The organism is Alteromonas genovensis, from assembly GCF_010500895.1.
Lineage (GTDB): Bacteria > Pseudomonadota > Gammaproteobacteria > Enterobacterales > Alteromonadaceae > Alteromonas > Alteromonas genovensis.
The window spans coordinates 115,343-173,013 of record NZ_JAAAWO010000009.1 but is presented as its reverse complement, the minus strand read 5'-3'; the positions used below and the strand labels follow the sequence as shown (position 1 = coordinate 173,013).

At 45.6% G+C, this 57,671-nt stretch carries 44 protein-coding genes and 1 pseudogene (2 of these 45 running past the window's edge); 27 read left to right on the top strand and 18 right to left on the bottom strand.

Translation table 11 applies throughout. The features are described from left to right. The 11 genes from rplC to GTQ48_RS12835 form a co-directional block, all read left to right on the top strand. Positions 1 to 422 carry the 3' portion of a 50S ribosomal protein L3 gene (gene rplC / locus GTQ48_RS12885; RefSeq protein ID WP_032095144.1) on the top strand. The gene continues 217 nt to the left of window position 1, outside the view, so 422 of the gene's 639 nt are visible here — the last part of the coding sequence; its start codon lies off the left edge, out of view; it ends in the stop codon at positions 420 to 422. 18 nt (positions 423 to 440) lie between these two features. Beyond that, positions 441 to 1,046: a 50S ribosomal protein L4 gene (gene rplD / locus GTQ48_RS12880; RefSeq protein WP_032095145.1), complete on the top strand. Its 606-nt coding sequence runs from the start codon at positions 441 to 443 to the stop codon at positions 1,044 to 1,046. After that, complete coding sequence (gene rplW, locus GTQ48_RS12875; RefSeq protein WP_012516959.1) at positions 1,043 to 1,342, top strand: 50S ribosomal protein L23; 300 nt, start codon at positions 1,043 to 1,045, stop codon at positions 1,340 to 1,342. Before rplD ends, rplW begins: the two co-directional genes overlap by 4 nt. A gap of 14 nt (positions 1,343 to 1,356) precedes the next feature. Continuing rightward, positions 1,357 to 2,181, top strand: a complete 825-nt coding sequence (rplB, locus tag GTQ48_RS12870) for a 50S ribosomal protein L2 (protein WP_032095146.1) — start codon at positions 1,357 to 1,359, stop codon at positions 2,179 to 2,181. Positions 2,182 to 2,196: 15 nt separating this feature from the next. Beyond that, complete coding sequence (gene rpsS / locus GTQ48_RS12865; protein ID WP_012516961.1) at positions 2,197 to 2,472, top strand: 30S ribosomal protein S19; 276 nt, start codon at positions 2,197 to 2,199, stop codon at positions 2,470 to 2,472. Between the two features lie 11 nt (positions 2,473 to 2,483). Further along, entirely contained in the window at positions 2,484 to 2,816 is a 333-nt protein-coding gene (gene rplV, locus GTQ48_RS12860) for a 50S ribosomal protein L22 (RefSeq protein WP_032095147.1), read from the top strand. A 9-nt stretch (positions 2,817 to 2,825) separates the two neighbouring features. Continuing rightward, a complete protein-coding gene (gene rpsC / locus GTQ48_RS12855) occupies positions 2,826 to 3,530 on the top strand; it encodes a 30S ribosomal protein S3 (protein ID WP_032095148.1) in 705 nt (234 codons plus the stop codon). 2 nt (positions 3,531 to 3,532) lie between these two features. Then, positions 3,533 to 3,943, top strand: coding sequence for a 50S ribosomal protein L16 (rplP, locus tag GTQ48_RS12850; RefSeq protein ID WP_032095149.1), 411 nt, complete (start codon positions 3,533 to 3,535; stop codon positions 3,941 to 3,943). Continuing rightward, positions 3,943 to 4,134 carry a 50S ribosomal protein L29 gene (gene rpmC / locus GTQ48_RS12845; RefSeq protein WP_014947980.1) on the top strand — a complete coding sequence of 64 codons (192 nt, stop codon included), beginning with the start codon at positions 3,943 to 3,945 and terminating at the stop codon, positions 4,132 to 4,134. The genes rplP and rpmC overlap by 1 nt, the downstream gene beginning before the upstream one ends. Continuing rightward, positions 4,134 to 4,391, top strand: coding sequence for a 30S ribosomal protein S17 (gene rpsQ / locus GTQ48_RS12840; protein WP_032095150.1), 258 nt, complete (start codon positions 4,134 to 4,136; stop codon positions 4,389 to 4,391). Before rpmC ends, rpsQ begins: the two co-directional genes overlap by 1 nt. Positions 4,392 to 4,551: 160 nt before the next feature. Beyond that, complete coding sequence (locus GTQ48_RS12835; protein ID WP_163107034.1) at positions 4,552 to 5,859, top strand: 3-deoxy-D-manno-octulosonic acid transferase; 1,308 nt, start codon at positions 4,552 to 4,554, stop codon at positions 5,857 to 5,859. Positions 5,860 to 6,289: 430 nt separating this feature from the next. Here the strand turns inward: GTQ48_RS12835 and GTQ48_RS12830 are convergent, their stop codons facing one another. Beyond that, positions 6,290 to 8,107 carry a cation:proton antiporter domain-containing protein gene (locus GTQ48_RS12830; protein WP_163107033.1) on the bottom strand — a complete coding sequence of 606 codons (1,818 nt, stop codon included), beginning with the start codon at positions 8,105 to 8,107 and terminating at the stop codon, positions 6,290 to 6,292. Positions 8,108 to 8,456: 349 nt separating this feature from the next. Between GTQ48_RS12830 and GTQ48_RS12825 the strand changes: the two genes are divergently transcribed. Next, the gene (locus GTQ48_RS12825; RefSeq protein ID WP_239060114.1) at positions 8,457 to 9,245 is read left to right on the top strand and encodes a hypothetical protein; all 789 of its coding nucleotides are present in this window, start codon (positions 8,457 to 8,459) and stop codon (positions 9,243 to 9,245) included. A 150-nt stretch (positions 9,246 to 9,395) separates the two neighbouring features. Here GTQ48_RS12825 and GTQ48_RS12820 read toward each other — a convergent pair whose 3' ends face one another. Both GTQ48_RS12820 and GTQ48_RS12815 read right to left on the bottom strand, forming a co-directional pair. Then, the gene (locus tag GTQ48_RS12820) at positions 9,396 to 11,318 is read right to left on the bottom strand and encodes a methyl-accepting chemotaxis protein (protein WP_163107032.1); all 1,923 of its coding nucleotides are present in this window, start codon (positions 11,316 to 11,318) and stop codon (positions 9,396 to 9,398) included. A 461-nt stretch (positions 11,319 to 11,779) separates the two neighbouring features. Further along, positions 11,780 to 13,978, bottom strand: coding sequence for a M3 family metallopeptidase (locus GTQ48_RS12815; RefSeq protein ID WP_163107031.1), 2,199 nt, complete (start codon positions 13,976 to 13,978; stop codon positions 11,780 to 11,782). A gap of 311 nt (positions 13,979 to 14,289) precedes the next feature. Here GTQ48_RS12815 and GTQ48_RS12810 point away from each other — a divergent pair, with 311 nt between their 5' ends. After that, the gene (locus GTQ48_RS12810) at positions 14,290 to 14,808 is read left to right on the top strand and encodes a YgjV family protein (RefSeq protein WP_163107030.1); all 519 of its coding nucleotides are present in this window, start codon (positions 14,290 to 14,292) and stop codon (positions 14,806 to 14,808) included. Positions 14,809 to 14,949: 141 nt separating this feature from the next. Here GTQ48_RS12810 and purU read toward each other — a convergent pair whose 3' ends face one another. Beyond that, a complete protein-coding gene (purU, locus tag GTQ48_RS12805; protein ID WP_032095157.1) occupies positions 14,950 to 15,804 on the bottom strand; it encodes a formyltetrahydrofolate deformylase in 855 nt (284 codons plus the stop codon). Between the two features lie 123 nt (positions 15,805 to 15,927). Beyond that, positions 15,928 to 16,632 carry an RNA 2',3'-cyclic phosphodiesterase gene (gene thpR / locus GTQ48_RS12800; protein WP_163107029.1) on the bottom strand — a complete coding sequence of 235 codons (705 nt, stop codon included), beginning with the start codon at positions 16,630 to 16,632 and terminating at the stop codon, positions 15,928 to 15,930. Positions 16,633 to 16,850: 218 nt separating this feature from the next. On the opposite strand from thpR, the gene hrpB reads away from it, so the two are divergent. From hrpB to GTQ48_RS12785, 3 genes are all read left to right on the top strand, one after another. Beyond that, on the top strand, positions 16,851 to 19,502 hold the full coding sequence (gene hrpB, locus GTQ48_RS12795) for an ATP-dependent helicase HrpB (protein WP_163107028.1): 2,652 nt from the start codon (positions 16,851 to 16,853) through the stop codon (positions 19,500 to 19,502). A gap of 447 nt (positions 19,503 to 19,949) precedes the next feature. Continuing rightward, complete coding sequence (locus tag GTQ48_RS12790; RefSeq protein ID WP_163107027.1) at positions 19,950 to 21,233, top strand: EAL domain-containing response regulator; 1,284 nt, start codon at positions 19,950 to 19,952, stop codon at positions 21,231 to 21,233. 9 nt (positions 21,234 to 21,242) lie between these two features. Further along, positions 21,243 to 22,463, top strand: coding sequence for an HDOD domain-containing protein (locus GTQ48_RS12785; RefSeq protein ID WP_163107026.1), 1,221 nt, complete (start codon positions 21,243 to 21,245; stop codon positions 22,461 to 22,463). A 181-nt stretch (positions 22,464 to 22,644) separates the two neighbouring features. Here GTQ48_RS12785 and GTQ48_RS12780 read toward each other — a convergent pair whose 3' ends face one another. Continuing rightward, the gene (locus tag GTQ48_RS12780; protein WP_420837607.1) at positions 22,645 to 23,886 is read right to left on the bottom strand and encodes a lytic murein transglycosylase; all 1,242 of its coding nucleotides are present in this window, start codon (positions 23,884 to 23,886) and stop codon (positions 22,645 to 22,647) included. Between the two features lie 259 nt (positions 23,887 to 24,145). On the opposite strand from GTQ48_RS12780, the gene mrcB reads away from it, so the two are divergent. Continuing rightward, positions 24,146 to 26,506, top strand: a complete 2,361-nt coding sequence (mrcB, locus tag GTQ48_RS12775; RefSeq protein ID WP_163107024.1) for a penicillin-binding protein 1B — start codon at positions 24,146 to 24,148, stop codon at positions 26,504 to 26,506. Positions 26,507 to 26,765: 259 nt separating this feature from the next. Here mrcB and GTQ48_RS12770 read toward each other — a convergent pair whose 3' ends face one another. From GTQ48_RS12770 to GTQ48_RS12760, 3 genes are all read right to left on the bottom strand, one after another. After that, a complete protein-coding gene (locus GTQ48_RS12770; RefSeq protein WP_203565217.1) occupies positions 26,766 to 27,086 on the bottom strand; it encodes a hypothetical protein in 321 nt (106 codons plus the stop codon). Between the two features lie 543 nt (positions 27,087 to 27,629). Next, positions 27,630 to 28,550 (bottom strand): DUF808 family protein, encoded by a 921-nt coding sequence (locus tag GTQ48_RS12765; RefSeq protein WP_163107023.1) that lies wholly within the window; start codon positions 28,548 to 28,550, stop codon positions 27,630 to 27,632. A 357-nt stretch (positions 28,551 to 28,907) separates the two neighbouring features. Further along, on the bottom strand, positions 28,908 to 29,795 hold the full coding sequence (locus GTQ48_RS12760) for a hypothetical protein (protein ID WP_163107022.1): 888 nt from the start codon (positions 29,793 to 29,795) through the stop codon (positions 28,908 to 28,910). 404 nt (positions 29,796 to 30,199) lie between these two features. Between GTQ48_RS12760 and glnK the strand changes: the two genes are divergently transcribed. From glnK to GTQ48_RS12740, 4 genes are all read left to right on the top strand, one after another. Continuing rightward, the gene (gene glnK / locus GTQ48_RS12755; protein WP_032095165.1) at positions 30,200 to 30,538 is read left to right on the top strand and encodes a P-II family nitrogen regulator; all 339 of its coding nucleotides are present in this window, start codon (positions 30,200 to 30,202) and stop codon (positions 30,536 to 30,538) included. Between the two features lie 32 nt (positions 30,539 to 30,570). Beyond that, a complete protein-coding gene (locus GTQ48_RS12750; RefSeq protein WP_032095166.1) occupies positions 30,571 to 31,818 on the top strand; it encodes an ammonium transporter in 1,248 nt (415 codons plus the stop codon). Between the two features lie 301 nt (positions 31,819 to 32,119). After that, on the top strand, positions 32,120 to 33,790 hold the full coding sequence (gene ggt / locus GTQ48_RS12745; protein ID WP_163107021.1) for a gamma-glutamyltransferase: 1,671 nt from the start codon (positions 32,120 to 32,122) through the stop codon (positions 33,788 to 33,790). Positions 33,791 to 33,938: 148 nt separating this feature from the next. Beyond that, entirely contained in the window at positions 33,939 to 34,865 is a 927-nt protein-coding gene (locus GTQ48_RS12740; RefSeq protein WP_163107020.1) for a Dyp-type peroxidase, read from the top strand. A 21-nt stretch (positions 34,866 to 34,886) separates the two neighbouring features. Here GTQ48_RS12740 and GTQ48_RS12735 read toward each other — a convergent pair whose 3' ends face one another. From GTQ48_RS12735 to GTQ48_RS12720, 4 genes are all read right to left on the bottom strand, one after another. After that, on the bottom strand, positions 34,887 to 35,960 hold the full coding sequence (locus GTQ48_RS12735) for an adenylate/guanylate cyclase domain-containing protein (RefSeq protein ID WP_163107053.1): 1,074 nt from the start codon (positions 35,958 to 35,960) through the stop codon (positions 34,887 to 34,889). 368 nt (positions 35,961 to 36,328) lie between these two features. Then, positions 36,329 to 37,609, bottom strand: coding sequence for a glutamate-1-semialdehyde 2,1-aminomutase (hemL, locus tag GTQ48_RS12730; protein ID WP_163107019.1), 1,281 nt, complete (start codon positions 37,607 to 37,609; stop codon positions 36,329 to 36,331). A 4-nt stretch (positions 37,610 to 37,613) separates the two neighbouring features. After that, entirely contained in the window at positions 37,614 to 38,627 is a 1,014-nt protein-coding gene (locus GTQ48_RS12725) for an aspartate carbamoyltransferase (protein WP_163107052.1), read from the bottom strand. A gap of 116 nt (positions 38,628 to 38,743) precedes the next feature. Further along, complete coding sequence (locus GTQ48_RS12720) at positions 38,744 to 39,385, bottom strand: TetR/AcrR family transcriptional regulator C-terminal domain-containing protein (protein WP_163107018.1); 642 nt, start codon at positions 39,383 to 39,385, stop codon at positions 38,744 to 38,746. A 122-nt stretch (positions 39,386 to 39,507) separates the two neighbouring features. On the opposite strand from GTQ48_RS12720, the gene GTQ48_RS12715 reads away from it, so the two are divergent. From GTQ48_RS12715 to GTQ48_RS12705, 3 genes are all read left to right on the top strand, one after another. Further along, on the top strand, positions 39,508 to 40,758 hold the full coding sequence (locus GTQ48_RS12715; RefSeq protein ID WP_239060113.1) for an efflux RND transporter periplasmic adaptor subunit: 1,251 nt from the start codon (positions 39,508 to 39,510) through the stop codon (positions 40,756 to 40,758). Continuing rightward, positions 40,758 to 43,910 carry an efflux RND transporter permease subunit gene (locus GTQ48_RS12710; RefSeq protein ID WP_163107017.1) on the top strand — a complete coding sequence of 1,051 codons (3,153 nt, stop codon included), beginning with the start codon at positions 40,758 to 40,760 and terminating at the stop codon, positions 43,908 to 43,910. The genes GTQ48_RS12715 and GTQ48_RS12710 overlap by 1 nt, the downstream gene beginning before the upstream one ends. 305 nt (positions 43,911 to 44,215) lie before the next feature. Further along, the gene (locus tag GTQ48_RS12705) at positions 44,216 to 44,914 is read left to right on the top strand and encodes a DUF2982 domain-containing protein (protein ID WP_163107016.1); all 699 of its coding nucleotides are present in this window, start codon (positions 44,216 to 44,218) and stop codon (positions 44,912 to 44,914) included. A 95-nt stretch (positions 44,915 to 45,009) separates the two neighbouring features. Here GTQ48_RS12705 and GTQ48_RS12700 read toward each other — a convergent pair. Beyond that, positions 45,010 to 48,146, bottom strand: a pseudogene (locus GTQ48_RS12700) (hybrid sensor histidine kinase/response regulator). A gap of 241 nt (positions 48,147 to 48,387) precedes the next feature. On the opposite strand from GTQ48_RS12700, the gene parC reads away from it, so the two are divergent. From parC to GTQ48_RS12685, 3 genes are all read left to right on the top strand, one after another. Continuing rightward, a complete protein-coding gene (gene parC, locus GTQ48_RS12695) occupies positions 48,388 to 50,673 on the top strand; it encodes a DNA topoisomerase IV subunit A (protein ID WP_163107015.1) in 2,286 nt (761 codons plus the stop codon). Between the two features lie 61 nt (positions 50,674 to 50,734). Continuing rightward, positions 50,735 to 51,274: a heme NO-binding domain-containing protein gene (locus tag GTQ48_RS12690; RefSeq protein ID WP_163107014.1), complete on the top strand. Its 540-nt coding sequence runs from the start codon at positions 50,735 to 50,737 to the stop codon at positions 51,272 to 51,274. A gap of 7 nt (positions 51,275 to 51,281) precedes the next feature. Further along, positions 51,282 to 53,438: a putative bifunctional diguanylate cyclase/phosphodiesterase gene (locus GTQ48_RS12685; RefSeq protein ID WP_163107013.1), complete on the top strand. Its 2,157-nt coding sequence runs from the start codon at positions 51,282 to 51,284 to the stop codon at positions 53,436 to 53,438. A gap of 229 nt (positions 53,439 to 53,667) precedes the next feature. On the opposite strand, the gene GTQ48_RS12680 is transcribed toward GTQ48_RS12685, so the two are convergent. The 4 genes in view from GTQ48_RS12680 to GTQ48_RS12665 are tightly spaced (at most 23 nt apart) and all read right to left on the bottom strand, a layout consistent with a single transcriptional unit that may run on beyond the window. After that, positions 53,668 to 54,474 (bottom strand): DUF1338 domain-containing protein, encoded by an 807-nt coding sequence (locus GTQ48_RS12680; RefSeq protein WP_163107012.1) that lies wholly within the window; start codon positions 54,472 to 54,474, stop codon positions 53,668 to 53,670. 21 nt (positions 54,475 to 54,495) lie between these two features. Beyond that, entirely contained in the window at positions 54,496 to 55,965 is a 1,470-nt protein-coding gene (gene astD, locus GTQ48_RS12675; RefSeq protein WP_163107011.1) for a succinylglutamate-semialdehyde dehydrogenase, read from the bottom strand. 14 nt (positions 55,966 to 55,979) lie between these two features. After that, positions 55,980 to 57,017: an arginine N-succinyltransferase gene (gene astA, locus GTQ48_RS12670; protein ID WP_163107010.1), complete on the bottom strand. Its 1,038-nt coding sequence runs from the start codon at positions 57,015 to 57,017 to the stop codon at positions 55,980 to 55,982. A 23-nt stretch (positions 57,018 to 57,040) separates the two neighbouring features. Next, positions 57,041 to 57,671: the 3' portion of an aspartate aminotransferase family protein gene (locus tag GTQ48_RS12665; protein ID WP_163107009.1), read on the bottom strand. 575 nt of this gene lie beyond the right edge of the window; the window shows 631 of its 1,206 coding nt (coding positions 576-1,206); its start codon lies off the right edge, out of view — the gene reads right to left on this strand; it ends in the stop codon at positions 57,041 to 57,043.

The following is a 57,671-nucleotide window of genomic DNA, read 5'->3' as shown; positions in this document are numbered from 1 at the left end:
GTGTTGAAGCTGGTCGCACTCTAGCAGAATTCCGCCTAGAAGATAACGAAGGTAACGATATTGAAGTAGGCGGTGAAATCACTGTTGAAATCTTTAACGATACCAAAAAGATTGATGTCACTGGTACATCAAAAGGTAAAGGTTTTGCTGGCGCGATCAAACGTTGGAACTTTAGTTCTCAGCGTATGACTCACGGTAACTCTTTGTCTCACCGTGCTCCTGGTTCAATTGGCCAAAACCAATCACCAGGTAAAGTTTTCAAAGGCAAGAAAATGGCTGGTCAGCTTGGTAACAAGCAAGTGACTACGCAGTCTTTGGAAGTTGTACGTGTTGACGTAGAGAACGGCCTTATCCTTGTTAAAGGTGCCGTACCTGGCGCAACTGGCAATGACGTTATCGTCAAGCCAGCTGTTAAAGCGTAACGTCTGGGGAGTGAACTGATGGAATTAACATTGAAAGACGCGCAAAGCGCTCTTGAAGTATCCGAAGCGACCTTTGGACGTGAATTCAACGAAGCCTTGGTACACCAAGTCGTTGTAGCTTACGGTGCAGGCGCGCGTCAGGGTACAAAAGCGCAGAAAACTCGCGCTGAAGTTCGTGGTGGCGGTAAGAAGCCATGGCGTCAAAAAGGTACTGGCCGAGCTCGTGCTGGTACAATCCGTAGCCCAATTTGGGTTGGCGGTGGCCGTGCTTTCGCAGCTAAGCCTCGTGACTTCGAACAAAAAGTTAACAAGAAAATGTATCGCGGTGCGATTAAGAGCATTTTGTCAGAACTAATTCGCCAAGATCGTTTGATCGTGGTTGAGAAGTTCGGTGTTGAAGCACCTAAGACAAAAGAACTTATTGCAGCACTTAACGAATATGAACTGAAAGATGTTCTTATCGTTACTCCTGAAGTAGATGAAAACTTGTTCCTAGCGGCTCGCAACTTGTATAAAGTTGACGTTCGCGACGTAGCAGGCATTGACCCAGTGAGCTTGATTGCATTCGAAAAAGTGCTAATTACTGCTGATGCGGTTAAACAACTTGAGGAGGCGTTAGCATGAAAGAAGAACGTCTACTGAAGGTGCTAGTAGCACCTCACGTTTCAGAAAAGTCTACAATGGCTGCTGAAGCGAACAACACAGTTGTATTTAAAGTAGCCAAAGACGCGAACAAAGCCGAAATTAAAGCTGCAGTTGAAAAACTGTTTGAAGTTGAAGTTGAAGGTGTTCGCACAGTGAACGTTAAAGGTAAGACTAAACGTCACGGTATGTCTTTCGGTAAACGCAGCGACTGGAAAAAGGCCTACGTGGTTCTTAAAGAAGGTCAGGACATCGACTTTGTCGGTGGCGCTGAGTAAGAAGGGGATTAGAAATGCCATTATTGAAAGCTAAGCCAACTTCTGCCGGTCGTCGTCACGTTGTTCAGGTTACTAACCCTGACCTGCACAAAGGTGCACCGTACGCACCTTTGCTTGAAAAGAACAGCAAATCTGGCGGTCGTAACAACAATGGTCGTATTACTACGCGTCACATTGGTGGTGGTCATAAGCAACACTATCGTGTGATCGACTTTAAACGCAACAAAGATGGCATTCCAGCCAAAGTTGAGCGTTTAGAATACGATCCAAACCGTTCTGCTAACATTGCACTAGTATTGTATGCAGATGGTGAACGTCGTTACATTCTGGCTCCAAAGGGTATGAAAGCTGGTGATGCAATCCAGTCTGGTTCGGATGCTCCGATCAAGTCTGGTAACACATTGCCTATGCGTAACATTCCTGTTGGTAGTGTTGTACACGCAATTGAAATGAAGCCTGGTAAGGGTGCACAAATTGCACGCTCTGCTGGCGCTTACGCTCAGATCTTAGCACGTGACACTAACTACGTTACTTTACGTCTACGCTCTGGCGAAATGCGTAAAGTATTATCTGATTGCCGCGCCACCATTGGTGAAGTTGGTAATGCAGAACACATGCTTCGTTCATTGGGTAAAGCTGGTGCAACGCGCTGGCGTGGTATCCGTCCTACCGTTCGTGGTGTTGCCATGAACCCGGTTGATCACCCACACGGTGGTGGTGAAGGGCGCACGTCTGGTGGTCGTCATCCAGTATCTCCTTGGGGTGTTCCTACTAAAGGTAAGAAAACCCGAAGCAACAAGCGTACCGATAAACTTATCGTACGTCGTCGTAACAAGTAACAGCGAGGATTCACCATGCCACGTTCTCTCAAGAAAGGTCCATTTATCGACCTTCACTTGCTGAAGAAGGTAGAGGCTGCAGTGGAAAAGAACGAACGTAAGCCAATTAAGACTTGGTCTCGTCGTTCCATGATCATCCCAGATATGATTGGGTTGACCATTGCGGTCCATAACGGTCGACAACATGTACCTGTCATTATTAGTGACGAAATGGTCGGCCACAAGTTGGGCGAATTTGCGCCAACGCGTACTTACCGCGGCCATGTCGCGGATAAGAAAGCTAAACGTTAAGGGGTAGGAAGATGGAAGCATTAGCTAAACACCGTTTTGCCCGCACGTCGGCTCAAAAGGCACGCTTGGTTGCGGATCAGGTTCGCGGTTTACACGTAGAGAAAGCATTAGAAGTTCTTACGTATAGCCCGAAGAAAAGCGCAGCGCTAGTAAAGAAAGTTTTGGAGTCTGCGATTGCTAACGCAGAGCACAACGAGGGCGCGGATATCGACGAGCTCGTCGTAGCCAAAATCTTTGTTGACGAAGGTCCAACTATGAAGCGAATCAAAACACGCGCCAAAGGCCGTGCTGATCGCATCTTTAAGCGCAGCAGTCACATTACTGTGGTTGTAGCGGATAACTAGGAGTAGATAATGGGACAGAAGGTACATCCTACAGGTATACGCCTGGGTATCAGTAAACCATGGACTTCTACCTGGTACGCTAATACTGCAGACTATGCGGACAACCTGTATAACGATCATCAGGTACGTCAGTATCTGACTAAGCAACTAAAGAACGCTTCACTTTCTAAAATCGTGATCGAGCGTCCTGCTAAGAGCATCCGTGTGACTATTCACACAGCTCGTCCAGGCGTTGTAATCGGTAAGAAAGGTGAAGACGTAGAGAAGTTGCGTAACTATGTATCTAAGCTAGCCGGTGTGCCAGCTCAGATCAACATCGCTGAAGTACGTAAGCCAGAGCTAGATGGTCAGTTAGTAGCTGACAGCATTTCTAGCCAGCTAGAGCGTCGTGTTATGTTCCGTCGTGCTATGAAGCGTGCGGTACAAAATGCAATGCGCTTAGGCGCTAAAGGTATTAAAGTTGAAGTTAGCGGTCGTTTAGGCGGAGCAGAAATTGCACGTTCTGAATGGTATCGTGAAGGTCGCGTTCCACTGCACACTTTCCGTGCAGATATCGATTACGCAACCTCAGAAGCATCAACAACTTACGGCATCATCGGCGTTAAGGTTTGGATCTTCAAGGGTGAAGTTCTAGGTGGATTACCTACAACTCAAGAGCAGCCACCGGCTTCTCAACCTAAGAAGAAAGGCCGCAACGCTAAGCGAGAGGGCTAATCATGTTACAACCAAAACGCATGAAGTTCCGTAAGATGCACAAAGGCCGCAACCGCGGCATGGCTGCAGGAAGCACTGTAGCCTTTGGTACTTACGGCCTTAAAGCGACTGGCCGCGGTCGAATGACTGCGCGTCAAATCGAAGCAGCGCGTCGTGCTATGACTCGTCACGTTAAGCGTCAAGGTAAAATTTGGATTCGAGTTTTCCCTGACAAGCCAATTACTGAGAAGCCTCTAGAAGTGCGTCAAGGTAAAGGTAAAGGTAACGTTGAGTACTGGGTATGCCAAATTCAGCCTGGTCGTGTTCTTTATGAGATGGAAGGTGTTCCTGAAAATCTTGCACGCGAAGCGTTTGAATTGGCAGCGGCTAAACTGCCATTTAAAACAACCTTTGTAACTCGGACGGTGATGTAATGAAAGCGACTGAACTGAAAGAAAAAAGCGTAGAAGAGCTGAACGCAGAGTTGATTAACCTGCTACGCGAACAGTTCAACCTGCGCATGCAGCACACAACAGGCCAGCTTGAAAAAACTGACCAGTTGAGAAAAGTACGTCGTAACATCGCGCGTGTTAAAACCATTCTGACTCAAAAGGCTGATGCGTAATGACTGAGCAAAAAATTCGTACAGTGCAAGGTCGTGTGGTTAGCAACAAGATGGATAAAACCATTACTGTTGTTGTTGAACGTTTTGTTAAACACCCTATCTACGGGAAGTTCATCAAGCGCTCTACTAAGCTTCACGCCCACGACGAAAGTAACGTATGCAACAAAGGCGACTTAGTAACTATAAGTGAATGTCGCCCGCTATCTAAGAACAAAACTTGGATGCTTGTAGACGTTCTTGAAAAAGCAGGCGTATAATCGCTTACTTTTTTAAAGTCTTAAAAAAGCCGCTTTCGAGCGGCTTTTTTGTTTTCTATTACTGATAGAAATTCTGCAAATAAGTATACTTAGCCCCATACACCCCTTATTGTTACCTTCTAATTGTTTAGATTTTTCTACTGAGTGTTAAGGAAGATATATGTCTGCTGAAAAGCGAGACTGTGGCAAGCCCACACTCGTCGATGAACTTTACCGCTGGTTGTATTCATTTTTACTCCTTCTTTTAATCCCCTTAGCAATAGCAAAACTTGCCAGTAGAAAACGGGACCAACACTCACTGTATCAACACGGAAAGTTTGAGAGATTTGGGATTGTACCTACGCCAACTAGTCATAATGGTTATTTAATACATTGTGTGTCGGTGGGTGAGGTGGTTGCTGCTTCCTGTGTCATTAAGCAGTTACTGATTGATGAACCCCATACAAGTATTACAGTTACCACAACCACCTCTACAGGCTCGGCTAGAGTAAGAGACATCTTTGGCGATAAGGTCAACCATTGTTACCTGCCATTTGACGTTTCACTATGTATGGCAATGATGCTTAAACGTATTCAGCCGAAAGCAGTGCTGGTCACCGAAGTGGAACTATGGCCAAACATGGTTCATATGTGTTGGAAGCGTAAGGTTCCTGTCGTGGTAATCAATGCAAGAATGACGGATAGGTCTGCACGTCGATATCAAAAGATAAGCAGGGTTTTCCAACCTATGCTTAATAAAGTGAGCCACGTATGCGCTCAAGGTGAAGGAGATTACCGCAATTATTTGGCTTTAGGGCTACCAGAGCAGAAACTGACCCTCACCAATAATATAAAGTTTGATCAAGCGGCTTCAGTGTCTACAGCGTCAGCTCGTTTTATGGGGCTGGAAAATCACAACGGGCCAGTTTTAGTTGCTGGCAGTACTCATGCCCCTGAGGAAGAAGCGATGATAGAGGCGGTAAAACGTCTGTGGAAAACTCACCCGACTCTTGTGCTCATTATCGTGCCTCGCCATCCGGAACGTTTCGATACAGTTGCTGAATTACTTGAATCACATGATATAGCGTTTACAAGAAGCTCCTTAGCGAACACCTTTGACATAAACAGTCCGGTAATTTTGCTTGATGAAATGGGTCGCTTGAATCACGCCTATTCGGTTGGCACTATCGCCTTTGTTGGGGGCTCTATAGCAGATAGAGGCGGACACAACGCACTCGAACCTGCTGCTTTTTCACTGCCTATTCTAATGGGGCCTAACACGTACAATAATCCGGTCATCTGCCAACACTTAATTGACCGCGGAGCACTGAAGATTGTAAGTAATGCACAAGAGGTTGCACAAACCTGCGGCACATGGCTTTCGTCACAAGAGACTCGACAAAAAGCAGGAAACGCAGGCAGTCTGGTACTAAGTGAAAACAGTGGTGCACTGCATAAAACCCTATCGTGTTTAGCCCATTCTATTTAATATTGGGAGTGATATTGTTAAGTAGCGATAAGAGGTGAGATATTTAAAACCCGCCTTACCGAGAAAGACATGTATCTAAAATAGGCTCAGCCAAGACAAAGCAAAAAAAGGGAAGCGCATCAGAATAGGTGATGTCAGTGATTCACATGTTCATCTTAGACTTTTGGTTAGTATGTGAACCCCAGTACAGTGCGCTGGGTGCACCATGTTGAAACGCGGTGTTAACGGCGACCGTGTTGATTTCACTCGGAATTGGCCTAACTTATTGTAAATAAACGATTTTTAAAATCTGGTTTAGCTTTTGCAAACAATTACGTCGACGATGTAACAGTAGTAAAATTCAAACAATAAAGTTCGTTCTAAACGTACACTGCGTTACGCGTTTTCCAGGGAGAGGCCTCCTGCCGGTGGCAGGAGGTTTTCTTACTTTCTACTCAGAGCCATCTAGTGATACAGGTTCCGGCTCAGGCTCTACCAAGCTAATTAAGCGCCATCCCGCCTTAGGCTCAATACTGTTCCCGTTAATAAAGGTAAAGCTTTTTCCATCACTATCAATGGCAATAAGCGGTGTGGCTCTATCCCCATACTTATGAATGTATTGCTCATAATCAAATTCTTCTGAAAGTGGTGTGGTTTTTATCGTAGACCCTTTTGCAACCGCAGAGGCCAGATAACCATAAGTCACACCCTCATCGAACAACATCAGCTTTTTCGCGTATTGGTTGCTCACTTGATGACTAGGACGTGTAGATTGCTCATTATTGGTTAGCGCCCATACCTTGTCTTTGCCCAGCGTATTCTCGAAGTGATAGGCAATAGGTGGATTCAACTGCTTATAGGGAGACATAATAAGCACAGTGCCAATAGTGGATAATTCCAAATGGCGAGCCGCGTGGTCTGACATGGGGTTACCAAAATAAACTGGAATGTCCATCATTCTAGCTTCTCTAATCGCATCCCAGTTGGTGTCGGTCACAACGACCTCAAGCTTCTGGTTTAACATTTCTGTTGCCAACATACGATTGAACTTACTGCCTCCGAAGAACAGGTAGCCAGTAGGTGCTGGCGCACGAACCTTAAGTAGCGTAGCGACAGAGCGAGCAGTAATGCTTTGCACAACAACGGTTGCAATGATAACCATAAACACAATAGGCACTATAATGCCTGCGCCCTCGTAACCAATCTCCTCTAACTTTAACGAGAAAAGTGCAGATACTGCTGCGGCAACAATTCCACGTGGTGCTATCCAGCTGAGAAGCGCAATCTCGTTAAGCTTCAAGCCTGTACCAATACTTGAGACCAACACAGATATTGGGCGTGCAATAAACATAATTATGGCAAGCACCACTAGCGTACCCCAGCCAACGGCAACCACGGAGTCTAGGTTTAATCGTGTGGCCAGTAAAATAAAGAGGCCTGAGATAAGCAGCACGCTAAGTGTTTCTTTAAACTCTAAAATATCCTCTACATCCACATCTTTCATGTTGGCCATCACCATGCCAGTAATAGTGACCGCCAATAGCCCTGATTCGTGAGCGACATAGTTAGACGCGGCAAACACACCCAAAATAATGGTTAGCACTGCGGTATTGAGGAGATAGTGGGGGATCCAGTCTTTGCGTACACACATGCCAAGGAAATAGCCTGAGGCAAGCCCAAGAAAAGAGCCAATGCCTATGGTCTTGCCAAAGGCGATAAAGGTTTGCGTAATGGCGGTTTCTTGCGATGCCACAATAAACTCAAACACTAACACTGCCAGTAATGCCCCAATAGGATCGATAATAATCCCTTCCCATCTGAGTATGTTAGCTAGGTTAGTATGGGGGCGCACCGTTCTAAGCATAGGCACTATCACAGTGGGGCCGGTCACCGTCACGATAGCGCCGAACAGACAGGACAGTTGCCAGGTAAGATCCAAACAATAGTGCGCGGCTGCAGCAGAGATAAGCCCTGTTATTAAAACACCTACGGTACATAGGTTGCGTACCATGTTGCCATGCCCAGCAATGTCTTTAAACTTCAGCGTAAGCGAGCCTTCAAACAAAATGATAGCAACGGAAAGTGAAACCACCGGAAACAGTAAGTCGCCAAATAACGCATCGGCATCGAGTATGCCAAACACTGGGCCTACCACAATACCAACAATAAGAAGAGGCAGTATGGCGGGAAGTCGAACCCGGTATGCCAAGTATTGACAGCCGATAGAGAGTAAACCTACCGCAACAAGAGAAAGTAAGGGATCAGACACGATTATTTCCTTATTAACATCGGTGTAGTTCCGTAGCTAAACATCACGCGCCGCTACTATTTTATTAATTTTCGTTAATACACATACGGGTATTGATAGTGTTTAGACCAAAGTCGGTCTAGCTAACACGTTATTCTTGTATGCACTTTGCCGTGCACTCTCTGCGCTCTCTTCAATGCACAAATAAACGCTTCAATAATACACGGTAAAGGTCAACACGCCCCTGATTATTTGCTATTCTTTTCACTCCTTGTGAACAGTGCCATTGAGATAGTCTGTGACATATTCTTTCATACCTTCATTGCGTTTGGCTTACGCAGTATCAATACTCTGCGCAGTGAGCGGTTGCATGGCCCCTATTCCTTCCTCCTCAATGGGTCTCCACATAGAAGAAACGATAATATTACCTTCAACGCTGTCAGAAACATCGGGACTTTTTTGCGCTGATGACCATGTGCTGTCAATTAACGACTCAGGAAATTCGCCCGCTGTATTTAAAGTAAGTTATAGCGGCAAACTGAAACAAACAATTACTCTGCCCATTATTAACAATGACTGGGAAGCAGTGAGTGCAGACAGTAATTACTTCTATGTCGCCGATATTGGCAACAACAAAGGGCAGAGAGAGCAGGTTGCAGTGTATAAAGTGAATCAGCAAAATGTGAAAGACATCGAAACGCTGTCTATCAAATACGCTGCTAATAATGTGAATAGCAACATACCCTACGCCCATGATTTCGACGCCGAAGCCATGGTGAAAAAAGGCAACGAATTACTGCTTTTCTCCAAGAGTTGGAGCTCGGGTATTACTCATGTTTATCGAATAAATGAAGGCGAAAGTCTGCAAGTGCTCACGCCATTCGCTGCCATATCTGGTTTGCCAGGAGTCGTCACAGGAGTGGACTATGATTCGGGTAAACATCAATACGTGATCGTAGGTTACAAATCAGACCCTTTTGGTAATTTCGAAGCCTTCATCGCTGAAGTGTCGCAAGACTTCACATTAACCTCTATTTGGCCGTTAGAGGGTTATAAGCAGGTTGAGGGAGTGTGTGTGGATAAAGGCGGTAACTATTGGTTTACCGAAGAAAAAACCGAGACTCGTGCGGCATCTCTTACGAAAGCATCTGTTCAATAGCGGGTGGTACGTCTTTAGAGACCCGGCGAAGTAGCGCACTGGTCGTAACCAGTACGCTATTTATACCAAGCGTCAATTAAACCAAGTGCACGCGTTAAACCAAATGCGTTCTTTTAATCAAATGTGTTACACCAAATGCGCTATGCAGGTTTAAATCTTAAACCTATTAACTTCAATTGATAACGCCTTAGCAAGTTCATCTAGCCTGTCGCTCACACTCACTAAAACGTGAGTTGCGTTTAAGGTTTCTTCACTAGAAGCACTAATGTCGTTGATATTGCGGCTGATATCCTCTACCACAACAGCTTGCTGCTCAGTGGCTGTGGCTACTTGGGTATTCACGTCATTGATGGTTGAAATTTCGTGAGTAATCTTTTGAAGCAAGGCGTCAATCTCGTTAGTGGCTGTCACCACGTCATCGGTTTTTGTGCGGCTCGTTTCCATTTGATCTACCGCAGACTTAGAGTCTTGCTGAAATTTATCAATTTTCACCTGAATTTCATCGGTGGCCTGGGCTGCTCGCTGAGCCAACGTTCGCACTTCATCTGCTACAACTGAAAATCCGCGACCATGATCGCCAGCCCGAGCTGCTTCAATAGCCGCATTTAACGCAAGTAGGTTGGTTTGTTCTGAAATACCTCGAATAGTATCAAGAATGCCACCGATAGCGCTGGTGTGCTCATCGAGAGACTGAATTACTCCAGATACCGTTTGTATCTGCCCGCTTAAGTCTTGAATAGCAACTACGGCCTTTTGCGTAACTTGTCGACCTTGTTCTGAGTTTGTATTTGCTTGATTAGCGTTTTGCGCCGCGTGCGTTGCCGATTGAGCTACTTCACTCACTGTACTGCCCATTTCAGTTAATGCAGCAGCGGCTTGCAACGTTTGGTCACGCTGACTCTTTGTTGAGTACTCGGTTTGCTGTGACTGGCGGGTTACGTCAGCCGCAGATAATTTCAATTCTTCACTGGTTTTTGCCACCTTAGAAATGGTGGCGTGTAAATGGTCGATGAACTGATTGAAACCTTCAACGAGGCGGGCAATTTCTTTTTGCTCTGGAACCGGTATACGTGCACGAAGGTCGCCTTCACCTTTTCCTAACTGTTGGAAAATATCTGCAAGTGACTCAAGGGGCTTAGTTAATGTGCCTGCAAGCCAAATACCGATAAGCGCGAAGCCGCCAGCGATGATCAATGACCAAATAATGATTTGCTGGCTTCCTGCATTCAAAGATGCATATAGTTCGCTTTCAGGAACCTGAGCGACAACGTACCAACCAGCCTTTTTTACATAAGTGCTTGCATACAGCATTTTGCCATTGTCATTGCCATTGCCTTGTTCGCTGGTAGCCATGGCGAAGTCTTGTTTAGTTAGCAAAGCTGATGCAGTTTGATTATCACTGACAGAGGCTAATTTAGCTTTACCTAACAGTTTTGTATCAGGATGAGCGATAATCGTTCCCGACCCGTCAACAAGATAGACAAAGCCAGTTTGCGCAATTTTAACGGCATTGATGATGGTAAGCAGCTCATCAACGGATTTTGCAACACCTGACATGCCACTGCCGTTAATTTGCTGATAATTTGCAAACAGTCGATATCCTTGGCCTGGTTCATTGTACAAACTAAGTGAAATTGGCTCACCGCTGTCCTTATAGGCGAAGAACCACCCGTCGAACTCGTCATTTTTTAAGGTGCGTAAGAAACCATCTTGATTCCAATACTTGTAGGTATTTCTATCAACAAAAGAAGCAACGGTAAGATCGTTAAAACCCACAATGTCGTTGAGATAGTTAAGCAATCTGCGTTCGCCCGCTTTATCTGCACCGCTGGCCGACCATGCTAAAATATCCGGGTTCGAGGCAATGCTGTGGGCAACGGTAAGCATTACGTTTGCTTCGCTATCCACGCGGTTTCCAATTTGCTTTAACAGGGCGGGAAGTTGCAGAGTTTCCATGTTTTCTTTAACGAGGTCACGAGCAATCCACTGACTAATAGACCCAACTAAAATAGATGCCGCTAGTACAGCAACAATAAGTGAAATAATGAGTTTTTGCTTAATACTGAAAGTCATAGCTTTCGACCACGTAAGTTAATGCTGATACACGTAAGTTAATGCTGCAAATAGGAACGGGGCACGGCAAGCCATACAGCAAGCACCGCAACGTCCGAATTAATACAGCGCTATTTGGCTGATTATACTCTGTGTCATTATTCTTTTTATTTTACAGATATTTTTATTACACAGAGTTTGAAGGTGCTGAATATCCAATACTTATACCTAGCATCTAGCACTTAACACCTAGTTTTAGGCCAACACGTCATAATGCCGAAATGCATAGTCTTAAAATGCATAGTCTTAAAATACGTAGCGCCAGATTAAAGTGTATCGGCCAATGTGTGTCAAAGTTAATAGTATTGATAAACAAAAGTACGATTGAGATTGTGCGGCATAACTGACTGAAGGGTCAATGAAAAAAGCCGCCAATATATGGCGGCTTTGTTACTAAAAAGTGACTGATGTAAACAGGGTGTTTACTCGTCGTCTGATTTCGGAATTGGGAACCCTCTATCGCGCATTAGTGCATCTACTTGTGCATCACGTCCACGGAATTTGCGATACGCTTCTGCTGGATCCATAGCATTGCGAACAGAGAATAGGTATTTCACCAAGCGATCGCCAACTTCCTTATCGTAAAAACCGCCCGGGGCTTCCATAAAGGCTTCGGCTGCATCGGCAGTCAGTACTTCTGCCCACATATAACCGTAGTATGCAGCGGCGTAACCTTCACCTGAGAATACATGACCAAAGTGCGGAGAACGGTGGCGCATAACAATCTCTTCAGGCATATCGAGCTTAGTTAGCTCTTCACGCTCAAACGCATCTGGGTCGATATCTTCAGGGTTGGTGGTGTGGTATTTCAAGTCCATGATTGCTGACGCCATATACTCTGTCGTCTTAAAGCCTTCATTGAACGTTGATGCCTTTTTGATCTTCTCAACAAGAGACGCTGGAATTGGCTCACCTGTCTCGTGGTGTACTAAGAACTGATTAATCACCTCATCGGTAGTTAACCAGCGCTCGAGTAGCTGAGATTGGAACTCGGTGTAATCGCGAACACCAGAGTGCGAAGACGGATACTTAACGTCAGCAGATAGGAAGTGAAGGGCATGACCAAACTCGTGGAAATATGTTTCTGCATCATCCCAAGAGATTAGCGTCGCTTCGCCCTCAGCACCCTTTACAAAGTTTGAGTTGTTTGAAGATAATACCGTCTTCTTACCGTCAAACGTGGTGTACGAGCGATACGTTGTTGCCCACGCACCTGAACGCTTACCTTTGCGAGAGAATGGGTCAAGGTACCAAAGACCGATATGCTCACCACTGTCTTTATCTGTTACTTCCCAAACCTTGACGTCTTCGTGGAATACAGGAACTTTTCCTTCTTCTACCGGAGTGAAGTTAAAGTTAAATAAACGACCGGCAACGTAAAACATTGCTTCGCGAAGCTTATCAAGCTGTAGGTACTGCTTCACTTCGTTTGAATCTAAGTCGTACTTATCTTTGCGTACTTTTTCTGCATAAAAACGGTAGTCCCAAGGCTTAATCGTAATATCTGCGCCTTCAGCTTCTGCAACTGCCTGCATGTCGGCAACTTCTTCTTCAACCCGAGCAATAGCAGCGGGCCACACTTTCATCATGAGCTCCATCGCATTTTCTGGGTTTTTCGCCATGCGATCTTCTAAACGCCACTGGGCATAGTTTTCATACCCAAGCAATTCAACGCGTTCGTCACGAAGCGTTAATATTCGCTTGATGATTTTATTGTTATCGAAATCATCTGCGTTATCGCCGCGGTTATAATAGGTACGCCATACCTGTTCGCGTAGCTCGCGGTTTGTAGAATAGGTAAGGAAAGGATCCATAGAAGAGCGGCTATTAGTAATGGCGTACTTACCTTCTTCGCCTCGAGACGAGGCAGCGGCTTTTGCTGCTTTCACAAATGATGCTGGCAGGCCATCTAGCTGCTCTTCTGTGATGTAAGTCACATAATTTTCTTCATCAGCAAGTACGTTGCTAGAGAATTTGGTGTGCAGTGTCGCTAGCTCTTTATTAATTTCTGCGTAACGCTTTTTGCTTTCGCTATCTAGTGTTGCACCGTTACGTGCAAAGTTGTTGTAGGTCATCCACGCAATACGCTGTTCTTCAGCAGTAAGCGATGATAGCTCGTCAGATTCGTAAACCGCTTTTACACGAGCAAACAGTTTTTCGTTCTGCGTAATTTTGGTAAAAAATGAAGACAAGATAGGAGACATTTCTGCCTGAATTTCGCGGAATTCTGGGCTTGATTTGTTCGCGCTCCAAATGCCGTAGTAGGTAAATACGCGGCCTAATTCTGCGCCAGCACGTTCCATTTCCACAATAACATTGTCGAATGTTGGCGGTGCATCATTATTGGCAATAGCATCTATCTCTTCTAGATTTAACGCCATCGCTTTTTCAAGAGCTGGTTTTAAATCTTCTAGTGACATCTTGTCGAAGGCCGGCACGCCGCCGTACGGACCTTTAAATTCTTGCAGCAATACGTTGTCGAACTGTGCGCTACTCGATGAATCCATTCCCGCTGTTTCAGGCACTGGCGCAACCGAAGTTTCAGCAACTTTTTGTTCTGAACATGCACTTAGCGCAACGACAACAGCCATTGCGGTGAGTGACGACTTAAAGTTTCTCATGAGGTTTCCTGTCTTTTGTTATGATTTTATACCTCTTTATTGGCGAGGTATTTTGACGTAGTCACATACTAAGGCAATGTAAATATAAGTTAAATGCTCTTTACCGTAATAGTAGGTTAACAGACCTTCACTGTTATGATTTATCCTTGCCAGTAGAGGGCGTATAAACCAACGCGTCTAAGTCGTATGCAATTCATCGAAATTGATTAAATTTTGATTGCATTTTCAACCTCAAAAATTACACTGCGCTCGTTCCATATCGCTATCGTTTATAGCGCCTTTTTACCCTCTGTTTTTTTAAGTGAAGTGCGATGTTTGAATTTTTACTGCATGCCTTTCCAGTGGCTTTCGCACTGGGGTCCTTCTGGTCTAATACCGAGCGTAAGTTGCTCCTATTGAACCTAGGATTATGCCTAGCCATTGGCTCTTTATTGGTATTTGAACAGGCGTGGGGTGGTGCAATAGTTATTACGGTGGCTGGACTGAGCACCAGTTACCGATTGATTAAGCAAAAACTACTGTCTCCCATTGCTACTTACGTAACATTGATAGGCATGATGTGCCTCGTGCTTACCGTAAATAATCTAACGGGTAAAACGTCCTTTATTGAAACCATGCCCGTGTTTACGTTTATGGCATACCGGTTTGGTGAATTACATTGTAAAGAAGCAGGTTTGAGAATATGTATGATAGTGGGGTCTATTAACTTCACCTTGTACGGCATTGTCACCCAAACATGGGGACTCGCAATCACAGAAGCACTTTTTGCAGTATCGAACCTGTGGTATTACATGAAGCTTAGACGGGCCATGCGCGTAAGCCCGGTATAAAAAAGGGCTTATTTAAAAGCCCTTTCTACGAGTGATTCTTTGTCGGCGCTGTTTATTGGCGCTGCTAATTGGCAGTGCTTATTCCCAGTGCTAGAGATTAAGCGAACGCCTTTCACGCAAATGTTTCTGAACTACATTGGCTTAAGCAAAAACCACCGTTTTATTGCGGTGAATAATAACCCTGTCTTCAAGGTGGTATCGAACCCCGTGGGCTAATGCGGTTACTTCGCAGTCCTTTCCTTTGCGTACCATGTCATTAGCGCTGTCGCTGTGACTGATGCGTTTCACGCTTTGCTCAATAATAGGACCTTCATCAAGGTCTTTCGTCACATAGTGGCAGGTGGCACCAATCAGCTTTACGCCGCGATCGTAGGCCTGCTGATAGGGTTTTGCCCCAGCAAAGCTAGGCAAAAAGCTATGGTGAATATTTATCGCCTTGCCTTGTAACTGCTGACACAGGCTATCTGGCAGAATTTGCATAAAGCGCGCAAGCACAGTCAAGTCGATGGCGTATTCGTTAAGCAGCGTGGATATTTGAGCAAACGCAGCCTCTTTGCCAAGCGCTTTAAAATCAACCCAATGAAAAGGAACTTTGTACCAGTCGGCAAATTGTTTCATCTGCGGGTGATTACCAATAATAACCGGAATGTCACAATGCAGTTCACCCGTATGCCAGCGGTGCAGTAAATCAACTAAACAGTGAGATTCTAAACTGCCTAGTAGCGCTACTCGCTGCTTTTTCGATGAATCGGTAAACTTCCAATTCATCTGGTATTCATTTGCTAAGGGCGTAAATTCTTCAACGAAGCTTTCTGCATTCAGCGTTAAAGAGCTCGCGCCTATTTCGTGGCGCATAAAAAAGCGACCGGTTTGCAGGTCGGTATGATGGCTTGCTTCCACAATAGTGGCATTGTGGTCGGCTAAAAACTGAGACACATTTGCGACCAGACCAACTTGGTCTGGGCAATCAATAACTAATTTATAAGTTTGTTGCATGAATATAGGCAGGTTCGAAAAACGTCACACCTTTTTACCTGTCAATGGTAGGGATGTAAAGGGCTTAGCGCTGTCTCTTTACACTACACGATGTGCAGACATCGCCAAGCTAGCTTTATGGCGTCAATCTGTGATGCCCCTTCTCAGTTTTTCTCTAATTGAAATATTGTGCTCGAGTGACCAAGAGTCACGTATGGGGTAGGCCACACCTTGAGGCGTAGATACAGACTCGAACAAATGAAACGCGCTGGCCTGCACATCAATACTTGGAGCAAAAAGTGGCAGAGGCAATGTAGATGTTGCTTTTCTCACCATCGTGATGTGCGGCTTATACTCTTTTCCCTCTACTTCAATACCGGCGTTTCTTGCACTCTTTCGTGTCAGCTTTGCTAAGTTCATAAGCTCATTGGGAGGCGAACTTGGGGCGCTAAATAATATTTTAGGGCCGTTCCATATACCCGTCTCATCGAGTGTAAGCGTAAGCGGTTCAGCGGTAAGCGCATCTAACTCAGCCATAAGGGCTTCATGTTGGCGATGATCGATATCGCCCAAAAAGCAAAGTGTCATATGATAATTGGCTGCGGGAACAGCGTAAGGTACCCCCGGCTCATTATTGTTAATGCTATTGTTCCTGGCGTTTTTTGTTTTTTTACTCCGTGTCTTGCCTTTATTTTTATTGCGTATATCGGTATCAGAGCCTGCGTCGTTGCTTCTTACCATGCTTTTTGTCATGTGCCGGGGCAATACTTCGGGCATCGCCTGCTGCCGCCAGCTATCTAAAGCGAGCTTTTCTGACGCACTTAAATCTAAACCTATAAAACAACGCATTCTTTATCCTTTGAGCTTTTATATTCAACATGCCCTAGTCGCTATGCAATTAGGATAAATCCAGATCAGTATTAGAGACAGTATACGACGCTAGCAGATAGTGATGAATGCTGTAATATGCGCTCAACGAATTGCTCTCATTTATCACCCTAGGTCATTCACCCTAGATCATTACCCTAGTATATTACCTTAGGTCATTACCATGATTGAACGTCCTTATGTTAGATAACTTATCCCATTTACCCGCATTTTCTCTAGTCGACGGGCTAGCCAAAGAGATTGCTACCAATAATGTCGTGATTGGTGCGCCCCCTGGTGCAGGTAAATCCACGGTACTGCCTCTGTCACTGTTAAATGCAGCTCTTGATGGCAAAATATTATTGATGCAGCCAAGAAGAGTGGTGGTAAGGAATTTAGCAGACTATTTAGCCAAGCAACTTGGTGAGTCGGTGGGGCAAACCATAGGCTATAGAATACGGGGTGAAAGCAAGGTTAGTACGCAAACTCGTATTGAATTAATTACTGAAGGCATACTGACACGAATAATTCAAAACGATCCTGAGTTAACAGGCGTCAGCGCAATTGTCTTCGATGAGTTTCACGAGCGCAGTATTCACAGCGACTTCGGCTTGGCACTGGCGCTAGAAGTGCAAGCGGGGCTTCGCGATGACTTACGCATTCTTGTCATGTCGGCCACTCTTGCCTTAGAGCCCCTTAGTCGCTTACTTGAGAAGCACAGTGCACTGCCTCTCAGTCACCTTAATACTCAGGGGCGGGCCTACCCCGTTGAGGTTTTCTATTACAAAGACACCTTTGCAAAAGACATCGTGGTGAATACCACGCAGGTGGTTAAAAATGCCGTTGCACGTCACGACGGTGATGTACTGGTATTTTTGCCAAGTCGCGCAACGATAAATGCCGTTGAGCGAGAGCTTAATTCGTTCAGTCAAAGTCAAGATATAGCGATATACCCATTATATGGCGCGTTGGGTAAAAGTGCGCAGCAGCAAGCGTTAGTGGCAGATAGTGAGGGCCGAAAAAAAGTTATTTTGGCGACCAATATTGCTGAAACCAGTTTAACCATTGAAGGGGTTAAAGTGGTTGTAGATAGCCTTTGGGAAAATCGTGCACAGTACCACCCTGCAAGTGATATGACACAAATTACAATGCAGAGAATTTCCCAAGCCTCAGCCACACAGAGAGCAGGACGAGCGGGGAGAGTCAGTGAGGGAGTGTGTTATCGCCTGTGTAGCCGAGAAAGTTTTGAGCGCCTTTCGCATCACAGTGCTGCGCAAATTGAAAGAGAGGATATTAGTAGTTTTTTGCTCGACACCTACGCATGGGGAAGTAAGCCGAATGAGTTAGCGTTGCTTACCCCGCCAACTGCCACTCAAGAAGCTATTGCTCAGAAAAAACTGCAGCGCATTCACTGTATTGACGAGAGTCTGTCGATTACAGCTTACGGAAAAAAGGTCGCAGAATTGCCTTGCCAGCCACACCTTGCCAATCTCCTTTTGGTTTGTCAGAACACAAATCCGTCTCTTGATAAATCCATGCAGGGGTTGTTTAAAAATTCATCAGCAGGCTCACTAAAAGGTGTCTCAAAAGAAGCAATGCAGGCAGCCACACCTTTTGTGGTGGCATTAAGTGAGAGCGGAGTTAGCGGGCAAAATACGCCGCTGGTGAGCGAACTGCTTCGGACATTGAGTGCAGCAGAACGAACACAAATAACATCGCAGGCAACGCGTTACGCGCGTTTTGCTGGCATAGAAAGCAATAGTTTATCCATCTCGGCACTAGATGATGACGCTATTGGTTTATGTATAGCGATTGCTTATCCACTGCAGGTGGCATTTTTACGAGAAGCGAAATCTGCATCGCACCAAAGTACAAGAAAAGCTGATGGGTCTGGCCATATTATTCAAGACTATAAGCTAGCAAGTGGAAAGGGGGCGCAAGTTAGCGGTTTGTCATCAAAAGCCGCGCCTCAGTGGTTGGCTGTGCTACATGGGCAGCATATTGGAAATACAGTAAAAATTCGTCAGGCTCAGCCTATTTCAGAGTCGCTGCTACGAGGCATATTTCCACATGCGTTCAATCAGCAGCAGCGCATCAGACTTAATCGTGTCAGCGGTCTCATGGAAGCGCGAACCATAACCGGGTTTTATGATATTGATTTAGACACTACGCCGGTCTCTAAAGGTACGCGCTCAAAAGATAGTGCATATTGGGAGCAGGCTACTGTTGATGCATGGTTAGGCTATCTTGAATCCCTTGTGCTTAAAGAATGGCCATTGTCTGAAGCTGACTGGCAGTGGTGGCGTCGAGTTAAATTAGCTGCACAGTACGAGTTACCTCAGCCCCAGTCCTTTGGTGAAGACGCACCATGGCCTAAATCGTTAAATGATGTTGTGCACCAAGCCAAAGAGGGGCTTACCGGTCATTTAGCGCGATGTTCATCGTTAAAAATGTTGCATAAACTGCCTTGGAAAACGGCGCTCAACAATGGACTAACCTGGCCCCAGCAAGATGCGCTTTCAACGCTCTTGCCTATGACGGTGCGCATTCCCACCGGGCGAGAAGCTGCTTTAGACTATCGAGAGAGCGGCGATGTAGTGCTGTCCGTTAAGTTAACGGAAATGTATTCTCAGTCTGCTCCTATTGTTATTGGCAATGGCCGCATAACAGTGGTGTGTGAATTACTTTCTCCTGCCGGACGGCCGCTTCAAACCACCAGTGATCTCGGTACATTTTGGGAGGGAAGTTATAAGGAAATTCAAAAAGAGATGAAGGGACGCTACCCTAAACATTTTTGGCCAGACAACCCCGCTGTATCAAAGCCGACAACGAAAACTAAAAAGCATTTATAGAGAGGTCGTGTTGTTCTTTGCACAATGCTTTCACCGACGAAACTGTCACCGACGAAAGTTGTATGTTATTGCATACCTTTTCAGGTTAGCATTCACCCTAAGTACTCAGTGTGAACCTTTAATCTGATTATTATCTGTTCGTTTTCACGTTGTTACTTGAATATTCATTCCTTGAAATAACTTTTCAGAGCATATTCTTTCGTTTTGTGTCGCAAGTGTCATAAATGTACTATATTAATTTATGGCGTGCTTGCTTTTTTAGGTGATAAGATAAGCAATGGAATAAATATAGCGTGTTTTTTGCGATGCATGGCATTTTATACGTAACGCGTATGGAAAGCGTGTTGAGTCAATGTGAATAGCCTAAGTGCTATCCACGCTGTGTGAATAACACTTTTTTAGTTAGTTAGCATTGTTAAGGGGCAACAGTAAGGCGATGAGTAGACAATGAAGCCTGAGCTGCATTCAAAGATTTTGCTCGTAGACGATGAAACCAGCGTGCTTCGCGCATTAAGTCGCGTACTAACGTATGCGGGTTACCAGGTCGTTACGTCCTCTTGCCCGAAAGATGCCTTAGCTATGGTTAAGACTCAATCTTTCGATGTCATTATTGCTGACTACCGTATGCCAGAGATGAACGGTGTCGCTTTTTTACGTAAGTCTCGCCCCCATCAACCTTTTGCCTGTCATTTTATACTAAGCGGTGATGCCGACATTGATGACGTTATAGAGTGCATGAATGATGATGTGGCAGAGCGCTTCTTGCGCAAGCCGTGGGACAATAAACGTCTGCTCGATGAAGTGAGTATTGGTGTTGAAAAGCGGCATAAAAATCACCTTCTTAGTGTGATGATGAACAATCAACTGCAAAAGCAGCCCCCCAATGAGTCAGGGGATTTTTCTGTAATAACCTCGTCTACTGCTAACGGTTCACAGGCTCACTCCAGTCAAAAAAACGAGCTACTAGAACGACTAAAGTCTGCCATTTTTGAAGATGAATTTAGTTTAGTTTACCAGCCGAAAGTATGCGCAAAAACGGGAAGAATTGTCGGGTTAGAAAGTTTACTGCGATGGACGAGTGAGGATTACGGCTCTGTATCGCCAGCGATTTTTATTCCAGTCGCCGAAGAGGGAGAGTTTATTCAAGGGATCGGTGAGTGGGTATTAAGAGAAACGGCACGTTTTCAAATGCGATGGCAAGCATTTACCTTGCTAGACGGTTTTAAGCTTGCTTTTAATGTATCGCCAAAGCAGTTACACGATGACAAGTTTGTCGACGTTGTAAAGGCTTTGATAGCCGAGGGAAACCTAGTTCCTGAAAATTTGTGTGTGGAAATAACAGAGTCGGCTGCTATTGAAGACTTCGACGGGTGCTGTAAGCAGCTTAGGCGATTAAAAGAGTTAGGTATTGATGTTGCCATTGACGATTTTGGAACAGGACATACGGCTATCAACTATCTCCTTAATTTGCCGGCTCAAGTAGTTAAGATAGATCGTAGTTTAATTGCCGGTGTTGATAGCGAAGAAAAGTGCTACAACGTGGTGAAAAATTTAGTATCAATGGCCCAGTCAATTGGCATGAAAGTGGTTGCCGAAGGTATAGAAGTATCTCAGCACGCGTTGTGTTTACGGGATATGGGGTGTGAAGAATTGCAGGGCTATCATTATAGTAAGCCGCTCGCAGAAGAGCCCCTGTTGAAAGTGCTGGCACAACAGCCTTATTTATTCTGAGGAGATAGGATGCCGAGTAATCAGGTTGTCATTGTTGATGATGAAGAGCTGATCCTTAAATCGTTGAAAAGAGCGCTGAGGCGATTAGCGCCCTCATGGTCAGTCCACCTCTTTGATTCCCCAAATGAAGCCCTTGATAAACTACAGCAGGGTGAAATAAAACCAGACCTCGTCATGTGCGACAGACTTATGCCAGGAACACGAGGTGACGACGTTTTGCTTGAGTGCAGAACTCACAACCCAGAGGCGATTCGATTATTAATTACCGGTGATACACGGATTGATATGAAGGAGATAGTCGCCTCAAACGTGCATATTTTCATTTCGAAGCCCTTTGAGCACGGCGATATTAGCGACGTACTCAATCGAGTGATGCGCATAAAAGCACTTCCCTTAACACATTCAGTAAGGCAGTCCCTTGGAAGGTTAAAAGGGTTGCCCGTACTTAATGAAACCTATCAAAAGCTAGACAAGCTTCTTAAGTGTGAGGACGCCGAACTTGATGAAGTGGCCAGGGTAGTAGGAAAAGATCCAACGCTGGTGGCAAATGTACTTCAAGCCGCAAACTCTCCTTTTCTTGGTTTTCGCGGGCAAGTCTCCTCTGTAGACAAGGCAGTGAAGCGACTGGGTCTGAATACTATTGCATCTATAGCGATTGCCTCTAGCTTGAGTCAAACCTATAGCATTGACAGCAAAATGCACCGAGATGTGGTGGTGCGCGCACTTTCGTCTGCCTATATTGCAACTCGCCTGATGCAGTTGCGAGGCTTTTCGCGAGAGCAGGCAGAGTATTCATTTTCGTTGAGTTTGCTTGCTTCTATTGGCGAACTGTATTTGGTGGATGCGCCTGAAACGGCAAATGACGTTGGGCTGCAGTCATCAACGAAGCCCATTAGTGCACTTATCACCTACTACCTTCTTACCGTATGGGGCATAGAGGAGCGATTGGTGGAAGATATTCTTTCGGCGTCATGTGAGGCGGCGAGTACTTTGCGCCCTCGTAAGGGGGTAGAGCAGTCGCAAGAGCCAGACGATTCAGAAGAGTCAAAAGAAGCAGAAGGACTTATAGCATCTCAAGTGTTTTATCTCGCCCGCCGCTTGGCGTGCGAAGATTTTGATGAGGCGCTGACGGATGTACTAAATATGGACGAGTTTGCCCAATGGTACCCAGCGCTTAATGCGCTTAAAGAAAACCCGCCTGAAGACATTAACTTAGCTGCGCCTCAGTAATTACTGACAATCGAGCCTATCGTGTTGAGGTGAGGCTGAGATGACACGCATCATAAATAGAATTGAGCAGCCATGGTACATTCAAAATACGGGTTAACCCGAAATACTGGTTATTTCAAAATACGGGTTATCTCAAAATAGTACCGATGGCTGTCTAATTTGTTATCTATGCGGACTAGTATCAAGAGTGTTTATCTAGCGTAACATCAAGAGCGCTCATTACGTCTAGCCCTGGAAATCCATCAGCAATCATACTATTCGCTATTTGATAATTGCGAATACCTTCGCGGGTGGCGGGCCCTATAATTCCGTCGGGCTTACCCACATCGAAGCCTAGCGTATTGAGCTTGCTTTGAAGCGCAATGATGTCCTTTCGGCTGTAAGCAGGAAGGTCTGGCAATGTGGCTTTTATGCCTGAGGCTCCGGTGATCTTATCAGCTAAAACACCGACAGCGATGGCGTAAAACTCAGAATTGTTCCAACGCATGATCACTCTAAAGTTTTTATAGGCGATAAATGCAGGCCCTTCGTGACCGGCAGGTACTATGACATAGGCAGAGGTATCTGCATTGCCCAGTTCGCTGCCGTCTGCTCGCATTACCCCAAGTGCGTTCCATTCGCTAAGAGACTGGCGGTTTTTGTAGCCAGAAAGTCGATAGTCAAAGTTCTCAGGTAGCGTAATTTCCCGTCCCCATCGAAAACCAGCGTCCCATCCTAAGCTTGCAAGAAAGTTAGCAGCAGAAGACAGTGCATCTTCTTCACTGGCCCATAGGTTAATTTGACCGTCGCCATCACCATCTATAGCGTAATGGGTATATGCCGAGGGCATAAACTGGGTGTGCCCCATGGCGCCTGCCCAAGACCCTACCATTTCTTCCCGTTCTAGCTTTTCTCTCTCAAACAGCTTAACCGCGACTAAAAACTCTTTTGTGAAATACGTGCTGCGGCGCTTATCGCAGGCTAATGTGGCCAGTGAATCGAGTACCGGCATCTTGCCTTTGTAGTTGCCAAAGTTTGTCTCTAACCCCCAGAATGCCAGCAGGTAATGTGGCGGCACGCCATACTCGTCACTTAATTTGTGCAGTAAGGTTTTGTGCTTCGCGTACATTTCTTTGCCTTTATTTGTACGCCACTCGGTGACTCGTTTACTGAAGTAACCCGGAAAGGTCTGCACGAACTCGGGCTGACTTCTGTCGTACTTAATCACGTTGTCTTGATGTACCAATGAAGGAAAAATGGCATCGATGGTTTGTTGGCTAACGCCTTGTTGAATCGCCTCCTTTTCAAGCGCCGCTGTGCAAGACGCGAAGTTTTCGTTCGCACTGGCAGATGAAATAGAAACACTTGTGAACAACACGGCCAACGAGATAGATGAAATTATCCGTGTTACTGAGAATGCAGAGCGACGGTTTATAAACGGCATTGTCGGGCGAAAAATTGATGATGAAAAAGCTGAACGCATAGTAAATTTCCTTTGTTACTTGCTTGCATGCTATCGCATTGTGACTGCAAAGTGCGAGCTAAATTCCATTGTAGGTCAGGGTTTCGTGCAGCTGCTGTTATTTAGATGTTGGTTAGATGGTGGTTAGCTGTTGTTGCATCAAGGGCGCAGTGGTAATGTTCACTGCATAAATTTAAGGGACGGTAAGCGGTACGCGCTTACCTTTTTATGGCGCTTCCTCGTGGCAAAAAGACAATCAAGTAACAGCTCAACAGCAAAAAAGACAGCAAGAAAAAGCAATTCAAACACAAAGCAGAAAACCAAAGGGAGTTGGGTATTCGGTGCATTCTGGCGACTTTCATTAGTTGCGCTTGTGGTACTTGGTGCATACGCATTCTATCTCGATGCACAAATCAAAAAGGGCTTTTCAGGCAACAAGTGGGAAGTGCCGGCACAAATCTTTGCGCGCCCGCTAAGCCTAAGTAAGGGTGAAGAAATAACACCCTCAGAGGTCATTGATGAATTGAACCTTCTGGGCTATCGAAAAGTGGCATTTGCCAACAATAGTGGTGAGTACAGCTATCAAAATAGAGTGCTAACTGTTCAGCGCCGAGCGTTTCAATTCCCAGAGGGAGCAGAGCCTTTAAGACACCTGATTGTCACTTGGGAAGGCGCGAGAGTGTCTGAAATTTACGATAAAACGGAAGAGCGACCGTTTGGCACAATCAGGCTTGAGCCATGGCTGGTAACTCGCATGACAAGTGGTTCTAGTGAAGATCGTATGTTGGTGTCACTCGATACTATTCCCGAATTATTGCCCAAAGCCTTGACGTTGGTAGAAGACCGTAACTTTTATAATCACCACGGCGTAGCCCCGCTTTCAATCGTGCGTGCCTTGGTGGCGAATATCGCTGCCGGCAGAACCGTACAAGGCGGCAGCACGCTAACGCAACAGCTGGTTAAGAACATGTTTTTAACCCGAGAGCGGTCGCTAGTTAGAAAAGCGAAAGAAGCGATAATGGCAGTGATCATCGACGCTCGATATAGCAAATCTGAGATAATTGAAGCCTATTTAAACGAGGTCTTTTTAGGCCAAAACGGCAACATGGCTGTGCACGGTTTCGGCTTGGCAAGCTACTTCTACTTTGACAGGCCTGCCAATGAATTAAGCGTTCCTGAAATTGCGACCTTAGTGGCTATCATCAAAGGACCGTCTTATTACAATCCTCGAAAATATGCAGTGCGCACTAAAGAGCGAAGAGACTTGGTTTTGCGCATGTTGTTTGACGAAAATGAGATTAATCGAGACGAGTACGAACGTTACGTGAATAGGCCTCTTGGCTTAGCGAGCGGCGCGAGTTTAGCCAGTGGAAAGCACCCTGCGTTTATGGAGCAAGTGCGTAGAGAGCTAAACGACATATTAGCAGAGCCCAGCTTAAGAGATTCAGGGGTTAAAGTATTTACTACCCTTGATATTGTTGCACAGCGTCGTGCGGAGCGGGCTCTCTCCAATACCTTAGATGGACTTCAAAAAGACAGAAAGGCTGCACTGCAGGGCGCAATGGTGGTCACCGATAGCGCAACAGGCGAAGTAAGAGCGATCATCGGTGATAGAAACGTAGCGTATAAAGGTTTCAATCGAGCGTTAGACGCCAAGCGTCCCATAGGGTCGTTAGTGAAACCTGCGGTATATCTTACTGCCCTTGAAGACCCCACTCAGTTTAATTTGGCAACGCCGCTAGAAGATAAGCCCATTACCCTTGAAAGTAAAAACGGTAAGCCGTGGTCGCCCAAAAACTACGACAAAGAATTTAGGGGGCAAGTGCCATTATTGCAGGGACTGACAGAGTCACTCAACATTCCCACCGTAAACTTAGGAATGCAGGTGGGCTTAAATACACTGGCCGATACCATAGAGCGCCTTGGGGTAAGTACACCGTTAGAAAAAGTGCCTTCAATGACACTTGGGGCGTTTGAGTTAACCCCATTTGCTACCAACCAAATGTATCAAACCCTGTCTAATGATGGACGCTATATTCCACTGCACACGGTGACTTCGGTAGTCACATCGGAAAACGCGCTGCTGTGGAAAAAAGCGGAGTTTTACTCTCAACGAGTAGATGAGGCAGCCACTTACCTATTAAATTACGCGCTTTATAAAGTCACTACAGAAGGTACGGCAAAGCGAGTTGGGGCCACCTTTGGCAGCGTTAATATGGCGGGTAAAACAGGTACAACGGACGACTATCGCGACAGTTGGTTTAGCGGTTTCGATAGAAATCATGTGGTGACAGTTTGGGTGGGTAATGATGACAATAAATCGGTTAATTTAACCGGCGCTGGCGGTGCACTGCCAGTGTTTGTTAACTACATGAAGTCACAAGCGCCCAAATCACTTTCCAGAAGATTTCCAAGAGGCTTAGGCATTGCCCACTTTGATGCAAAAACAGGGGCAGTAGTTGTTGCAGGTTGTGCTGGTAGTTTGAGCGTTCCGGCCATACTAGATGTGCTTCCTCCACCAGAACAAGACTGTAGCGGGCGTCCGGTAGACGATGCCAAAGACGGTAAAAAGAAAAGCTGGTGGGAACGTATATTTGGATAAAAAAAGCTCCAGTAAGAAGATAGAAAGCAAATATTTACACTAGGGTTCTTTATTCCCTAAGGAGGGCCAATACCTGTTGCGTAATGTCTATCTTCTACCGGAGCTAAAAGCCCAGGGAGGCTTGGGGAACAAAAATGGTTAATGTCCTTTTTGAAAAAACAGGCGCGCGGTCGAAAAAGCGATAGCGCTAACTGCGAAAGCAATGAAAGGACCAAGTACTAACATCAGTAAGGTACTGGCAGCAATCATGACTATCTCCTTACGCATCGTTGTCGTCAGAAGCTTCAGGTGAATCCTCTGAAGCTAGCGGCGACATTGGCATACTCGATATATCCACAACTTGTATATCCGCAATCAATGTCATTGACTCGTCTGCGTCAGGCTCGAAGGTGTGGCTTGCCGTCATAACGTCAAACGTAATACGTGTTGAAGTTTCTTGTCTCACTTCGTTCATGGCGCTTGCCACTAAATAATCGGTATGTGACTGCAGTGCAGACACATTGTCGTTAGCCATTAATGATGCGCTGAAAGTACCAGAAGTCAGTAGTAATGCAGTGATAAGATTGCGACGCGTAAACATAATATTTTCCTATTAATAAAAGTTGAACACTGCACTGATACATACTGCGTGGCAGCTTTCGATATTGTTAAAACTCGTGATTCTTAACGTAGAACACGTTTTTTTCTCATTACCATTAATGTATTGCGAGTGTTGTGCCACTTTTATTTTCTAGTTTAACTATATGATTTTATTGATTTAGTCTTGTTTGGCGTAAAAGGGGATAAACGAGAGATGAATAGTGGGAGACTAAAAAGTAGCGTTTTTGAAAATGACTTGGTGAAATTCGCCAATCTTTATTTGGCCAATTGAATCTACTCAATGAAATACGAGCTATTAATTGTGACTCATTAATTATGATCTACTAAAAAGGGCCTATTAAATCTGCCTTTTGGATTTAATCTATTGGATTAACTCTATTAAAATAAGGTAGAAAATAAGGTAAGAAGTAAGGTTAGCAATAAGGTACGGTCGGAATACCACAATGAGGTAAAAGAGCAGGTTAGGCCTCCCTGGTTGGAAGGCTAACGATCAGCACGATTATAAATTTGGTTGCAGTAAAAGCTACGATGAAGCTTTAAGCTTAGAAATGGCTGCTACCGCAAAAGCAATAATAGCTCCCGACACCACGCCAACTGCCCCATCGGCTAAAATAGACATAGCAAAGTCAGCACTGGGCACTAGCTCTGTTGCCCACACGGTTACGTGATGCAAAAAACCAATACTGTGAGTGAGGATACCGCCGCCCACGAGGAACATGGCTATGGTGCCTACCACCGCAAGGGTTTTCATAATAGCCGGAGCTGCTACAAGAAGAGTTCGTCCAATTAAGCGCTGCATGGTGTTCATAGTGCCAGTGAGCGATTTGCGCAGCATATAAAGACCCACATCGTCCATTTTTACCAAGCCTGCTACCAGTCCATACACACCAACCGTTATGGCTAAGCTCAATGCAATTAAAACGCCCACTTGGGTTATTAATGCTGCGTCGCTAACGGTGCCTAAGGCAATCACAATAATTTCAGCTGACAGGATAAAGTCGGTGCGTATTGCGCCCTTTATCTTTTTTTGCTCGAAGGCCACCATATCAACATCTTCATGAGCAATGGCTTCTATTCGCGCTTCCCGCTCTTGAAGTTGGTCATCGTGAGGGAGATATTTATGCAGTAGTTTTTCAGCACCCTCAAAGCATAAGTACAGCCCACCTAATACTAACAGTACGGTAATCAGCGAAGGGACAAAGGCGCTAATGGCGAGAGCCGCAGGCACTAATATGGCCTTATTCAGCAACGACCCTTTTGCTACCGCCCATACAACAGGCAATTCTCTGTCTGCCTTGATGCCTTGCACTTGGTCTGCGTTTACCGCCAAGTCGTCACCCAAAACGCCAGCGGTTTTTTGGGCCGCTACTTTTGACATGGTGGCAATGTCGTCCATCAAGGTGGCAATATCGTCGAGTAAGGCAAGTAGATTAGCTCCAGCCACAGATTATTCCTTATTAATGAGAGAGTGTTTAAATTATTAGGCTACTAGGGCGTGTTGATCTTTGTTGTACGAGTTTTGGGCAAATGTAAAGCAAAGATCAACAAGCTATCGATTATTGGGTAGGCAGAATACGCCGTAATGCTAATGTTTGGCAACACAACATTACACCAGCACCGTGTTTACCAATACTCTTTAGACAATGCTGCGTGTTGAGCCAATCCAAGTATAATCAAGAAAGGTTGGGCAAAGATGCATGTAGCGCGGGTTTTGGCTTTTGCTGTGTGAATTATGGCTATGTGAGTAATGGCTGTGTGAGTCACAGGCTAAATAGTGTCAGTTGAATTACTGCAAAAGACGCTAGTTAGTTTGCTCATCGTTTTCAGGTGTTTTGTTAATCCGGGCATCGATAAACCGCTGGTATTCATTTCTTTTAGAACACTTCATGGTACCGCCAGCCCAGCCACTTAAGGTCGTAAGTATTTTATTTGTAGTGCCCGTACAGTTCACGATTTTTACTGGACGCTGATTGTATAGCTTCTCATCTCTATCTTCGCCTTTTCTGGGGTCGATAATGTTTGGGCTTCTTTTTTTTGCTGCATATGAAGAGGCAGCATTAGCTGATTCTTCACCAATACGGGCTTCATTATAGCTGTCTAAATAGTCTGCCGCTGCCTGTGCGCTAGACACATTTAAACGACCGGCTTCACGGTTAATGTTCGGCTTCGATACTTGGGAAGGTGATTCTTCTAGAGGTGCTTCTTTTGAAAGTGCCTCTTCTAGCTGTGATGAGTGAGCATCTGGCAGGGGCTTGGTTTCTGTAGACTGCTCGGGCTCAGCGTTTGGCTTGTCCAGAGTGTCAGCCGTTTTAGGTGCCTGTATTTCGCTGTCTGCTGACTCCTCCTCGCTTGCATCTTCATTGACTACCTCTGACGTTTGCTTGTCTACCACTTCCCTGTCTACCACTTCCTTGTCGACGGCTTCTTTGTTTAAAAAAAGGCTGGGCTCAATAGTTTTTTGGGCGGGTGGCTGAAACAGCACGGCCTGTATTGTGGGTGCAGGGGAAAGGCTGGCAATCGCTGCTTTCTTTTTTTCAATACCATACTGGCCTACTACAACAACTGTGATGATTGCCCCAGCATGAATAAGCAATGACGTCGATGCGGTACGCCATGCATAACGCTGTTTGCGAGCATGGTCTTGTAAGGGGCGCTCGGGCGCGAAAAACACCGCTGTATTTGTGCTCATTAGAACTAACAGACCCAGTAACCTAATGATAGTTCCGTTTTATCCAGCTTTTGTACGCTGCGACGTTATGCTCTTTTTCCCTTGCGATAAACAGACTCGATTTCGTGCATCAACATTAAACAATTCGCTTTACCTGAAAAGCCCCCAAGCGCTGATAACAGGATATAAAAAGGCCAATACACGCTCCTACTCGTCTTAATTTTTGGTGAATTGACCTTGCGCGCGTCATTGTTGGGCATTCTTTCCGCGCTGCACCTTATTGGTGCGTTGTTTTTGATTTATCCTCCTCTGATTTTGATTATCTATCTGATTTTAATGCATAATTATTTATGGCATGGCTCTTGGTATAGTAATCGTCAAGTATGCATTTTTGCAGAATAATCACAATAAACTGGGAGCATCACATGAAATTAGTCACTGCTATCATCAAGCCGTTCAAGCTAGATGATGTTCGTGAAGCCATTTCAGAAATCGGGATTGACGGTTTAACCGTTACCGAAGTAAAAGGCTTTGGACGTCAAAAAGGTCACACTGAACTCTATCGCGGCGCGGAATACCAGGTAGATTTTTTACCGAAAGTAAAATTAGAAATTGCCGTACAGGACGATCAGGTCGAGCGTTTGGTCGAGGCCATCGTTGGTGCTGCTAAAACAGGCAAAATTGGTGACGGTAAGGTCTTTGTGTATGACCTAGAACATGCCGTTCGTATTCGAACTGGTGAGTCGGATACCGACGCGCTGTAAGCCACAACGATATTTTTGCGGAGAAAACCATAATGGAAATCACTTTTGAACTTGGGTATGCGCTAGATACCTTTTACTTCTTAATTTGCGGCGCGCTAGTTATGTGGATGGCTGCAGGTTTTGCAATGCTTGAAGCTGGCTTAGTTAGAGCCAAAAACACCACTGAAATTCTGACTAAAAACATCTCGTTATTCGCCATAGCCTGCACCATGTATATGGTTTGCGGCTACGGAATCATGTACGGCGGTGGCGATTGGGGTCCTTTCCTTAGCGGCATCTTAAGCGACGGCGCAACAGGTGTTTCAGAAGACCCAGCAACATATGCACCTTCTGCAGACTTCTTTTTCCAAGTGGTCTTCGTTGCCACTGCGATGTCTATCGTGTCTGGTGCCGTTGCTGAGCGTATGAAGCTATGGGCTTTCTTAGCATTCACTGTGGTAATGACTGGTTTCATCTATCCAATGGAAGGTGCATGGACATGGGGCGGTGAAGCTGTATTCGGTCTATACACGCTTGGCGATTTAGGATTCTCAGATTTTGCAGGATCGGGTATTGTTCACATGGCGGGTGCAGCAGCTGCATTGGCGGGTGTGTTAATTCTTGGTGCTCGTAAAGGTAAATACACCGCAGATGGTAAAGTTAATGCTATTCCAGGTGCTAACCTGCCTCTAGCAACCCTAGGTACATTTATTTTGTGGATGGGATGGTTTGGCTTTAACGGCGGTTCAGTACTTGCTACTGCAACGGTTGAAAGCGCAAACTCTGTTGCCATCGTATTTATGAACACTAACGCAGCCGCAGCCGGTGGTACTATTGCTGCGCTTATCGTAGCGCGTATCTTATTCGGTAAAGCTGACTTAACAATGGCACTAAACGGTGCGTTAGCAGGTTTGGTTGCTATTACCGCAGAGCCTTCTACGCCTAGCCCATTAGAAGCAACCTTATTCGGTGGTCTCGGTGGTATCTTAGTAGTACTCAGCATTGTTGGTCTTGATAAGCTTAAGATTGATGATCCAGTAGGTGCTATCTCAGTTCACGGTGTTGTTGGTTTACTTGGACTTCTACTTGTTCCAATTACTAACGACGGTTCGAGCTTCTCCGGTCAGCTTATTGGCGCGGCAACTATCTTTGTTTGGGTATTCGTAGCCAGCCTAGTAGTGTGGTTAGCGCTTAAAGCAACCATGGGCATCCGTGTTACTGAAGAAGAAGAGTTTGACGGTGTAGACATGAGTGAATGTGGTTTGGAAGCATATCCAGACTTCACCAGCGGTCGCTCATAAACACACGGACCAATTTACATTGATGTAGGCAGCGACAAAAACATAATAATGCCTAATGATCATCACTTAAGCCTCGCATTTGCGAGGCTTTTTTCGTTCTGCGATAAACCTAGGCGTATTGCGCCTTAAACGCTACACTAGAAATGGCAACGCAAAGAGATTTCGACACGCAACTACCAGTGACAAACGTAAGCACACCAACATTGTTTATAAAAAACGTGCTTTGGATTAAAAGGGAAACGACGGGACTACTGTGATGATAGCTAAAATAACACACTCACTTTTCACAATGACGTTCGCAATGACACTATGCAGTACGCTTTGTATATCGTATTCACACGCGTATGACAGGGTAACGGGCAAGCCATTTGCCAGCCGGTCTGAGGTTATAGCGCAGCATGGCATGGCGGCAACCAGTCAACCCTTAGCAACGCAGGTCGCTCTGGATGTGCTTAAGCAAGGTGGAAGTGCTGTCGATGCTGCCATTGCAGCAAATGCTATGCTTGGCCTAGTAGAGCCTACAGGCAGTGGTATAGGAGGGGACTTATTCGCCATTGTATGGGATGCCAGTGAACAAAAGCTAGTGGGTCTAAATGCATCAGGTCGTTCTCCCCGTTCACTGACTAAAGCGGTGTTTGCAGAACGCGGATTGAACAAAATCCCTAAGTTTGGTCCTCTACCTGTATCGGTTCCTGGTGCGGTAGATGGCTGGTTTGAGTTACATGAAAAGTTCGGCAAGTTGCCCATGTCTACTCTTTTGACTCCTGCCATCGAATACGCAAAAAATGGCTTCCCAGTTTCCGAACTCATCGCGTATTACTGGCAAATAAATAAAGACAGAATAGGCCACTACGATGGCTTCGCTGAGACCTACCTCATCAACGGCAATGTGCCCAAAAAAGGCGACATATTCAAGAATCCTGGGCTTGCGGTTACCTATGAAAAAATAGCGACCGGCGGCCGTGATGCGTTTTACAAAGGCGATATTGCTCGCGCCATTGATGCATATATGGAAGCTCAGGGCGGATTTCTTTCTTATCAAGATTTAGCGTCTCATACATCACAATGGGTTGAGCCAGTATCGGCAAATTACCGTGGTTACGATGTGTGGGAACTGCCTCCAAACGGACAAGGAATTGCCGCACTGCAAATCCTTAATGTGCTTGAACGCTACGATATAGAAGGCATGGGGTTTAACTCTGCCGATTATATTCACACCTTTGTAGAAGCCAAAAAGCTCGCATTCGAAGATAGAGCAAAGTTTTACGCTGATCCCGACTTTAATGATATTCCTGTAGATTGGTTGATCTCCAAAGAGTATGCCAAAAAGCGACAGGCGCTCATTGATATGGAAAAAGCAGCGTCGCGGGTAGATGCAGGTATTTATGAGGGCGATACTATTTACCTAACTGTGGCAGACAAAGACGGCAATATGGTTTCGCTAATTCAAAGTAATTATCGCGGAATGGGGTCGGGTATGACGCCGCCGGGTTTAGGTTTTGTACTGCAAAATAGAGGTGAAATGTTTACGTTAGAAGAGGGACACTACAACGAGTATCGCCCCGGCAAACGTCCCTTCCATACCATTATTCCCGCATTTGTTACCCGTAACGGTCGCCCCGTGATGAGCTTTGGGGTAATGGGCGGTGGCACACAGCCACAAATGCACGCACAAATCATCGTTAATATTCTGGATTTTGGTATGAACTTGCAAGAAGCCGGTGATGCACCACGCATACTCCACAGTGGCTCAAGCAGTCCAACGGGTGAATTAATGCTAGACGGTGGCTATGTAAGCTTAGAGTCAGGGGTTGATGAGGCGGTGCAGCGCGAGCTTATGGAAAGAGGCCATAAACTCCAGCGTGTGGTGGGTGCGTTTGGCGGCTATCAAGCCATTGCTTGGGATGCCAAAAAAGGCGTGTATTTTGGCGCTTCTGAAAGCAGAAAAGATGGACAAGCTGCAGGGTATTAAGCACACTGACAATACTCGTCACAGCAAGGGATTTAACCGCCTGTAACAGGATTCGTATAACATCTGTAATAACGGTTAATAAGCGCTGTTTGAATGAGTAGTTTTTATAAGTGCTTTAAGAAAACTTCAAATAATAACAAGAGCTGCAATGACACAACCACAAAAAGGCATATGCGCAGAGCCAAATTTGCATGCGCAATATTTGATGCTCAATGTTGTCGATGAGGACAGCGAAGCCGTAAGAGCAAAATTAGCGAGGGTGCTCGATATTTTCGAGCACTTTGAAAATGAGCATTACGAAGCCATGGTTACCGGTGTTATTGCGGTGGGAACCAGCTATTGGGCCGATGTTTATCCTGGGCTAATTCCCGTTGAACTTGCTCCTTTCCCCGATATGCAATGCGAAGACAGAAGTGCGCCAACCACACCTTGCGATTTGTTTATTCAAATTCGAGCAGACCGGTTAGATATTTGCCACGCCGTTGGTATAGAGGTGATGGACTTACTGCGCATTCACGTTGAGTTGGTAGAGCAGGTACGGGGTTTTCGCTATCTCGACGGTCGCGACCTCAATGGCTTTCTTTATGCTATTGACAACCCTAGAGGGATGGCTCGCAGAAAGGTCGCTATTATAAGCGAAGAGGACGACCCCGATTTTCAAGGGGGAAGTTACTTGCATGTGCAACGATATCGACACGATCTCAGGCGCTGGAATAGTTTGTCTGATAGGCAAAAAGAACAGGCGATGGGAACCACTCAGCAACACAACCTGCCTAGTGTTGAGCAGTCTCAGTCGTCACACTGCGTTCGTGCTGTAAGCGCATCAGCTGATGATGAAACGTCTAAACTTATGAAGCAAGGTATGCCCTATGGCGATATGGCATCTCAAGGCTTGTTTTCTGTCTGCTGTAGCGCAAGCGCGCGACCCTTTAAGCATATGTTACAAAGTCAAATATACGGCAATGGAGAAGGGGATTACGACCGATGGTTAGACTTTACAAGTGCAGAAACCGGTGCTGCATTCTTTGCACCTTCGGTTAACTTTATAAAAGCGCAGGCTACCCTATCGAACTGACACTTCTCTATCGCACCACTTTTACTGAAGCACGAGGGCGCCATCCCAGTCGTCATCTAAGTCTATATTTCGATAAATACGACATACGTCAATATGGTGATGGGCTAGGGTATCATTTGGATTAACTGCCAATGCGGTTTCAAAGTAGGCAATCGCTTCATCCCACTGCTTGTTAATACGACACGCCAGACCCGCTGCAATCTTCGCTTGAACAGAAAGTCGCGCCGCTTGTTCAACATCGCTGAGATGACTGAGTACCTCATAAATTTCAATAGGCGCTTGACGGCCTTTTACCCGAACCCAATCGAGTAAGCGGGTTTTAATGGGATAGCCTGTCCCTAAGGTTTGCAGTACTTGAGCACTCACAATAATATCGGCTTGGTATTTAGGAGTCAGTGCTTCAAGACGCGATGCAATATTAACACTGTCGCCAATTACTGTGGTATCCATGCGATCGTCTGAACCTACCGTGCCCATGATCACATTTCCAAAGTGTATCCCAATACCCATGTTGACCGCAGCGTAGTTGCTGTTCTTTCTATGTCCGTTATATATGGTCAGTGCTTTTCTTAAATCTAATGCAGCATTTAAAGAGTCGATGGCTTTATCTCTCGCTGTGCCACCTGGATGATCAAATAAGGCCATAATGCCATCACCCATGAACTTGTCGATAAAGCCACTGTTTTGATGGATAGGGTCGTTCATGCGGGTAAAGTACGAATTAAGGAAATTCATTAACTCTTGAGGGGTTATGCGTTCAGAAAAACCAGTAAATCCTCTAATATCGCAAAACATAATAGCGACTTCATTTTCTGAGGCATAGCCTAAACCAAGGTTGTCTACATCGGTATTGGCCATGTGCTCTACAAACTGTTTGGGCACAAACTTTTGAAAGGTTTGATTTAATCGCAGGGCCTCATCAGCCGCTTCTTGAAACCGAAGCTCCTTTTCAATACTTAAGTCGGTATTGCGCCTGTTCTTTTTGAACTTTGTAACTCGTCGTGCAAACCTTCGACTGCGCTTAATAAGCAGTATCGTGATGACGGCGCTATAAATGAGGAGTAGAACTATCCCTATTCCTAAAAACCATTCCATAGAAGACATTAGCTATTCTTATTCAAAGTGACTTTATAATGAGAATGAAGACATCAATACAAGATAGTGTGAAAAATTTAAGTACTAAAAATACAATACAAAGATGTAGCACAAAAATTTTGAAATCTTGTAAAGGCCTGCTTGTAACTAAGGTAAACGTATACCGTAGTGTAATTCAAGTGAACAATAGTTGAGAAAAGAGATTGGTCAAAAAAAGGTATTAAATAATAAAGAGATTAGCTATTTAAGGGTCGATAAATCATTGCTAGAGAGCACAACATTTGATGTGCTCTCTAGGTATATTTGCTCTGTGCACACAGCTTCAGTATACGCAGCCCCAATACAATCAGGGCTACTACACAAATGCCTTAAAGCGTAGCAAATACCTTATCTGCAGCCGCTAATGTTTTTTCTATAACACTGGCATCGTGGGCTTTAGATACAAATCCTGCCTCGTAAGAGGCCGGGGCTAGGTATACACCCTCGTTCAGCATGCCGTGATAAAACTTATTAAATTGCTCGGTGTTGCAATTAATAGCCTGTTTATAGTTCGTCACCTTCTCAACGTCGGTAAAGAATATCCCAAACATACTGCCCGCAACATTAGTAGTTAGACTAATATTGTGCTTGTCGGCCAGTGCCTGCATGCCATCTACCAGCGCCTGCGTATTCTCAAAAATTGAGTCATAGAGGTCTTCTTGCTGCAGTTGTTCCATAGCTGCAAGGCCAGCGGCCATCGCGACTGGGTTACCCGACAGCGTCCCCGCCTGATAGACAGGGCCTGTTGGGGCTATGTGCGTGATGATATCTTTTCTGCCACCGAAACAACCTACCGGCATACCGCCGCCAATCACTTTGCCAAGGCAGGTAAGATCTGGCTTAACACCATAACGCTCTTGCGCTCCGCCGCGAGATACGCGGAAGCCTGTCATGACTTCGTCAAAAATAAGTACGCTTGAATACTCATCGCATACTGCACGAAGGCCTTCAAGAAAACCTTCCACAGGCGGAATACAGTTCATGTTACCAGCCACTGGCTCTACAATAATACAGGCAATATCGTCGCCATGAGCTTTGAAGATCTCTTTAACCGATTCAATATTGTTATATTCAACGGTAAGCGTATGTTCTGCCACGTTGTCAGGTACGCCAGGAGAGCTTGGTACACCCAGTGTCAGTGCACCTGACCCCGCTTTAACTAATAACGAGTCGGCATGCCCATGATAGCAGCCTTCAAACTTCACAATTTTGTTGCGGCCCGTATAGCCACGTGCAAGTCGTATTGCTGACATTGTCGCTTCGGTGCCTGAATTTACCATGCGCACCATCTCCATTGACGGCACCATTTTGCTAACCGTTTCAGCCATAATGACCTCGGCTTCGGTAGGCGCGCCAAAAGATAAACCGCTGTAAGAAGCTTCTATAACGGCCTCTCTTATTTTGGGGTTGTTATGCCCTAATACCATTGGACCCCATGACTGAATGTAGTCAATGTACTGTTTACCGTCTACATCCCACATGTATGCGCCATCTGCTTTCGTAATAAAGCGAGGTGTTCCACCTACCGCTTTAAAAGCACGCACAGGTGAATTTACACCACCTGGAATGGTGAGTTGAGCTCGGGCAAATAGTGTTTCAGATTTTGTCATGTAATTACTTACTCTTATTGCTGTACCAAACGACGTCACGTTCGTATTTTGTGACCAAGTGCTCTACACCAAGAGTGAGGGCAAATAAGGCCATTCTTACCAACACACCATTATCGGTTTGTCGGAAAATGGCTAAGTTTGGATTAAGGTTTAAATCGTTGTCTAGCTCGTTGGCTTCCATACGAGAATCTCGCGGAAGTGGATGCATAATGACGGTCTTAGACTGAAAGTGTCGTGTGTAAATCGATTGATTTAACCGAAATTTTCCGCGGTATTTATTGGCTTCATCTTGTGAAGGAAATCGCTCTTCTTGAATACGAGTTTGATAGCAAATGTCCGCATCCATACTGCCCTCTAGGGTATCGGTAACGGTAAGTTGATGACCTGCTTGCTCTATAGCATCAATAACAGGTTGCGGCATGGCTAATTCTTGAGGCGATATTAAGGTAAAACGAACATTATTAAATAAACACAATAAACGAGATAATGAATGCACGGTGCGGCCGTAGCGCAAGTCGCCTATCATAGCGATATGAAGCCCATCGATACCTTGACCGTTGTATTCTAACTCACGTTTAATGGTAAATAGGTCTAACAGGGCTTGGGTAGGATGTTCATTTGCACCATCGCCGCCATTAATGACGGGGACTCGGCTTCCCTCGGCAAATTCAGCCACAGAGCCAGCCGCGGGATGTCGCATGGCAATAATATCTGAATATCCGCTTAATACTCTTGCGGTATCGTAAAGAGACTCGCCCTTTGCCAGCGCTGAACTCGACATTCCGGTCGTTTCTCGTACTTCACCACCTAACAAGTTGAAGGCGGTACCAAAACTCACGCGAGTACGGGTACTAGGTTCAAAAAAAAGGTTACCAAGAATGGCGCCTTCTAATACCGTCGTGCGTTTTTCTCGTCGAGCATAAGGTTGCATGGAATCGGCTACTGAGAACACCTTCTCAATGGCCTCCCGATCGAATTGATTAACCGAAAGAATATGGTTACCAGTAAAGTCAGACATGAGCCACTCAATCATTAACGAAAACGCCGCTAGTGTATAACAAACCGCGGTATAAGTAATCTGTCAGCGGCAAACTCTGAGCGTAATTCGCGCATTTGTTGCGTTAATCGTTGTGACTACTTATTGCGATAATGCGCAAACAATACTGCTATTTTTTCTGCTGCTTGGCCTACGTGTTCGTGTATATGTTTATCGTTCATTGCAGGGTGAATGCCGCATAACAGCATGGTGTGAAATTCGCCTTTCAATAGTGCGCAGTAATCAATGGCAAGTTGATTCGCTTTCTCTTGCGTAAGGTCACCTTTGCCCAACTGCCAAATTGTATGACCAAGAGCGTCTAGCGAGCGTTTCGGACCGGCTTGATAAAATAGCGACGCCACGTGCGCGTTATTAACAGCCTCGGCAATGATCACCCTAAATATACCCACGGTCTCGGGGTCTTGAATTAGACGTATATATTGTCTGCCAATTTTATGGAGACACTCTGTAATACCTGGCTCGTGTGACGCTGACTCGAAAACTTCAGGGGTATCGAGCTGATATGCCCTGCACTTAGACGATATGGCCGATTGAAAAAGGACATCTTTGCTATCAAAGTGAGAGTAAACTGTTTGCTTTGAAACGCCTGAGGCTTTAGCAATGCCGTCCATAGACGTCTTAGTAAAGCCATCTTTCAAGAAAAGTCGCGATGCAGCCTGTAAGATAAGCCGAGATTTCTCTTCACTTTTTGGCCTACCTTGTTTTTTTATTTGCGACACTATGATCCTCGCTTGCGAAATAAAAGAATATAACGAATAAATAATATCATACTGGACGGTCTAGTATTTATATACTAGCATCGCATTATGCATTTGCAAACGTCATCACTGAGTGTAAAAACATGAATATGAATTCTGCTGACACCTCGTCAACGGCAAGTGAAGCATCACTATACGTTGCAATCGTCGTTTTCACTGCCGCGTTGGTGCTGCTATTGGTGGCAGCTGGAATAGGTAATGCCGCGCAGACACCTCAGGCGAGAGCGCCCATGTCTGTTGTTACCGGTACGGTAAAGGTGCAACAGCAATTTGAAACGCCAATTAGTGTCTTCGGCTTAGTTGAATCGCCAAAATCCACCTCGCTGTCATTTGACACTGGCGGTCAAATAGAGGAAGTACTGGTTGAAGAGGGTGATGCCGTGTCTAAAGGAGATATTGTTGCTCGGTTAGATACTCAGCGCTTAAGAGCACAGCAAGAAGAGCTTAACGCCTCTTTGGTGCGAGTAAAGGCAGATTTAAACTTAGCTAAAATCAACAACGATCGCACTCAATCCCTCGTTGACAGAAAACTAGAGTCTGCACAGCGTCTTGATGAAACAAACGCTTCCCTTAGTGTGGCCAATGCCAGAGTAAACGAAATTGAAGCATCGCTTAATTCGATGAAAGTGGCACTTGATAGAGCGGTGCTTTACGCACCGTTTGATGGGCAAGTTAACCGACGCTTCTTTGATGAGGGGAGTGTTGTAAACGCTGGGACCGCGGTCATTGGTATTACGAGTAACGAGCAATTTCAAGCTCGCTTTGCAGTGCCAGCAGATATTATCGATCAGTTTGATATTGGTGAGCCTGTCATCATTCAAATTGGTGAGCAAAATGCAGCGGGCGTGGTGACCCAACGCCTTTCTGTGAGGAATATACAAACCAGAACGGTTGATATTCTGGTAACCCTGAACAGCAATGACAAAGTACGACCTGGTGATATGGCTATTTTGTTTGGTGCGCGCTCGCACAATGAACAAGGTAGCTGGCTTCCTGTGACGGCATTAAGCAACGGGCTGCGTGGCCTATGGCGAGTATTTGTATTAGGCGATGCAGCTCAAAGTGAGAGCGGCACAGCACTTGAAGCAAGAGTGGTCGAGGTGGTTTACACAGACGGGAACAACGCCTTTGTCCGTGGGGCATTAAAAGAAGGCGACCGCTATATCGTAGACGGTACCCACAAGCTGTCTCCTGGACAGCGGGTATCCGCAGCCAGTGCGTCAACTCAAGCGCAGACACAAACAGAGCGTAAATCTTACTCTGAGCTAAGTGCCCCAGAAAGCGGTGGTCAAAGCGGCGCTCAAAACAGCGCGCAATACGCTGGAGTACAGTAATGAAAACGCCTCACGCTAGCGTAAGTAAAGACTATCCGTGGTATACGCTTTTTTATCGACGGGGACATCTGCTGATATTAAGTTTGGTGATCATCATTGTCGCCGGACTATCAGCGCTAGGCTCGTTACCACGTATTGAAGACCCTAGGATCGATACGCGCAATGCGCTAATTATCACCCAGTATCCAGGGGCGTCGGCAGAGCGTGTAGAAGCGCTTGTCAGTGATGTTTTAGAAGACAGGCTGCGAGAAATATTTGAAATCAAAGAGGTTAAGTCTACGTCTCGGGCGGGGATTTCAGTCATATTAATAGAAACCCAAGATTGGGTTGATAACAGCACTAACGAAGAGCTATTTAGCGAGATACGAGATGCGATTGGAGCTGCGTCAGACCTATTCCCCGAAGGGGTTTTAGACCCTGTCTTTGATGAAAAGCGCGGGGCAACCGCCTTTACGCTGCTACTTTCTCTTCGTGCCGAATATCCAGACACAACGCCTATTACAGTCATGTCTCGCCTTGCTGAAGAGCTTACCGATCGCTTGAGAAACGTTAACGGCACAGAATTAGTCAGGGTATATGGCGAGCCTAACGAAGAAGTGAGCGTGAGCGTAGACCCCATTAAATTAGCGGCCACAGGTTTAACGCTACAGCAGGTTAGCACTATTATTCGCAATGCCGACCCTAAACTGCCCGCAGGCATGTTAAATACGCAACAGAGCAACTTACGCTTTAGTGTGGGAGAAGGACTCACCGGTGTTGATATGATTGCATCGGTTCCATTAGTTAATCGCGACGGTCGCTACTTGCGTGTTGAGGACATTGCGAGTGTCACTCGGGGTTACAGTACGCCACGCAGTGAAATTGCATTTTTAGATGGTGAAGAATCTATTTTTGTTGCGGCTAGAATGCAGCCCTCATTACGCTCTGATGTGTGGACTCAAAATGCCCTTGCAGAAGTTGAGCTATTTAATCGCGATTTTGGCGGTACGCTTACCGCGTCAGTCGCTTTTGAGCAAAACGAATACACAGCCACCCGTTTAGCCGATTTATCAATGAATTTGTTGATGGGTTGTGCGGTGGTGATGTTGGTTATTTTACTATTTATGGGCTTTAGGGCTGCATGGATTGTGGGTTTGGCGCTGCCGCTGTGTGCATCCTTCACGTTGTTCTCGCTGAGTTTTTATAACGAACAAATTCATCAGATGTCCATTTTTGGCATGATCATCGCCATTGGCCTTCTCATTGATAATGCCATTGTAATAACAGATGAAATTCGGCTCAATTTACAAGACCCTCAGCTTACCCGAGTCGGTGCAATGGCGAAAAGTGTGGCGCATTTATTCGCGCCGCTACTCGCCTCAACGTTAACAACGGTGTTGGGTTTCATGCCAATATTTTTGCTAAATGGGAACATTGGCGATTTTATTGGGCCTATCGCTATTAGCGTGGTTATGGCCCTAATTGGCTCTTTGTTTATCTCTCTTACAGTTATTGCTGCGCTGGCAGCGCGCTTTTTACCGAAAAACGACGGCGCTGCATTGGGTACCACGAAAGCTGCTGGCTCCTCGTGGTGGCAGGTGGGCATTCAGGCACCGGCGCTAACGTTAGCTTTCAGCCGCCAGCTAGGACGCTGGATAAAACAGCCGAAGCTCGTTATTTCAGTTATTTGCATACTGTGCTTATCTGGCTTTGCCCTGTCTACACGCTTGGCGAATGTGTTTTTCCCCAGTGCCGACAGAGACCAGTTTGAAGTGTATCTGTGGACGAAAGAAGGCAGCAGTATTAACAATACTACCGACTATGCGTTGAATGTGGATGCCAAAATTCGCCAGTACGAGGGCGTTAGTCAAGTCACCTGGCTAGTGGGCGGTTCTGCGCCTTCGGTGTATTACAATCAAACCATGACAAGAGATAACATGCCGTATTTTGCCAATGCGGTGATAACCACCAACACTGTTGAAGGGGCATCAACTCTCGTTGGCAAGCTGCAGCAAGATTTAGATAGCGCATACCCAGAAATTCAGATTGTGGTGAAAGGGTTTGGGCAGGGGCCGCCCATTGCTGCGCCGGTGGAAGTCGAGATATTTGGGCCCGACCTAAACGTATTAAACGAGTTAGGAGAGCAGGTAAGAGCGCTGATGTCAGAGGTTGACGGCATTTCTCAATCAATAGCCAGCATTTCTATGGGCGAGCCAGAACTTAACGTTGTTACAGATAGCGATAGCTTGTCGTATTTAGGGATATCTTTGGCCGATCTTGCTGCGCAGATGCAAATCAACTTCTCTGGGATCACCGGTGGATCAGTATTAGAAAGTACTGAGGAGGTTCCCGTAAGAGTGAGGTTGGCTGAGTCATTTAGACAAGATGTCTCCGGTGTCGACTCTATGCCCATACCTGTAGCTAATGATAGCGCCCTCTCATGGTCACCTTTGGCGGCCGTGACATCGCTTTCGCTAAAGCCGGCTACTAGCAGTATTACCCGTGTTAACGGCGAGCGCCTTAATCGTATTCAAGCATTTTTATTACCCGATGTTCCGGCAATAGATGCGAGCAATACGTTGAGAGAGAAGCTTGATGAGCATTTGGTGTTACCCCAAGGCTATCGAATTCATCTAGCAGGGGATGCCGATGAACAGCAACAAGCGTTAGGTCAGCTTGGGACTTATGCGCCTGTATTGTTGGTATTAATGATTACAACGCTTATTCTCACTTTCTCAAGCTTAAGAATGGCAGGGGTGATTGGGCTAGTCGCGATTTTATCCGTTGGTCTTGGTATGTTCAGTTTGTGGCTTTCCGGGCTCCCCATAGGCTTTAACCCGTTGCTCGGCTGCGCAGGACTTATCGGGGTTGCTATCAATGGTTCTATCGTGGTGATAGCGGCAATTAATGCTAACCCGCAAGCAAAACAGGGTGATACGAAAGCCATAGTGGAAGAAACAATGAGCTGTAGTCGACATATATTATCGACCACATTTACAACGGTGGGGGGACTTATACCGCTATTGTTATTCAGTGAGGGAAGCTTTTGGCCTCCACTTGCTGTTGTTATTGCGGGCGGCGTGGGTTTCTCGGTCATTCTATCTCTGGTATTTACTCCAACCATTGTGGCCGCATTTAAGCGCAATCAGCACAAAAGGCTAGTGAGTGAATAATACAACGCCACAGGCTGATTGATTTAGATAGCAGCGAATTTGAGTAATACTGTGTTTAAAAAGTAATGTGTTTAAGTAGTAATGAGCTCAGGTAAACTATCTGTTTTTAAATCGCGTATATAAAAACTATCTCAACGTCAGCACGTGAGACGCGATGCGATTGTAAATTTTGTCATAGGAAGCGCCGGCACATATGCAAAAAAAGCCTTTTCTTTTTTCCCGCTGGTGGAAGACCGATTGTGCTAAGTGCAAGCGTGTACGCTTATACCTTCTTTGGGCCGTTATTATGTTGGTAGTGTATTTTTATGTCTGGCAGTAGTGCAGAACCCATTTATATTAGAGCCGCTTCTAAAAGCAATGGTTTAACGAGTATTGTGATTGGCTGCGTGGGGTTAGTTGTGTCTGCCCTGTGGCTTAGCTTTCTTCCCGAATGGCTGTTTTTAGCGGGTATTTTCATGACCAGCGCAGCACTGGTGTGCTTACTTATCGGTTACTTTAAAATACGTGAACCTAACTACAGCTTAGAAATTGCCAAAGACTATATCACCTACCGACACCGGTTAGGCAGCTGGCGTATTCATTGGGATAATTTACAGCGAGCTGATTGTCCACGAATTCGCCATGGGCTTGATCAGGTGGCGCTTGAAACCGTGGGTTTTAAGGTGAAAAGTTATACCGACTTTTTAAAAACCATTTCACCGCGCCTTGCCACTCACTTGCTCATGGAGCAACGTCCTTTGCTGCTGCATAACTCGGACAATAATTGTGCGACGGGAAGCTGTTACGAACAATCTATGTTCGACGACAAGCACTTTGTTTTAGAAGATGGCACGCCTATTACCGGTATCAAAGCAATGTTGGCTCACCGTATGGTGGAGCTTAGAAAACGTCTGGGCTACGATATCTTCATAGCAAGCTCTGAACTTGATAGAGAGGCCGTAGATTTCGCTGCACTAATTGTTCAGTGTCAGCACGCACGCTCTGCTCCTGCAGAAGAAAGCTGAGGCCCCCGTTGAAGAGAGCTGACTTCCCGTACCTTCCCCGTGTAAGTAACGGAAGTCTTCGAGAAAAAGCAAAAGTCTCTGCCCTGATCTAGGGGTTAATGCAAGGCGTTAACATTGTTTTCTTCAATGATTTTTTGCGCCTCTTTAACCAATGCCGGCAAAAACTCTTCAACCAGATCTGTATGGTTAAGTTTAAGTGCTATTTCTAGTTCTTTGGCTAGGTTTTGTAGCCGTGGCAAACCGGTATAGCAGCAGGCTCCATGAAGTTTATGCACTTCAGCAGAAAGCTCGTCAAATGCGAGCCTTTCCATTTGCGACTCTAGGGCATGTAGGGTATCTGGCAGCATTGCAGTGAAGTCATTTAATAATTCTTTTGCAGCAGCTTGATTTTGATTCGCACGCTTTAGGGCCAGCTGCCAATCTACTGAAGGGAAGGTAAGTTCGCCTGGTTCTATGTCATGACACCACGACTTGATTAAAGTGAGTAACGAGTCAATTTCAATAGGCTTAGATAGGTAGTCGTCCATCCCCGAGGCAAGCAGTTTTTCCTGTTCTTCCTTTAGTGCATGAGCAGTAACAGCCACAATCGGTGTTCCCATATTCATGGGTGATTTACGAATTTCGCGAGTCGCATGAACACCGTCCATACCGGGCATCTGTATATCCATCAAAATCAGGTCAAACTCTTGGTTTGACATTTGTTAACGGCATCTTGCCCGCTAATGGTGGTAGTTAATTCTATAGCCGAATCGTCAAGCCAGGTATGAAGAAGCTTTAAGTTCATTTCTATATCATCCACCGCGAGCAACCTTGCTCTTGGCAATGCATTTATTTTTTCTTTAAGCGGATTAGCCCCAGAAATAATTTGCTCTCTCATCAAACTGTCTAATTTGGTGATCGTCATAGGCATTCGAATTTGGGTGTAAAAGTGCTGGTATAAATTGGGGTATTTCATAAATGGATCTGGACCCGAATACCACAATACCCTATTTTTAGCAGGAAACTCGACGAACCTACGCAAGTGCTGCAGCCTTGAGTCTAAATGACTGACTGGTGTGGTAGCCATTATGTAATCGTACTGACCATTGAGGCTGCTGAGATACTCGATAGACTCAGCGCAGGTGACTTCTGCACCCATCGATTTGAGGATTTTGGCACTCGCTTGTCTGGTGGCGGGGATAGGATCGAAAATAACCACTTTTTTACCCTGCCAGTCAGGGTTGGAAGAAAGTCCATACTTCTGGCTAAGTTGATTCATCCTTAGCGTTACATTGAATATAGACCCCTGCCCAAGGGTGCTTTTAAGAGTAAGCGTGCCGTTCATCATATTGACTAGTTCGCGACTGATAACAAGACCAAGACCCGTGCCTTGGTAATTCCGATTTAACGCATCGTCTACTTGGGAAAAGGCATTAAACAGCTTTTTCTGATCCTGACGGCTTATACCAATTCCTGTATCACGAATAACAATATCAACCTCGTGAATGCCATGCTCGAGTGCGCGACCGCTTACCGCCAAGGTAATGCTTCCCGAGGACGTAAATTTAAGGGCATTGCTCAGCAGATTATTAAGTATTTGTTTTATTCTGAATACATCGCCCAAAAGCTTTTCCGGTAGGGGAGCGAGTTCAAACACGAACTCTATACGCTTGGTATGTGATGACTTTGCCATTATTGCCACCATTTCTTCAAACAGCTTATTGGGTGAGAACGGTTGGCTATTTAAGCTTAACTTGCCGGCTTCAATTTTTGAAAAGTCGAGCACATCGTTAACAATGGTAAGTAGATTATCGGCAGCGGTATTAACAATTCGTACCTGCTCTTGCTGATCCGGAGGAAGGGATGCGTTATTTAGTTCTTTACTAAACCCTAAAATGGCATTGAGTGGTGTTCTAATTTCATGGCTCATATTTGCCAAAAACTGAGATTTAACATGGCTCGCCTTAATGGCGTCTTTTCGAGCAATGTCTAACCGTACGTTTTGCTCTTCAATTAACTCCATATTGTTGTGCAAATCGTTGGTGGCTTGCTCTACATCATATTCTAGCTGCCCACGACTTTTCTCCATTAAAGCAATAGAGAACAAGCTAGCCTCAAGGAAAACACCAATTTGAAAGCAGTAGGTTGTGAAATCGTTCACAGGCGCTATACCCAGTAAACTCAGCATGCCGACAACGGCCCCAGTCGCTAATAACCCCCAAGCGAAAATAAAGTACCTCGCAGGTTTAAATTTATTAAAGTAAGCCTCAAAACCCGCAGACACATAGCTTAATATTGAGACCAGTCCCACGCCATAAACTAAGTTGTTCTTCCACATTGATGGCAATAGGTCAGCAAAGCAAACAACGCCGATGATGGTTTGAGTAGCAAGCATTAGCTGCAATATGGGGTGTAATGTTGGGGCGTGCCTTTCGCTTTCTAAAAACGTAACGGTAAATAGGCCAGAGGTAATGCCAATGAAGACAAAAATAAGCTCTGTATGCCCTACCAACCACGCGGGAATACCGTAAGCAAAAATAAAGTGTGTGTGCCCTCCCCAGACTACCTGCCAGAGAATAACGGTGCAGATATAGCCAACGTAGGCAATAACACTTTTTTCTTTTACTCCGAAATAGAGTACCAAGTTATAAATAGCGAGAATTAATAAGCCGCCGTAAAATACGCCCCATAATAGACTATCAATCTGAAAATAGCGGCCGTGCTTTTCTGCAGACTGCGCGCGCAGTGGAACAATAATACTGGAAGACTGACTTTCAACACGAATGTAAAGGTCGACAGGGCTCGCAGACTCTATCTGAGTTTGCAGTGTAGGTATGCGAAAGCGCTGTTCTTTCTGTAATTTGCCTTGATGGCTTTGCGCAATAATATTACCGTTTTGAATAAGATAAAAATCAACTTTGTCCAGCTGGCTGAAATTAATGGAGAATACCCAGTCAGATTCGTTCGATACATTAGTTACCGATTTGAGTAGCCAAACCGCGTTGTCTTGAAATCCAAAGTTGGGGTTTTTGCCTGAATGGGCTAAAAAGTCGTTCTTACGCCGAGCAATATCGCTGATACTTAGCTGATAGTTTGTTTCGTACAAATAGTATAAAGACTCAGAGAGATCGAGCGTACTATTCTCATCATATAACTGTTCAATATGCTGCGCATGGGCACCAGAACTGAATGAACAGCAAAGTGCGGCAGCCACAATACAAAAAGTCAAAAGCAAAGTGCGAAAAAAAGGCATGACCAACTATTCTTCTTTTAAGTTAATAATATTAAACCACTGTTTTCTTTGTATAACAAAGAATCGCCAGTAATGATAAGCCTCCGTCTTTTTTATTCGTATTATTTGCACCGACAAGCGGTTTACCCCACAATGAAGTTATACGCTCTTGTACTAACCCAAAAAGGCGTGCTATCTCACTTTTACTGCGACCTCGCAAAAACAAGCGCATTGGTATTAATAACAAAACGAAAAAATTATCATGAGTGACGAGATCATTATTAGTAACGACGGTGTGGAACAGCTCCCGATGAGACGTTTCACGGAAGATGCTTATCTTAACTATTCCATGTACGTAATCATGGATAGGGCGCTTCCCCATATTTCTGATGGTTTAAAGCCAGTACAGCGCCGCATTATTTATGCAATGTCCGATCTTGGACTCAGTGCCAACGCGAAGTATAAAAAGTCTGCGAGAACCGTAGGTGACGTACTTGGTAAATTCCATCCTCACGGTGATTCGGCTTGTTATGAAGCCATGGTACTGATGGCGCAGCCGTTCTCTTACCGTTATCCGCTGGTGGATGGGCAAGGGAACTGGGGAGCACCTGATGATCCTAAATCTTTCGCGGCCATGCGTTATACCGAAGCTAAGCTATCTCGTTTTGCCGAAGTACTATTAAATGAGATAGGCCAGGGCACCGTTGATTGGGTACCCAATTTTGACGGTACCTTAAACGAGCCTAGTACACTACCTGCGAGACTGCCCCACATACTCCTTAACGGTGTAACGGGTATTGCAGTAGGAATGGCGACAGATATCCCCCCTCATAATGTGAGAGAGCTAGCCACGGCCTGCGCCATGCTGCTCGATAACAGCAAAGCAGATTTAAACGACGTGCTCGAGCATGTTCAAGGGCCAGACTATCCCACCGACGCAGAAGTCATCACGCCGAAAGCAGATATTCGCAAGCTGTATGAAACAGGGCGCGGCTCAATAAAAATGCGTGCGGTGTACCACGAAGAGAATGGTGATATCGTCATTACGGCATTGCCTCACCAGGCGTCTGGCGCCAAGATTTTAGAACAAATTGCGTCGCAAATGCAGGCGAAAAAGCTGCCTATGGTGAGCGACTTGCGTGATGAGTCTGACCATGAAAACCCCACACGCCTTGTGGTCACACCTCGTTCTAATCGCATTGATGTACTGCAGCTTATGCAGCATCTATTCGCCACCACCGACTTAGAAAAGAACTATCGCGTAAACCTCAATATGATTGGGTTAGATGGTCGCCCTCAAGTAAAAGATTTACGTACTATTTTGGCTGAATGGTTACAGTATCGAAAAGACACGGTAACTCGTCGGATACAGTATCGATTAGACAAAGTACTAGCCAGGCTGCACATTCTAGAAGGCCTACTTATTGCCTTTTTAAATATTGATGAAGTTATCGATATTATTCGCACCTATGATAAGCCAAAGCCAGAGTTGATATCGCGCTTTGGTTTAAGTGACACGCAAGCTGAAGCTATTTTAGAGCTCAAACTTCGCCATCTTGCCAAGCTTGAAGAATTCAAAATTAAAGGCGAGCAAGAAGAGCTGGCGGCAGAGAGAGATAAGTTACAAGCCTTATTAGGCTCTGAGCGACGCTTGAAAACGCTGATTAAAAAAGAAATTTTAGCCGATGCAGAAAAGTACGGCGATGATAGACGCTCGCCTATCGTTGAGCGTGGCGAAGCAAAAGCATTGTCTGAAAAAGAGTTAATACCTGCCGAATCAGTCACCGTAGTATTGTCCGAAAAAGGTTGGGCCCGCTGCGCTAAAGGTCACGACATCGATGCCGAGGGGTTAAGTTATAAAGCGGGAGACGGATACCTTGGTAGTGCAGAGGGTAAGAGCAATCAACCTGCGGTCTTCATGGACTCATCTGGACGTACCTTCTCTTGTGATGCCCACGGTCTGCCCTCTGCAAGGAGCCAGGGCGAGCCATTAACCGGACGATTTAGCATTGTAGGTGGCGAGTCATTTGAACACGTTATTATGGCTTCAGATGAAAGTAAGTTTTTAGTGGGTTCTGACGCCGGCTACGGCTTCTTGGGAACGTTCAAGGACATGGTGAGTAAGAACAAAGCGGGTAAAGCTTACCTGTCGTTGCCAAAGGCAGCGAAGGTCATGACACCCATGCCGGTGAGTAACCCAGATTCTGACCTTTGCTTAAGTATCTCTAATGAAGGCCGTATGTTGATGTTCCCGCTACGAGACTTGCCGAGTTTAGGCAAAGGCAAAGGCAATAAGCTCATTAATATCCCATCAGCTAAGTCTCAGGCAAGAGAAGAGTACGTCAAAGTACTTACCGTTGTGCCTGCAGGCGCGTCAATTAAAGTGGCTGCCGGTAAACGCAACATGACCCTATCGGCTGAAGATTTGACCCACTATCAAGGTGAACGAGGACGCAGAGGGAATAAGCTGCCAAGGGGGTTGCAGCGAGTGGATAACGTAGAGGTTGTATTTGAAAAAAATGACAGCCAAATCGAAAATCTATTATAAATTTTGTTGTTATCGTGTGGTGTGAACTACACTTTCGTCACAACAGTGAAGGAAACCGGATATGCTGGGTATAGTTTTTACGTCGTTGATCGATATGTTAGAAGAAAACGTGTCACCTGAGTTTGCCGATGACGTGATTATGGAAGCTGAATTAGAAAACGAGGGGGCTTACACGGCTGTAGGCTACTATCCTTATGAAGAAATGGAACGGCTATTGGCGGTGCTGATTGAAAAAACCGGCAAGTCTGCCAACGAGTTGCTGCACGACTTTGGTTACTATCTTTTTGGGAAGTTAGGCGCTGTTCATGGTGATGTGCTAGCAAATACTGACAGTATGCTGGATATGTTGGGGCATCTTGACGATGACATTCATGTACAGGCTAAGAAGCTCTACCCTGACGCCGATTTACCACGTTTTAAGGTATTGTCGCGAACGGACACGACAATGCGATTGCAGTACTACTCTGAACGCAGTTTGTTCGCTCTAGCAGAGGGCCTTATGGATGGTGCAGCCGACTATTTTAATTGTAAGTTGGAGCGCGAAACGCGTCAGCTTAGTACCCCTCATACTTATGAATTCAGCATTGCCGTAGTTTCATAGGTTGTATATGTCCGAAAATTATACGGATAGTGATAAGCGTATACTGATACTTGAACGCCGTCTAAAGCGTGAAAGAAATGCGCGCGAAGAAGCTGAAGGTTTACTTACAAAAAAATCGCAGCAGCTTTACGATGCGCTCCGTGATAGTCAGCAGTCTCAAGCTGACTTAGAACTAGCGTTATGGGCGTCTCAGGAGTCTTTTTGGAACTGGCGCGCTGATACTGACATTATGGTTATCCGCTCTTTCTCGCTCTACAGCGGTAACCGCTCTACGTGGTCCGGCACTGTCATAGAGCTAATGGCACGTGTGCACGAAGATGATATCGAAAACCTTCAGTTTCATTGGTCTATGGCGATACACGGTAACCGAGATCGCATTGAAGTGTCGTTTCGCTTACGCTTTAAAGCTGATTATCAGTGGATACGGCTACGAGGCCGCGTGCTTGAAAGAGGAAGCGCCACCGAAGCCCTCAACATTGTTGGCACTACAAAAGATATCACTCAACAGCGCAAAGCCGAGCAATCCTTTGATTTAATGGCATCTGCGTTTGCAAGTTCACGAGAGCCCATGCTGGTGCTAACGCCCGACCTTGTCATCACCGAATGCAACGACGCCTTTATTCGTTTGTTAGAGGCCCCAGTAAAAGAAAAGTGCATTGGCGAAAACTTTAACGAGCTGTTGGCGGCTACTCGTGTGGATGAAGAGCAGCTTATGCTAGACAAGCAGCTGCGTTTTGAGTCAAAAATAGATTCGCTGTCTGGTAAAACACGTGTCGTCGATATCTCTATTGCCGTGTTCGAGGCGTATCGGCAAACCTCCTCTTATTTAATCGCTACGCTACGTGATGTTAGTGACAGGAAGCGCAATGAAGCGCGATTAAGACAGTTAGCACAGCATGACGACTTAACGGGTCTGTCTAACAGAAATTGGCTTCGGGAGTCTATCGATTCATATGTAGCAAGCGGTGAGCCGTTCTTACTTGTCTTCCTTGATTTAGACGGCTTTAAAGCCATCAATGATACAGCAGGTCACGATAAGGGCGATGCAGAACTTCAGCGAGTTGCGGCACTGTTAACCGCTATGTTTGGACCCATCGGCGAGGTTGGACGATGGGGGGGCGATGAATTTTTAGTGGTGCTCAAAGAAGATGCGGCTGGCAGTGTTAAAGAAAAATGCGAGAGACTAATAGAACAAATAGAAGAGGACGTGATTTATGCTAAGGGTACTGAGCTGCGATTGTCTTCAAGTATCGGGATTGCCGCTTATCCAGAGCACAGTGACGGAATAAAAAGTCTCATTCAATGCGCTGATGCCGCAATGTATAGGGCGAAAGAGTTGGGCAAAGGGCAGGTGTTTGTTTACGAACCTGGCTTATACGAGAGTATGACGCAGCAGGTAAGTATGGTGAACGACTTGCGCAAGGCGGTAGAAAATCATTTGCTCGATTTTTACATACAAGGGAAATACGATCTTCACGGTAACTTAAAAGGGGGAGAAGTGCTGTGCCGCTGGATTTCTGGTCTTCACGGTGTGGTATCGCCTACCGTCTTCATTCCTATTGCTGAGGAGCACAATCTCGATAGCGCCATCGGTTTATATGCAATAGAGGCAGCTTGTGACTATATCTCTATTATGGAATCGCAGCAGGGAGAAGCCATTCCCTTATCGGTGAACATAAGTGCGAATCAAATGCTCGATGAAACATTTCCAGAAAAAGCCTTAGACATCTGCCGTACGAATGACGTCTCTCCTGAATACATTGAATTAGAGCTCACTGAATCGGTGTTTGTACGCGATGAAAAAACCGCACTGCGTTCATTAAATGCATTGCGAGAGCTTGGCTTTAGACTATCCCTTGATGATTTTGGCAGCGGTTTCTCATCACTAAGCTATTTGCGTATGTTCCAGTTTCAGGTGGTCAAAGTGGATAGAAGCTTAGTGAGTGGAGTACACCAAGATAGTAAAGCATATGCGCTATTCAGCGGCATAATAACCATGCTTCGAAGCTTAGAAATTGAGGTTGTCGCAGAAGGTATAGAGCTAGAAACTTACTTACCCTTTATGGAACAGGCCGACGTTCAGCTTATGCAGGGTTTCTATTTTGATAAGCCAATGCCGTATGATCAGTTTTTAGCACGACATACATCTGAGACTAAGCGCTAATAATTTTCGCCTGTGGGTAGGCGCCGCTCGCCAGCAATCTTGGAACGTCAGCAATCGTAGACTGACAACACTCTTTAACGTCAATAATCTTACCTACGCTCAATACAAAAAGCCCAGCGTCTCGCGACGCTGGGCTTGTTGTATTGATGCGCACATTTTGTTACGTCAATGGCTTAGCAAGCCAAGGCGTGAGCACGAGGTAATGCAATACCATCCGTGCTTCGCCGTGTTACTTGGCGTTCGTGCTTTCGAAAATCTTGTCTGCAGAGGCTGCAACAAAACCCTGATAACGCTCGCCGTTTGGCATGTCGTAGCGCTGAGCAAATTCGTAAAAGCAGCTTGGAATAGACAGAGTTTCTTCGCTAAATGAAACGTCGCTGCGGTCGGCCATTGTCGATGACTGAGCTAGGAAGACCTCAGGACCACCTTTTATTTCGCCGCCGGATGTATTTAGAACAAACCCAGCTTCTTTCAGAAGGGTGTTTACATCATTTAGTTCATTAGTGCGACTTAAATGGTTAACACTTACCGTAAAGTGATTCGCTCTGAAGCCCCACGCAGCCATCCAAGCGGCGTATTCAGACTCATTGATAAGCGTATCGTATTCAGCTTTACTCACATCCCAGTGCTTACCCGAGTACAGGAAATTGTCTGCATCAGTAATATCACTTGGCATTTGTGCCACTAGCTTTTTGATAATTGCTTGAACATCGTCTGATAGTTCATCAACGCGAAGTTCGCTAATAAACACTTTAGGCTTTGTATCGTCTGGGTGCTCAAAGTGTTTTGCCGTTAGCTTTTTCGCTTCAAAATCGTAGTCGCCTTTCGCTTCATAGCCCAGTGCTAGGAAGTGAGCTGCTAATTTATCAAGTCGTGTCTTATCTAACGCAAAGGTTCTAAACGCAACGTGGTCGTTAACAATATTGCTATTGTTTTCTTCACCGGCAAGTAGTGTATGAATCTTGTGCGCAGACGGCGTTATCTTTACGTAGTCTTCCCACATGTTGGCAAATAAAGTATCGATATTACTATGCATTTCAGTAGGGTCCTTGCATTTTTATAATGATAAGCCAGGGCTTAACTTGCCCGGTAACGTCACTTTATCAAGCTCAACCGACGCCACAGGGTAGGCGCAATAGTCAGCGGCATAAAACGCACTGGCACGGTGGTTACCGCTATCGCCAATTCCACCAAATGGTGCAGCGCTGCTTGCGCCTGTAATTGGTCTATTCCAGTTAACGATACCTGCACGAATGCGAGCAAAGAAATAGCGATAGTCTTCTTCGCTATCGCCCAGTAAACCGGCCGATAAACCAAAGCTTGTATTGTTAGCTTCTGCGATGGCATCGTCAAAGTCGGTGTAGCGAATCACTTTCAGTAGCGGACCGAAATGCTCTTCATCAGGCAATGCGGCAAGCATGTCTGTTACGTCGATAATACCTGGCGTGGCAAACCCTTTTTGCGGATCTGGTTGTTCTAATCTAACGAGCACTTTACCGCCTAATGCTTCAAGCTCGCTTTGCGCTTCGACCATAGAAGCTGCCGCCTTGCTTGAAATCATCGCGCCCATAAAGGGTTGGTCTTCTGCATCATAATCGCCCACTTTGATATTCTTAGTCATGGCAATTAAGCGCTCGAGGATTGCGTCACCTTGCGCGTTTGCCGGCAAAAATAAGCGACGTGCACAGGTACAGCGTTGTCCAGATGTAATGAAAGCCGATTGCACGATGTCATGAGTCGCGGCATCTATGTCACTGACATCTTTAACGATGAGGGGGTTGTTGCCACCCATTTCAAGGGCAAGAATTTTGCCAGGATGACCTGCAAACTGTTCGTGCAGCACTCGACCCGTGCGTGAACTACCGGTAAAAAACAACCCGTCAATATCGTGATGAGCGGCAAGTGCTTTGCCCGTTTCGACTTCACCTTGTACAAGGTTTAGCACGCCTTTAGGTAAGCCAGCAGCATCCCACAGTTTCACCATTTCTTGCGCTACCATAGGCGTGAGGTCGCTTGGCTTAAACACGACGGTATTTCCCGCAATGAGTGCAGGCACAATGTGACCATTTGGCAGGTGGCCTGGGAAGTTGTAAGGCCCGAATACAGCCACGACACCGTGAGGCTTATGACGTATAAATGCCTTACCCACTGGCATAGGGTTTTCCACATCACCGGTACGCTCAAAGAATGCTTTTTCAGAAATGCCAATTTTACCCATCATGGCGCCAACCTCAGTGGCCGTTTCCCACTCTGGCTTGCCCGTTTCTTTCGCCATTACTTTAGCGAGGTGTTCTTTCGCTTCTTCTAGCTTGCTGCCGTAGGCTTTGATGATGTCTAGGCGTTGCTCTACGGTTTTTAAGCTCCATTCAACAAGGGCTGCTCTGGCTGATTTAATCGCAGTATCTATCTGTGATGCAGTCGCAGATTTCCCTTCCCAAATAACCTCATTTTTAGCTGGATCTATTGAGGTAAGGTCGTGACCTTCTCCGGCAATCCATTCACCGTTTATGTAATGTGTGTGTAGCATAGGGGTGTCCTTTATTAGTCGCGAAACGTAACGGGCGCAAAGCGCACCGAGTCGCCTTCATTAACATTTAAGGCCGCAGCAGCTTGACGAGACAGCACCGCAACACGTTGTTCTTCACTTACGGTCATTTCTGCAGCCACTGCGCGAAACTCGCTAATAGACGTGTTGATGATGTAGTGGGTTTGTCCCTGAGCCGCAGCCATGTCGTCAATAACAACAGGGAGCTTAAGGCTAGACTGAGCGGTTCGAATATGACTAAGATTCGCTTCTACCGTAGGGCCTGCATCGAAAATATCCACATAGCCTCTGCACGAGAACCCTTCTTCTTCCAAGAGTTGCAGTGCAGGGCGAGTTTTGTCGTGAACCTTACCAATGACATCCTGTGCCGCTTGACTGAGCAAGTTCACGTAAATAGGGTATTTCGGCATAAGCTCGGCAATAAACACCTTATTGCCAATTCCAGTGAGGTAGTCGGCAGTAGGGAAGTCCATTGAGAAAAAGTGGGTTTCCAACCATTCCCAAAACGGAGAACGGCCTTCTTCATCACTCACACCACGCATTTCTGCAATGACGGTTTCAGAAAAGCGCTCGCGATGTTCCATCATGAATAAAAATCGGACTTTCGATAGGAAGCGACCGTTAATTCCGCCTCTCGCTTGCTCACGTAAAAACAGCGTGCAAATTTCTGTAACGCCAGTGTAGTCGTTACAAAAAGTAAGAATGTCCACTGTATTGTGGATGTTTAACTCACGAGATGCGTGCACCACTTTACTCAAGTGATAATGGTAAAAGGCATCGTCAATACCTACCGCGGCTTCAATGCCCGAGGTGCCAACGACTTCACCGGTTGCAGTGTCTTCCATCACGAATAAATAAGACTCATCGCCTGGCTCAGTCACATTAGTCTTGTTAAATGTACTGTCGGCGCGGTCTATTTTACGCTGTAAAAGCTCATCGTTAACGGGCAAAGACGTAAAGCCAATGCCCGATTCGACAGCGATATCCTTAAGCGCATTGTAATCCGCTTTTTTTATAGGGCGAATGATATTCATATTCACTACTCTGGTAGAGGCTATTAGGCGTTTACAACAGCGGCAACCGCGCGCTCGAAACGTGCTAGACCTTCTACGATGTCTTCGTCAGGAATGACAAGTGACGGTGCAAAACGAATGACATTCATACCGGCAACTAAACACATTAAGTGCTCTTTAGTGGCTGCTGTCATAAAGTCCTTTGCGCGGCCCTGATACTTCTCATTCAATGCACAACCAAGAAGCATACCCTGGCCACGAATTTCTTCGAACACGTGATATTTATCATTTATTTCGCCAAGTATTTTGCGGAACAGCGCTTCTTTTTTCAGCACGCCCTCTAGTACTTCAGGTTGATTGACAATATCCAAAGCTTTTTCTGCCACGGCGCAGGCCAGTGGGTTACCACCATATGTACTGCCGTGAGTACCTGGCTTAAGGTGAGCAGCAATATCTGTGGTAGTTAACATCGCACCAATTGGGAATCCGCCGCCCAACGATTTTGCGGTAGTTAAAATGTCAGGCGTTACGCCTAAACCCATGTAAGCATAAAGGTGACCTGTACGACCAACACCAGATTGCACTTCATCTAGAATGAGTAGTGCATTGTGCTTGTCACACAACTCGCGTACGCCTTTAACAAACTCAATGTCTGGCGTAATGATACCGCCTTCA

What these genes read in the sequence shown, in the direction of transcription:
- purU (WP_032095157.1), bottom strand. Translation starts at nt 15,804, where the DNA reads ATGCAACAAACTTATAAATTAGTTATTGATTGCCCAGACCAAGTTGGT.
- GTQ48_RS12835 (WP_163107034.1), top strand. Translation starts at nt 4,552, where the DNA reads ATGTCTGCTGAAAAGCGAGACTGTGGCAAGCCCACACTCGTCGATGAA.
- GTQ48_RS12705 (WP_163107016.1), top strand. Translation starts at nt 44,216, where the DNA reads ATGTCTGGCAGTAGTGCAGAACCCATTTATATTAGAGCCGCTTCTAAA.
- thpR (WP_163107029.1), bottom strand. Translation starts at nt 16,632, where the DNA reads ATGCGTTGTTTTATAGGTTTAGATTTAAGTGCGTCAGAAAAGCTCGCT.
- hrpB (WP_163107028.1), top strand. Translation starts at nt 16,851, where the DNA reads ATGTTAGATAACTTATCCCATTTACCCGCATTTTCTCTAGTCGACGGG.
- rplP (WP_032095149.1), top strand. Translation starts at nt 3,533, where the DNA reads ATGTTACAACCAAAACGCATGAAGTTCCGTAAGATGCACAAAGGCCGC.
- GTQ48_RS12770 (WP_203565217.1), bottom strand. Translation starts at nt 27,086, where the DNA reads ATGTTTACGCGTCGCAATCTTATCACTGCATTACTACTGACTTCTGGT.
- GTQ48_RS12740 (WP_163107020.1), top strand. Translation starts at nt 33,939, where the DNA reads ATGACACAACCACAAAAAGGCATATGCGCAGAGCCAAATTTGCATGCG.
- rpsS (WP_012516961.1), top strand. Translation starts at nt 2,197, where the DNA reads ATGCCACGTTCTCTCAAGAAAGGTCCATTTATCGACCTTCACTTGCTG.
- rpsC (WP_032095148.1), top strand. Translation starts at nt 2,826, where the DNA reads ATGGGACAGAAGGTACATCCTACAGGTATACGCCTGGGTATCAGTAAA.
- hemL (WP_163107019.1), bottom strand. Translation starts at nt 37,609, where the DNA reads ATGACAAAATCTGAAACACTATTTGCCCGAGCTCAACTCACCATTCCA.
- ggt (WP_163107021.1), top strand. Translation starts at nt 32,120, where the DNA reads ATGACACTATGCAGTACGCTTTGTATATCGTATTCACACGCGTATGAC.
- astA (WP_163107010.1), bottom strand. Translation starts at nt 57,017, where the DNA reads ATGAATATCATTCGCCCTATAAAAAAAGCGGATTACAATGCGCTTAAG.
- rplB (WP_032095146.1), top strand. Translation starts at nt 1,357, where the DNA reads ATGCCATTATTGAAAGCTAAGCCAACTTCTGCCGGTCGTCGTCACGTT.
- GTQ48_RS12725 (WP_163107052.1), bottom strand. Translation starts at nt 38,627, where the DNA reads ATGTCTGACTTTACTGGTAACCATATTCTTTCGGTTAATCAATTCGAT.
- rplW (WP_012516959.1), top strand. Translation starts at nt 1,043, where the DNA reads ATGAAAGAAGAACGTCTACTGAAGGTGCTAGTAGCACCTCACGTTTCA.
- rplV (WP_032095147.1), top strand. Translation starts at nt 2,484, where the DNA reads ATGGAAGCATTAGCTAAACACCGTTTTGCCCGCACGTCGGCTCAAAAG.
- GTQ48_RS12760 (WP_163107022.1), bottom strand. Translation starts at nt 29,795, where the DNA reads ATGAGCACAAATACAGCGGTGTTTTTCGCGCCCGAGCGCCCCTTACAA.
- astD (WP_163107011.1), bottom strand. Translation starts at nt 55,965, where the DNA reads ATGCTACACACACATTACATAAACGGTGAATGGATTGCCGGAGAAGGT.
- GTQ48_RS12690 (WP_163107014.1), top strand. Translation starts at nt 50,735, where the DNA reads ATGCTGGGTATAGTTTTTACGTCGTTGATCGATATGTTAGAAGAAAAC.
- GTQ48_RS12790 (WP_163107027.1), top strand. Translation starts at nt 19,950, where the DNA reads ATGAAGCCTGAGCTGCATTCAAAGATTTTGCTCGTAGACGATGAAACC.
- GTQ48_RS12710 (WP_163107017.1), top strand. Translation starts at nt 40,758, where the DNA reads ATGAAAACGCCTCACGCTAGCGTAAGTAAAGACTATCCGTGGTATACG.
- GTQ48_RS12685 (WP_163107013.1), top strand. Translation starts at nt 51,282, where the DNA reads ATGTCCGAAAATTATACGGATAGTGATAAGCGTATACTGATACTTGAA.
- GTQ48_RS12750 (WP_032095166.1), top strand. Translation starts at nt 30,571, where the DNA reads ATGGAAATCACTTTTGAACTTGGGTATGCGCTAGATACCTTTTACTTC.
- glnK (WP_032095165.1), top strand. Translation starts at nt 30,200, where the DNA reads ATGAAATTAGTCACTGCTATCATCAAGCCGTTCAAGCTAGATGATGTT.
- GTQ48_RS12735 (WP_163107053.1), bottom strand. Translation starts at nt 35,960, where the DNA reads ATGGAATGGTTTTTAGGAATAGGGATAGTTCTACTCCTCATTTATAGC.
- GTQ48_RS12815 (WP_163107031.1), bottom strand. Translation starts at nt 13,978, where the DNA reads ATGAGAAACTTTAAGTCGTCACTCACCGCAATGGCTGTTGTCGTTGCG.
- GTQ48_RS12810 (WP_163107030.1), top strand. Translation starts at nt 14,290, where the DNA reads ATGTTTGAATTTTTACTGCATGCCTTTCCAGTGGCTTTCGCACTGGGG.
- rpmC (WP_014947980.1), top strand. Translation starts at nt 3,943, where the DNA reads ATGAAAGCGACTGAACTGAAAGAAAAAAGCGTAGAAGAGCTGAACGCA.
- GTQ48_RS12715 (WP_239060113.1), top strand. Translation starts at nt 39,508, where the DNA reads ATGAATATGAATTCTGCTGACACCTCGTCAACGGCAAGTGAAGCATCA.
- GTQ48_RS12825 (WP_239060114.1), top strand. Translation starts at nt 8,457, where the DNA reads ATGGCCCCTATTCCTTCCTCCTCAATGGGTCTCCACATAGAAGAAACG.
- rplD (WP_032095145.1), top strand. Translation starts at nt 441, where the DNA reads ATGGAATTAACATTGAAAGACGCGCAAAGCGCTCTTGAAGTATCCGAA.
- rpsQ (WP_032095150.1), top strand. Translation starts at nt 4,134, where the DNA reads ATGACTGAGCAAAAAATTCGTACAGTGCAAGGTCGTGTGGTTAGCAAC.
- parC (WP_163107015.1), top strand. Translation starts at nt 48,388, where the DNA reads ATGAGTGACGAGATCATTATTAGTAACGACGGTGTGGAACAGCTCCCG.
- GTQ48_RS12680 (WP_163107012.1), bottom strand. Translation starts at nt 54,474, where the DNA reads ATGCATAGTAATATCGATACTTTATTTGCCAACATGTGGGAAGACTAC.
- GTQ48_RS12785 (WP_163107026.1), top strand. Translation starts at nt 21,243, where the DNA reads ATGCCGAGTAATCAGGTTGTCATTGTTGATGATGAAGAGCTGATCCTT.
- GTQ48_RS12820 (WP_163107032.1), bottom strand. Translation starts at nt 11,318, where the DNA reads ATGACTTTCAGTATTAAGCAAAAACTCATTATTTCACTTATTGTTGCT.
- GTQ48_RS12780 (WP_420837607.1), bottom strand. Translation starts at nt 23,886, where the DNA reads ATGCCGTTTATAAACCGTCGCTCTGCATTCTCAGTAACACGGATAATT.